Raw genomic sequence first — 55,097 nt, forward strand, 5'->3', positions numbered from 1 at the left:
CTGGTGCACCTGTCGGTGCTGGACGGGGCCGAAGTGGTCTGTCTGGAGCGGATCGGCGGGTCGGAGGCGGGCGCCGTGCCCTCCCGGGTCGGCGGCCGGTTGCCGGCCTGCTCCACGGCCGCCGGGAAGGCGCTGTTGGCCTTCGGCGACCAGGACACCGTCGAGGAGGTCCTGGCCCGGGGGCTGCGTCCGCGCACGGCCCGGACCCTGGTCCGTCCGGCCGCGCTGCGCGCGGAGCTGGCGGCGACCCGCGAGCGCGGCGTCGCCTACGACCGGGAGGAAACCTTCCGCGGGGTCCACTGCGTGGCCGCGCCGTTGCGGGGCGCGGGACGGGCGGTCGCCGCCGTGTCCCTCTCCTCCTGCCGGGGCGAGCACGAGCCGGCCCGGCTGGCGCCCGCCGTCCTGGCCTGCGCGCGATCCGTGTGGCGCGAGCTGTACGGGCCGGGGCGGGCGGGCCGCGCGTCGACCCGCGTACCGCCCGTGGACGCGGAGCCGGCGGTGTCGGCGCGGGCGATGGACAACATGATGGGCTGGTTGCGGTTCAGCGAGTGGATGTAGCGGGTACAGATACCCCATCGCACACACACCGGACCCGACCCCTCGCCAGGGGGCCGGGCCCGTTGCGTTTCACCGGGCGCCGCGCCCTCTCCGCCCGACCCGTCGCGCATCGACCCGACCGGTCGCCCATCGGCCCGGCCCCTCGCCCGTCGCCCCGGCCCTTCGCCCATCGGCCCGGCCGTCGCCCCTCACTCGTACGTCACCCGCACCCGGTCGGTGAGCGGCAGGGCCTGGCAGGCGAGGACGTATCCGTCGGCCAGGTCCTCCGCGTCCAGCACCTCGTTGCGGACCATCGACACCTCGCCCTCCACGACCCGGCAGCAGCAGGCCGCGCAGGCGCCCTCCCGGCAGGAGTACGGGGCCTCGACGCCCGCGGCGAGGAGGGCGTCGAGCAGGGTGACCCCGCGCGACCAGGGCGCGGTACGGGTTTCCCCGTCGAGTTCCGCGACGGCGACGGCCTCCGCCCCGGGATCGGGGGCGGTCGCGGGCGCCGCCCCGGGGGCGAACACGTCGGCGCCGAGGGAGAAGTAGCGCTCGCGGTGGATGCGGGCGCCGGGCGCCCCGGCCGAGCGCAGGGCCGTCTCGGCGGCGTCCATGAGCGGTCCGGGCCCGCACAGCCAGGCCTCGCGGCCCGCGTACGGGGCGACGAGCTCCCCGAGCCGGACGGCGGTCGGCAGCCCTCGCAGGCTCTCCAGCCAGTGCACGACGGTGAGCCGGTCCGGGTGCCGCGCCGCCAGCCGCTCCAGTTCGTCGCGGAAGATGACCGACTCCGGGTCCCGGTTGGCGTACAGCAGGGCGATCCGGCCCCGCCCGGCGGCGAGGGCGGACTTGGTCAGGGAGAGCACCGGGGTGATGCCGCTGCCGCCCGCGACGAGCAGCAGGTCCCGGTCGAGGCCGTCCGGGCCGGGGGTGAAGCCACCGGCCGGCGCCAGCACCTCCAGTTCGTCCCCTGCCGCGACGGTGTCGCAGACCCAGCCGGAGCCGAGCCCGCCGGGGACCCGTTTGACGGTGATCCTCATGGGCTCGCCGGTGTGCGGGGAACTGGCCAGGGAGTAGCAGCGGGCCCCGCCACCGGGGATCCGCAGGGTGAGGAACTGGCCTGGCCGGTACGGGAGTTCGGCGTCGAGTACGAGGGACACGGCGTCCGGGGTCTCCTGGATCCGCTCGCGGACGCGCACTCGCAGCGAGCCGCCGGCGCCCACCCGCGCCGGGTCCCGGACGGCGTCGGCCGGCGCGGCGGTGGTCTCACGCATCGGCGGGCACCTCCAGCCTGCCCTCCCGTACGGCCGCCTCGATGCCGGCGCGCAGGGCCGGGCAGGAGCGGACGCGGGCGCTGAGTTCTCCGGCGGCGATGCGGGGGCACACGGAGGCGGCCCGGTCGGTCCACTGGACCTGGACGTGGGCGGCGCTGAACTTCTCGCACAGCACCTCGGTCCCGCACTCCCCGCAGGCGACGGGCGTCATCACGCGCCGCCCGGGGAGGCGGCGCGGCGGGCGAGGTTCTCCTCGACCTCGGCCTTCCAGGCGGCGGTGGCGCGGGCGGTGTCGATCTCGAACTCGAAGCGCCGGACCATCTCGTCCTTGACGTCGGCCGCGTCCACGTAGAACTGCTCGTACCAGCGGCGGAGTTGGTAGACCGGTCCGTCCTCCTCGGTGAGGAGGGGGTTGTCGATGCGGGTCTTGTTCCGCCAGATCTCCACGTCCTGCTCGAAGCCGACGGCCAGGCCCTCGGCGGTGAGGCGGGCGGCTTCGGCGGCCTGGGCGTCGTCCATGCCGGGGAGCTTCTTGACGCTCGCCCCGTACATGAGGACGAAGCTGTTCTCGTCGACCGGGTAGTGGCAGTTGATCAGTACGGACTCCATCTCCAGGCCGCCGCCGACGTCGCTCCACAGCCGGTCGATCATGTAGGAGGGGCCGTGGTAGGAGGCGTCGGAGCGCAGGCCGCCGCCGGTGGAGAGGGTGCCGAGGTCGACGTCGCCGCGCGGGGTGGACTCCATGTACTGGGTGGCGACGTGCCCGTCGAAGACGTTCTTGAAGTAGTGCGGGAAGGCGTAGTGCACGTAGTAGAAGTGCGCCATGTCCACGACGTTGTCGACGATCTCGCGACAGTTGGCGTTCTCCACGCGCAGGGAGTTCCAGCTCCACTCGCTCCAGTCGGCGCTGCCGTACCCCTCGATCTCGGGGATGGTGACGCCTTCGGGCGGCGGGTTGCCCTCCGGGTCGTGCCAGACGTAGAGCTGGCCGTTGCGCCGCAGGGTGGTCCAGGCTCGGGTGCGGGCGCGCGGCGGGACGCGGCGGGCGTAGGGGACGTCGGCGCAGCGGCCGTTGCCGGACCAGCGCCAGTCGTGGAAGGGGCAGGCGACGGTGTCGCCCTTGACGGTGCCGTGGGCGAGGTTGCCGCCCATGTGGGGGCAGTAGGCGTTCAGGACGCTCAGCTCTGCGCTGTCGGCGCCGCGGAAGACGACGAGACGGGTCCCGAAGGCCTCCACCTCGTGCGGGGCGCCGTCCTCGAAGGCGGCGGCGAGGCCGAGGCAGTGCCAGCCGCGGGCGAAGCGGGTGGGTACGGCCGCCGCCTCGATGACGCGGGGTCCTTCGTCGGTTGAGGCCATGGGGAGGCCCTCCACTTCTTTGTGGGGTGTGCTGCGGGGGTGCCCGGGGCGCGGCCGGGGCGGTCCGGCCGGCTCGGGTCGGGGCGCGGCAGGTCGGGTTACGCGCGGGAGTCGCGGGCCTCGGCCGCGAGTTCCAGGGCGATGTCGATGAGCTGGTCCTCCTGGCCGCCGACCAGGCGGCGTTCGCCCGCGCGCAGCAGGATCCGCGCGCCGGGGACGCCGTAGCGCTCGGCCTGCCGGTAGGCGTGCACGAGGAAGCTGGAGTAGACGCCGGCGTGGCCCATGAGCAGGGACATCCGGTCCAGGCGGCACTCGTCGTCCATGACGGGCCGCACCACGTCCTCGGCCGCGTCGATGAGGGCGAGGACGTCGATGCCGGTGCGGATGCCCATCTTCTGGCAGACGGCGGCGAAGGCCTCGACGGGGGTGTTGCCCGCGCCGGCTCCCAGGCGGCGGGTGGAGCCGTCGATCTGGAGGGCGCCGGCCCGTACGGCGGCCACCGAGTTGCCGACGCCGAGGCCGAGGTTCTCGTGGCCGTGGAAGCCGACCTGGGCGTCGGAGCCCAGTTCGGCGACGAGCGCCGCGACCCGGTCGGTGACCTGGTCCATGACGAGGGCGCCCGCGGAGTCGACGACGTACACGCACTGGCAGCCGGCGTCGGCCATGATCCGGGCCTGACGGGCGAGGTTCTCGGGGCTGGTGGAGTGGGCCATCATCAGGAAGCCCACGGTTTCCAGGCCCATCGCGCGGGCCAGCCCGAAGTGTTGGACGGAGATGTCGGCCTCGGTGCAGTGGGTGGCGATCCGGCAGATGCTCCCGCCGCTCGCGTGGGCGGCGCGGATGTCGTCCTTCACGCCGAGTCCGGGCAGCATCAGGAAGGCGATCTTCGCGTTCCGGGCCGTTGCGGCGGCGGCCCTGATGAGTTCCTGCTCGGGGGTCCGGGAGAAGCCGTAGTTGAAGGAGGACCCGCCGAGTCCGTCGCCGTGGGTGACCTCGATGACGGGGACTCCGGCCGTGTCGAGGGCGGCGACGATGGACGTCACGTCCTCGACGGTGAACTGGTGCCGTTTGGCGTGCGAGCCGTCCCGCAGGCAGGAGTCGGTGACGCGGATGTCGAGGGTGTCGGAGTAGGCGTTCAACGGTGCAGCTCCTTGGCGAACTCCTCGCCGACCTTGGTGGCGGCGGCGGTCATGATGTCGAGGTTCCCGGCGTACGGCGGCAGGTAGTCGCCCGCGCCCTCGACCTCCAGGAACACCGCGACGCGGGCGTTGCCGCCGTTGGCCGCGGACGGTTCGTCGAACTGCGGCTCGGTGCGCAGCCGGTAGCCGGGGACGTACGAGGCCACCTCTCGAACGACCTGGTGGATGGAGGCGGCGACGGCCTCGCGGTCGGCGTCCGGCGGGATCGCGCAGAAGACGGTGTCGCGCATCATCACCGGGGGTTCGGCCGGGTTGAGGATGATGATCGCCTTGCCGCGGGCGGCGCCACCGATGTCCTCGATGCCTCGGGCGGTGGTGCGGGTGAACTCGTCGATGTTGGCGCGGGTGCCGGGGCCGGCCGAGACGGAGGCCACCGAGGCGACGATCTCCGCGTAGGCGACGGGCACCACGCGGGAGACGGCGTACACCATGGGGATGGTGGCCTGGCCGCCGCAGGTGATCATGTTGACGTTGGCCCGGTCGAGGTGGGCGGTCAGGTTCGCGGGCGGGACCACGGCGGGGCCGATCGCGGCGGGGGTGAGGTCGACGGCCTTGATGCCGAGTTCGGCGTAGCGCGGGGCGTTGGCCCGGTGGACGGAGGCGGAGGTGGCCTCGAAGACCAGGTCGGGCAGTTCGTCGCGGGCCAGGAGCCAGTCGACGCCCTCGTGGGAGGTGTCGAGTCCGGCGCGGCGGGCACGGGCGAGGCCTTCGCTGTCGGGGTCCACGCCGATCATCCAGCGGGGCTCGATGTGCGGGGAGCGGAGCAGTTTGTGGAGCAGGTCGGTGCCGATGTTGCCGGAGCCGATGACGGCTGCGGTGGCTTTCTTCATGCGGTACTCCCGTACGGGCCTCAGACGAAGGAGAGGGACACCGGGCCGAGCCCGGTGAAGTCGGCGGTGTACGTCCGGCCGGCGCGTACGTCCACGGCGCGGGTGCAGGACCCGGGCAGGATCAGGTGGCCCTCGCGCAGCGGGACGCCGAACCGGGCGACGGTGCGGGCCAGCCAGGCGACGGCGGTGGCCGGGTCGCCCAGGACGGCGTCGGCGCGTCCCTCGGCGAGGAGTTCGCCCCCGCAGGTGACCTCGGCCTCGACCTTCTTCAGGTCGAGTTCGCGGGGGTCGCGGCCCTCGCCGATGACGTAGCCGGCGGAGGAGGCGTTGTCGGCGATGGTGTCGGCGATGGTGATGCGCCAGTCCGCGATCCGGCTGTCGATCAACTCCAGTGCGGGGACGACGCGTTCGGTGGCGGCCAGTACGTCGGCCTCGGTGCAGCCCTCGCCGGGCAGGTCGGCGCCGAGGACGAAGCCGACCTCGGCCTCGATGCGGGGCGCGCAGTACGCGCCGGCCCGCACGGGGCGGTCCCGGCGCAGTTCCATCGTGTCCAGCAGGTGGCCGTAGTCGGGCTCGTCGACGCCCATCATGGCCTGCATGACGGGCGAGGAGAGGCCGACCTTGTGGCCGGTGACGCGGGCGCCCTCGCCGGTGGTGCGGTGGCGGATGTTGATCAGCTGGATCTCGTACGCGTCCTGCGCGTCGATCCCCTCGAACAGCTCGGTCAGCGGCCGTACGGGGGCCCGGTGCCGCTCGGCCCCGCGCAGCAGCTCGGCGGCCTCGCGCCGGCGCCGGTCGTCGATCATGGGGTCCTCCCGGCTGCGTGGTGTGTGGTGCGGCAGACGGTAGGCGGGCGGCGGGCGCGGGAGGGAGGGCGTCTTCCCGGTGAGCGGGAAAGGCCACGGGCCGGGACGTCCGCGTCCCGGCCCGCCGGGACGGCGCGCGGTGCGGACGCCCCGTGCCGCGGGGACCCCGCGGTGCGCAGGGCCCCCGATGGTGCGGACGTCCCGCCCGTCGGCGTGGGCGGGACGCCCGGTGGGGCGGGGCCGGTCGCACGTCGGCCCCGCCCCCGGCTCACGGCGCTACGCCCGCGGCGCGGGGCACGCCTGCCAGGCGAGGTGGTACAGGGTGTTGACGCTGGCGTCGGTGGAGTCCATCGCCATGAAGCTGGTCGCCTGCGGGTTGGAGGTGCCCGCATTCACCCGCAGTTCGGTATTGATGTTGAAATTGCGCTTTTCCCCGCAGGGCGCCCATACCAGGTCGGCGTATTCCGTCCGGTCGGTCGCCTGCCAGTTGTCGTTGAACGGTCCACCGAACTGATGGGTCCGCTGGGATGTCTGGGGCATTCCCTGGAAGTAGTAGTTCGCCCTTTCCTGGCCCCAGGCTCCGGGTTGGAGGAATGCGAATCCGCGGTAGTCGGCCTGGACGATCGCGTAGGTGAACCCGTTGGGCACGTGGACGCGCAGGTTGAGCTGACAGTTCTTGCGGAACGCCGTCGGCGGGGCGCCGGGGCCGACCTGCGCGAGGTACTCGCTGTACGTGACGGTGAAGGCGGTGTTGTCCGGGGCCACGGCGACCTCGGCGGTGCCTTCGCGGCAGCCCGAGCCGTTCACGGTGGCGAGTTCGATCACGATCTTGTCGGGCGGCGCGGTGATCGGGCCCGATCCGGAGGCTCCGGCCGGTGTGGCGGTGGCGATCAGGGCGGCGGCCGCGCCGCCGACGAGCAGGGTGCGGGACAGCGAGGGGGACATCGTCATCACTCCTGACGGGGTCGGGGGGTTGCTGTGCTCGCTCGCGCCGGTCAGCCCGCGGGGCATTCCTTCCACTCGAAGTGGTAGACCGTGCTGACGCTGCCGTCCGTCGAGTCCATGCTCATGAAGCTCGGGGCCTGCGGGTTCGACGTCCCGGCGTACACCCGCAGCTCGGTGTTGACGTTGAGGTTGCGTTCCTCGCCGCACGGCGCCCAGACGAGGTCGGCGTACTCCGTGCGGTCGCTCGCCTGCCAGTTGTCGCTGAGGGGGCCGGTGAACTGGTGGGTGCTGCGCGCGGTCTGGGCCTGGCCCTGGAAGTAGTAGTTGGCGCGCTCCTGCCCGTAGGCACCGCGCTGGAGGTGCGCGAAGCCGCGGTAGTCGGCCCGGGCGATGGCGTACGTGAACCCCTGGGGGACGTGGATCCGCAGGGCGAGCTGACAGTTCTTGCGGAACTCGGTGCCGCCGGCGCCCGCCCCGGCCTGGGCGAGGTAGTTGCTGTACGTGACGGTGAACGCGGTGTTGTCGGAGGCCGCGGCGACCTCGGCGGTGCCCTGGGGGCAGCCCGAGCCGTTCACCCCGACCACGTCGACGGTAATTCTCCCGGGCGGCGGGGTGTACGGGGAGTCCGCCTGCACCGGCGCGGCCACCGCCATGGCCGACAGGGCCATGACGGCCGCGCCGGTACTCAGTCTGCGAAGCTGCATTTTCTTTTCTCCATCCGGTCGATCCACTGCCGAATTGGGCGTGGACATGCCACCACAGCCGTGAGTGGATGGGGAAGGACCCGATGTGGCCAATGACCCCGGGCCGCATTTCCTGGCCGGAATCCGCGCGGGCCGTATCCGCCGCGCCACCCCGCCCAGCAGCCCGGCCGTCCCGCGCCGGCCGCGGCGCGCGCGCCGGCCCCGCCGTCGAAGATGTCCAGAAGCACGCAGCACGCGGCACGGCGGGGCGCGGCCCGCACCGGACCGCGCCCCGCTCCCGTTCCGGCGTCCCGCTCCGCCTACCGCGCCCCGTACACCGGGTGCGGCGCTTCCGCCGCGGCCAGCAGCTTCGCCGCCGTCTCGCCCGCCTCTGCGGGGGTCCACCGGGCCCCGCGGTCCGCGGTGGGTCCGGGGCGCCAGCCCTCCATGACGGTGATCCGGCCGCCCTCGGTCTCGAAGACCCGGCCGGTGACCCCGGCCGAGGCGTCCGAGCCGAGCCACACCACCAGCGGGGACACGTTCTCGGGGGCCATCGCGTCGAAGGCACCGGCGGCGGGGGCGGCCATGGTCTCGGCGAAGGCCTGTTCGGTCATCCGGGTCCGGGCGGCGGGGGCGATCGCGTTGACCTGGACCCCGTACCGGCCCATTTCGGCAGCCGCGACCAGGGTCATGCCGAGGATGCCCGCCTTGGCCGCGCTGTAGTTGCCCTGCCCGACCGAGCCGAGCAGCCCGGCGCCGGAGGAGGTGTTGACCACCCGCGCGGCCACCGGCCGACCGGCCTTCGCCTCCGCCCGCCACCAGCCGGCGGCCTCCCGCAGCGGCAGGAAGTGGCCCTTGAGGTGGACCCGTACGACCGCGTCCCAGTCGTCCTCGCCGAGGTTCACCAGCATTCGGTCCCGCAGGAACCCGGCGTTGTTGACGAGGGTGTCCAGCCGGCCGAAGGCGGACACCGCGCACTCCACCAGGGAGGCCGCGCCCTCACCCGTCGCGATGTCCCCGCCGTGGGCCACCGCCTCGCCGCCCCGTTCCCGGATCTCGGCGACGACCCGGGCGGCCGGTCCGTCCGCCTGCGGCCGGCCGTCGAGTCCCACGCCCAGGTCGTTGACGACGACCCGGGCCCCTTCCGTCGCGAAGGCCAGGGCGTGGGCCCGGCCCAGCCCCCGTCCCGCGCCCGTCACCACGACCACGCGTCCGTCAGCCATTCCCATTTCAGCTCTCCTTGTTGACAGTTGCCGCATCGAGGAACGCCGGACGTTCGCCGCCGCCGTGCACCAGCAGGCTCGCCCCGCTCACATAGGCCGCCCGGTCGGAGGCGAGGAACACCGCCGCCTCCCCCACGTCCGAGGGCTCGGCCAGCCGACCCAGGGGCACGGTCGCGCCGACGGCGGCGACGCCCGCCTCGTCGCCGTAGTGCAGGTGCGACAGTTCGGTCCGCACCATGCCGAGGACCAGTGAGTTGACCCGTACGTCGGGCGCCCACTCCACGGCCATCGACCGGGCCAGGTTCTCCAGGCCCGCCTTCGCCGCCCCGTAGGCCGCCGTACCCGGAGAGGGCCGGGTGCCGCTGACGCTGCCGATCATCACGACCGAGCCGCGCGCCGCGCGCAGCCACGGGTGCGCCGCGAGCGAGGCCGTCAGCGGAGCCACCAGGTTGAGGTCGACGACGCGTGCGTGCCGCTCGGCCTCCCCCTCGCCCAGCAGCCGGTACGGGGTGCCGCCCGCGTTGTTGACCAGGCAGTCGAGCCGCCCGTACCGCTCGGCGACCTCGGCGAAGAATTCCCGTACGGCGTCCGGATCGCGCAGGTCGAGGGCGGTGAAATCGGCCTGCCGGCCGCCCGCCCCGACCGGTTCGGCGGGCGGGCGCCGCGCGCAGACGACGACCCGCGCGCCCGCCGCGAGGAACGAGCGGGCGATCCCGGCGCCGACGCCCCGGGTTCCGCCCGTGACGACGACGACCCTCCCATTGAGCTCCATCGGCTGCTACCTTCCTCACCTAACAAATGTTTGGTGGAAAGGTAGCTGATCCGCTCATGGGTGTCTCCACCTCCAGCCCGGACAAGGGCATCGCACTCGTCACAGTCGACTTCCCGCCCGTCAACGCGCTGCCCGTACAGGGCTGGTACGACCTCGCCGACGCCCTGCGCGCGGCCGGCCGCGACCCCGCGGTGCGCTGCGTCGTTCTGGCCGCCGGGGGCCGCGGCTTCAACGCCGGGGTCGACATCAAGGAGATGCAGCGCGATACCGGGCACGCCTCCCTCATCGGGGCCAACCGCGGCTGCGCCGAGGCCTTCGCCGCCGTCTACGAGTGCGAGGTCCCGGTCGTCGCGGCCGTGCACGGCTTCTGCCTCGGCGGCGGCATCGGCCTGGTGGGCAACGCCGACGCGATCGTCGCCTCGGACGACGCCACCTTCGGGCTGCCCGAACTGGACCGGGGCGCCCTCGGCGCCGCCACCCACCTGGCCCGGCTGGTCCCCCAGCACCTGATGCGCACCCTCTACTACACCTCCCGCACCGCGACCGCCGCCGAACTGCACGCGCACGGCTCGGTGTGGAAGGTGGTGCCGCGCGAGGAGGTGCGGGAGGCGGCCCTGGAGCTGGCGGCCGAGATCGCGCGCAAGGACGGCTACCTGATCCGCCTCGCCAAGGCCGCCATCAACGGCATCGACCCCGTGGACGTGCGCCGCAGCTACCGCTTCGAGCAGGGCTTCACCTTCGAGGCCAACCTCAGCGGTGTCGCCGACCGGGTCCGCGACACCTTCGGGAAGGAAGGGACGGCGTGAGCGACAAGACCATGACCCCCGAGGAGGTGGTCGGCCGACTGAGCAGCGGCATGACCATCGGCATCGGCGGCTGGGGCTCCCGGCGCAAGCCGATGGCCTTGGTGCGAGCACTGCTCCGCTCCGGGATCACCGATCTCACCGTGGTCTCCTACGGCGGCCCCGACGTGGGCATGCTCGCCGCCGCCGGCCGGATCCGGCGGCTGGTCGCCCCCTTCGTCACCCTCGACTCCATCCCGCTGGAGCCGCACTTCCGGGCCGCCCGCGAGAGCGGCGCCCTCACCCTCACCGAGCTCGACGAAGCCATGTTCATGTGGGGGCTGCACGCCGCCGCGAACCGGCTGCCCTTCCTGCCCGTCCGCGCCGGCCTCGGCTCCGACGTCATGCGGGTCAACCCCGAGCTGCGCACCGTCACCTCCCCCTACGCCGACGGCGAGGAGTTCGTCGCCGTCCCCGCCCTGCGCCTGGACGCCGCCCTGGTCCACCTCAACCGCGCGGACCGCCTCGGCAACGCCCAGTACCTGGGCCCCGACCCGTACTTCGACGACCTGTTCTGCGAAGCCGCGGACACCGCGTACGTCTCCTGCGAACAGCTCGTGGAAACCGCCGAGCTGTCCAAGTCCGGCCCCCCGCAGTCCCTCCTCGTCAGCCGGCACGCGGTCACCGGGGTCGTGGAGACCCCGGGCGGCGCGCACCCCACCTCCTGCGCGCCCGACCACGACCGCGAAGAGGCCTTCCAGAAGCTCTACGCGTCCACCCCCTGGCCCGAGTTCGCCGACCGCTTCCTGTCCGGGGCGGGCGAGCACGACTACCGGTCCGCCGTCCGGACCTGGCACGAGGAGCAGAGTTGAGCAGCGCCCACGCCCCCGCCGAAACCGCCACCGACACCCCCGCCGTCACCCGGGCCGAGTACTGCGTGATCGCCTGCGCCGAGGCCTGGCGCGACAACGGCGAGGTCCTCGCGAGCCCGATGGGCCTGATCCCCTCCTTCGGGGCCCGGCTCGCGAAGCGGACGTTCTCCCCCGACCTGTTGCTGACCGACGGCGAGGCGATGCTCGTCGGCCTCGACGGCACGCCCGAGGGCTGGCTCCCCTACCGCCGCCACCTGACGATGGTCACGGGCGGCAAGCGGCACGTGATGATGGGCGCGAGCCAGATCGACCGGTTCGGCAACCAGAACATCTCCTGCATCGGCGACTGGGAGCGACCCACCCGCCAACTCCTGGGGGTGCGGGGAGCACCCGTCAACACCTTGAACAACCCGGTGAGCTACTGGATCCCCAAGCATTCGACCCGGGTCTTCGTCGAACGCGTCGACATGGTCAGCGGGGTCGGTCACGACCGGGCCGCGGCGGCCGGGGTGACGCGCTTCCACCGGCTCCCCCGCGTCGTCAGCGACCTCGGCGTCTTCGACTTCGACGGCCCGGACCGCTCGATGCGCCTGGCCTCCGTGCATCCGGGGGTGAGCGTCGACCAGGTCCGCGCCGCCACCGGCTTCGAGCTCGCGGTGAGCGGGGAGGTCCCGTACACGCGGGAACCCTCGCCGGGGGAACTGCGGTTGATCCGCGAGGTGATCGACCCCAAAGGGCTGCGCGAGCGCGAAGTGCGGGGCTGACGCGGTGGAGACGGCGTTCACGAAGCTGGTCGGGGTCCGCCACCCGATCGTGCAGACCGGCATGGGCTGGGTGGCCGGACCGCGCCTGGTGTCGGCGGCGGCCGACGCGGGGGCCCTCGGCATCCTGGCCTCGGCGACGATGACGGTGGACCAACTGCGCTCGGCGGTCCGGGAGGTCCGCTCCCGTACGGACGCGCCCTTCGGGGTCAACCTGAGGGCCGACGCCGGCGACGCCGCCGAGCGGGTGGAGCTGATCGTCGCCGAGGGCGTGAAGGTCGCCTCCTTCGCCCTCGCCCCGTCCCGGGAGCTGATCGCCCGGCTGAAGGACGCGGGCGTCGTCGTGATCCCCTCGATCGGTGCCCGCCGGCACGCCGAGAAGGTCGCCGCCTGGGGCGCGGACGCGGTGATCGTGCAGGGCGGCGAGGGCGGCGGCCACACCGGGGATGTGGCGACGACGGTGCTGTTGCCGCAGGTGGTCGACGCGGTCGACATCCCGGTGGTCGCCGCCGGCGGCTTCTGCGACGGACGGGGCCTGGTCGCCGCGCTCGCCTACGGGGCGGCGGGCATCGCCATGGGCACCCGCTTCCTGCTGACCTCGGACTCCACCGTCCCGGACGCCGTGAAGGCCGAGTACCTGAAGGCCACGGTGAAGGACGTCACCGTCACCACGGCCGTCGACGGGATGCCGCACCGGATGCTGCGCACCGAACTGGTCGACGCCCTGGAGCGGTCGGGCCGCGCCCGGGCGCTGGCGCGGGCGGTGCGGCACGCGGCCGGGTTCCGGAAGCTGTCGGGGCTGTCGTGGTCCGCGATGGTCCGCGACGGCCTGGCGATGAAACACGGCAAGGACCTGTCCTGGAGCCAGGTCCTGCTCGCCGCGAACACCCCCATGCTCCTGAAGGCGTCCATGGTCGAGGGCCGTACGGACCTCGGCGTCATGGCATCCGGCCAGGTCGCGGGGGTGATCGAGGATCTGCCGTCCTGCGCGGAACTCGTCGACCGCGTCATGGCCGAGGCACACACCGTGCTGGACCGTCTGTACGGACACGGCGGTCCACGCGTGCTCGGCACCCTGCCACCACCAGGGTGATCCCCCTTCTCCGTCACAGGAGTCGTCCTCATGAGCCGTGCCCGCATCCGACTGGTGATCGCGGCGACCGCCGCCGTGCTCGCCGCCGGAACCCTGCCCGCCTCCGCGTCCGCGCAGGCGGCGCCCGGAGCCGGGGTCAGTGCCCGGCACCACCAGCCGCCGCGCTGGCAACAGCCGGCTGAAACGATTCGCCAGATTCCGCTCCAGGGCGCCGTCAACGTCCGGGACATCGGCGGCTACCGCACCTGGACCGGTGGTCAGGTCCGCCAGGGCCTGGTCTACCGCTCCGACGCCCTGAGCAAGCTGACCGCGGCGGACATCACCACCGTCTCCGGTCTCGGCCTCAAGAAGGCCATCGACTTCCGCATCCCCATGGAGGTCCAGTACGACGGCGCCGACAAGCTGCCGCCCGGCCTGTCCGCCACCGCCCGCCCGATCAGCGACCTCGGCCTCTACGGAACCCTCGTCGGCGCGATCGGCAGCGGCGACCCCGTCAAACAGGAACAGATGCTGGGCGGTGGTCGCGCCGAGGCCTACATGCGCGACATCTACCGCACGTTCGTGACGAGCCCCGAGAACCGGGCGCAGTTCGCGACCACGTTGCGGGAGATCGCGGACGGCGGTCAGGCGCCGCTGCTGTACCACTGCACGTCCGGCAAGGACCGTACGGGGTGGATGAGTTACGTCCTGCTGCGCGCCCTGGCCGTGCCCGAGGCGACGGCCGAGCGCGACTACCTGGCCTCGAACACCTTCCGCGGCGCCTACGACGCCCAGGTCCGCGCCGGCCTCAAGCAGTCCGGCCGGATGCAGAACCCCGACCTGCTGATCCCGCTCCAGGAGGTCCGTCAGGACTACCTGGACGCGGCGACCGTCCGCATGGAAGCCGACTACGGCGGTTTCTACGGCTACTTGACGCAGGGCCTCGGCCTGGACCTGCGGACGCTGACGAAGCTCCAGTCCAGGATGGTCCGGTAACGGCCCCGCGCCACCGACCCCCTACGAACGGCACCGGGCCGGGCGGCGCGTGATGCGCCGCCCGGCCCGGTGGTACGTCGTACGTCGTGCGCGGGTCAGACCGCCCGGCGGCGGCCCTGGCCGGCGGAGCCGACCCGGCTGCGCGCGGACGCGGCGGCCGCGCCGCCGGAGGCGCCGCCCCCGGTGCGACGGCCCTGGCCGCCGGCGCCGCCGGCGGCGCCGGCCTGACCACCCTGACCGCGACGGGCCTGGCCCGCGGCGGCCGCGGGGGCCTGCCCGGTCGCGCCCGAACCGCCACGACGCCCACGGCCGCCCGCCGCCGGAGCGCCGCCCGTGGCCGCGCCGGTGCGCGGACCGCCGGAGCGGCGGCGCGAGCCGCCACCGTTGCCGTTGCCGGAGCCGGTGCGCTGCTTCGGCGGGGTCGCCTGCGGCACCTCCAGCACCACGGGGATGCCCGAGGGCGCCTTGGCGCCGGTGAGGCGGGCCAGCTCCTCGTCGGAGGACTTGATCTGAGCGGTGCGCGGCGAGATGCCGGCGTCCGACATCAGGCGGGTCATGTCGCGCTTCTGGTCGGGGAGCACCAGGGTGACGACACTGCCGGACTCGCCGGCGCGGGCGGTACGGCCGCCGCGGTGCAGGTAGTCCTTGTGGTCGGTCGGCGGGTCCACGTTGACGACGAGGTCGAGGTCGTCGATGTGGATGCCGCGCGCGGCCACGTTGGTGGCGACCAGCGCGGTGACCTCGCCCGTCTTGAACCAGTCGAGGGTGCGGTTGCGCTGCGGCTGGGAACGGCCGCCGTGCAGGCCGGAGGCGCGCACGCCGTCGGCGAGGAGCTTCTTGACCATGCGGTCGACCCCGCGCTTGGTGTCGACGAACATGATGACCCGGCCGTCGCGAGCGGCTATACGCGTCGCCACGGCCTTCTTGTCGGTCTCGTCCATGACGTACAGGACGTGGTGCTCCATCGTGCTGACCGCGCCGGCGGACGGGTCGACGGAGAAGGCGACCGGGTCGTGCAGGAACATCTTGACGAGCTTGTCGATGTTCTTGTCGAGCGTCGCCGAGAACAGCATGGTCTGGCCCTCGGGCTCGACCTGCTTGAGGAGCGCGGTGACCTGCGGCATGAAGCCCATGTCGGTCATCTGGTCGGCCTCGTCGAGGACCGTGATGGAGACCTGCGAGAGGTCGGCGTCACCGCGGTCGATGAGGTCCTTCAGGCGGCCGGGGGTGGCGACGAGCACCTCGGCGCCGCGGCGCAGGGCGCCGGACTGCCGGTTGATCGACATGCCGCCGACGACGGTCGCGATGCGCAGGTTCACGGCCGTGGCGTACGGGGCCAGGGCGTCGGTCACCTGCTGCGCGAGCTCGCGGGTCGGTACGAGGACCATGGCGAGCGGCGCCTTCGGCTGCGCGCGGCGGCCGGCGGTGCGGGAGAGCAGGGCCAGGCCGAAGGCCAGCGTCTTGCCGGAGCCGGTGCGGCCCCGGCCGAGCAGGTCACGGCCGGCGAGGGAGTTCGGCAGCGTCGCGGCCTGGATCGGGAACGGCTCGGTCACGCCCTGGGCGGCGAGGGTCTTCAGCAGCGCCTCGGGCATGTCCATGTCCTCGAACGCGGCCACCGGCGGGAGGGCCGGGGTCAGCGGTTCGGGCATGGTGAATTCTTGCGGCCGGGCTACGGGGGCGGACTTCTGCCGTCCCGCGCCAGCCTTCGGACGCCCCTGGGCCGTACCTCGACCCCGGGTGGGGCGGCGGCTGGGTCGTGCGGAGCTGGAGCTGGTCATGCGGAAAGTGCCCTCCTGATACCGGCAGGTAAAACGCTAAACGCGATCTTGCGAACGCGGTCGAGACAGCAGACAAGCCGGGGCCCGCACCTCACGGCGCGGACCCCGGCATGCTGAAGGAATTAGGCGGGGATGATGTTCTCCGCCTGGGGGCCCTTCTGGCCCTGGGTGACGTCGAAGGACACGCGCTGGCCCTCCTGGAGCTCACGGAAGCCCTGGGTGGCGATGTTCGAGTAGTGGGCGAACACGTCCGGACCGCCACCGTCCTGCTCGATGAAGCCGAAGCCCTTTTCCGAGTTGAACCACTTCACGGTGCCAAGTGCCATTTTGAATCTCCTGAATAGGCGGCAAGGGCCCCATCCGGAGACTCCGGTAAAAACAATTAAAGCGCCTGTCGGAGCATTCCCGTCAGGCGCACATAAAGTTCATGGGTACCACAACTGCAACGAGCTCTAAGCTAGCACACGTCCAGCGGTGAGCGCTGCCCCGGGCGTGTGACCTGCTCCGGAACCCTTCCGGAGCAGGTCGGGACGGGCGGCGGGATGCGGCCCGGGAGGGGGTCGGACAGCGGCCCGGGAGCGCCGCCAGGGGTCTACAGCCGCTCGATGATCGTCACGTTCGCCTGACCGCCGCCCTCGCACATCGTCTGGAGGCCCCAGCGGCCTCCGGTGCGTTCCAGTTCGTGCAGCAGGGTGGTCATCAGTTTGACGCCGGTGGCGCCCAGCGGGTGGCCGAGGGCGATGGCCCCGCCGTTGACGTTCACCCGGGCGGGGTCGGCCCCCGTCTCCTTCAGCCAGGCCAGGACCACGGGGGCGAAGGCCTCGTTGATCTCGACCAGGTCGATGTCGGCGAGCGACATGCCGGTCTTCTTCAGGGCGTGCGCGGTGGCCGGGATCGGCGCCGACAGCATCCGGATCGGGTCCTCGCCGCGTACGGACAGGTGGTGGATGCGGGCGCGTGGTCGCAGGCCGTGTTCGCGGACGGCCCGCTCGGAGGCGATCAGCATCGCCGCCGCTCCGTCGGAGACCTGGGAGGAGACGGCCGCGGTGATGGTGCCGCCGTCGACGACGGGCCTCAGGCCGGCCATCTTCTCCAGGGTGGTGTCGCGGCGCGGGCCCTCGTCGACGCGTACGTCCCCGTAGGGCACGGTCTCCCGCTCGAAGCGGCCCTCGTCGATGGCTCGCAGGGCCCGCTGGTGGGAGCGCAGGGCGAACTCCTCCATGTCGCGGCGCGTGATGCCCCACTTCTCGGCGATCAGCTGGGCCCCGTGGAACTGGTTGACGGGGGCGTCGCCGTAGCGGGCGCGCCAGCCGGCCGAGCCCGCGTAGGGGCCCTCGGTGAGGCCCAGCGGCTCCGCCGCCTGTCGGGAGGCGAAGGCGATCGGGATCATCGACATGTTCTGGGTGCCGCCGGCGACCACCAGGTCCTGGGTGCCGGACAGGACGCCCTGGGCGGCGAAGTGCACGGCCTGCTGCGAGGAGCCGCACTGCCGGTCGACGGTGACCCCGGGGACCTCCTCGGGCAGGCCCGCCGCCAGCCAGGCCGTCCGGGCGATGTCCCCGGCCTGCGGCCCGACCGTGTCGAGGCAGCCGAACACCACGTCCTCCACGGCGGCCGGGTCGATGCCGGAGCGTTCGACCAGCGCCTTCAGTACGTGTGCGCCGAGATCGGCGGGGTGGACCGCGGACAGGCCGCCGCCGCGCCGCCCCACGGGGGTGCGGACCGCTTCGACTATGTAGGCCTCGGGCATCGGGTCTCCGTAAGTTGTCGGGTGGGGTCAGGTACGCAGGGCGATCCCGTCGAGCACCATGGACAGGTACTGGCGGGCGATCTCCTCGGGGCTGTGCTGTCCTGCGGGCCGGTACCAGGACGCCGCGACCCACACCGTGTCGCGGACGAAGCGGTAGGTGAGGCGGATGTCGAGGTCGGCGCGGAAGACCTCGGCCGCGACCCCCCGCTCCAGCGTCCCGAGCCAGGCCTTCTCGAACTTCTGCTGCGAGTCGGAGAGGTAGTGGAAGCGGGGCTGGGCGGAGAGGGTGCGCGCTTCCTTCTGGTAGATGGCGACGGCGGCGCGGTGCCGGTCGATCTCCCGGAAGGACTCGGTGACGAGGGCCTCGATGGTCTCCCTGGGGCCGAGTCCGGCGGCGAGGACGGTGTCGTAGCCCTGCCAGAGCTCGTTCAGGAAGGCGGAGAGGATCTCGTCGAGCATCGATTCCTTGGAATCGAAGTGGTAGTAGAGGCTGCCGGCGAGCATGCCGGCGGCGTCGGCGATCTTGCGGACGGTGGTGGCGTTGTAGCCCTGTGCGGCGAAGACCTCGGCGGCGGTGTCGAGGAGTTCGCGGCGCCGCTCGGGTGACGCGGTCACCTGCGGCTTCTTCTTGGCGGTCTGCTGGTCGGGCTTGTTCGCGGGCTGGGTCGTCGGCTTGTCCGCCGGCCTGTTCGTTGGCTTGTTCGTTGGCACGGGCCCATTGTCGACCTACGCGTGCTGGCTGCTGACCGACACGGTCTCGCCCGTCATGTACGACGAGTAGCCGCTCGCCAGGAAGACGATGACGTTGGCGATCTCCCAGGGCTCGGCGTACCGGCCGAAGGCCTCGCGGGCGGTGAGTTCGGTCAGCAGTTCCTCACTGGTGACCTTCACCAGGTGCGGGTGCATGGCGAGGCTCGGGGCGACCGCGTTGACGCGTACGCCGAAGTCGGCGGCCTCCAGCGCGGCGCAGCGGGTCAGGGCCATGACCCCGGCCTTGGCGGCGGCGTAGTGGGCCTGGCCCCGCTGGGCGCGCCAGCCGACGACGGAGGCGTTGTTGACGACGGCGCCGCGGCGGCCGGAGGCCCGGAAGGAGCGCAGGGCGGCGCGGGTGCAGCGGAAGGTGCCGCCCAGGGTGACGTCGAGGACGCGGGTCCACTGTTCGTCGGTCATGTCGACGAGGTCGGCGGTGCCGCCGAGGCCGGCGTTGTTGACGACGACGTCGAGGCCGCCGTGGGTCTCCTCGGCGAGGGCGAACAGCGCGCGGACCTGTTCCTCGTCGGTGACGTCGCAGGGCAGGGAGGTGACGCGGGCGGCGCCGAACTCGGCGGCGAGGGAGTCCTCGGTCTCCTTGAGCCGGCGGGCGTGGGCGTCGCTGATGAGGACGCGGGCGCCCTCCTCCAGGAAGCGGCGGGCGGTGGCGCCGCCGATGCCCGCGCCGGCGGCGGCGGTGATGACGGCGGTGCGGTCCGCGAGGAGCCCGTGGGGGGCGACGCGGTCGGGAGCGTTCACGCCCGTACCTCCTTGGGAAGGCCGAGGATCCGCTCGGCGATGAGGTTGCGCTGGATCTCGTCGGATCCGGCGTAGATGGTGTCGGCGCGGGAGAAGAGGAAGAGCCGCTGGTGGTCGTCGAGGTCGTACGGGTCCCCGTGGGCGCCGTTCGCGACGAGGGAGGCGGCGCCGCGGACCTCCATGGCGAGCTCGCCGAGGTCGCGGTGCCAGCGGGCCCAGTACAGCTTGGCGGTGGAGGGGGCGGTGCCGGGCCGGCGGGCGGTGGCCCGCATGGTCTCCAGGCCGATCCAGGCCTGGACGAGGCGGTCGCGGACCAGGGGGTCGGCGAGGGCGCCGTCGCGTCGGGCGAGGTCGGCGAGTGCTTCGAGTTCGCGGCGGAAGCCGACCTGTTGGCCGAGGGTGGAGACGCCGCGTTCGTAGCCGAGGGTGGCCATGGCGACGGCCCAGCCGTCGCCGGGGGCGCCGACCACGTGGGAGGCGTCGGTGCGCGCGCCGTCGAAGAAGACCTCGTTGAACTCGGAGGTGCCGGTGAGCTGGGTGATGGGGCGGACCTCGACCCCGGGCTGGTCCATCGGGACCAGGAGGTAGGACAGGCCCCGGTGGCGGTGGGAGCCCGCTTCGGTGCGGGCGAGGACGAAGCACCACTGGGACTCGTGGGCGAGGGAGGTCCAGGTCTTCTGCCCGTCCACCACCCAGGCGCCGTCCCGCAGGGCGGCGCGGGTGCGGACCCCCGCGAGGTCGGAGCCGGCCCCCGGTTCGCTGTAGCCCTGGCACCACAGTTCCCGGACGGCGCGGATGGCGGGCAGGAAGCGGCGCTGCTGCTCCTGGGTGCCGTGGGCGATGAGGGTGGGGCCCAGGAGCTGTTCGCCGATGTGGTTGACGCGGGCGGGCGCGTCGGCGAGGGCGTACTCCTCGTGGAAGGCGAGTTGTTCGGCGGTGCTCGCGCCGCGCCCGCCGTGGGCCTCGGGCCAGCCGACGCAGGTCCAGCCGTGGTCCGCCATGTGCCGTTCCCAGGCGAGGCGTTCGGCGAAGGCCTCGTGTTCGCGGCCGGGTCCGCCGCGTCCCTTGAGGGCCGCGAACTCCCCGGTGAGGTGGGTGCGGAGCCAACTCCGGACCTCGGTGCGGAACTCCTCGACGCTGCTCATGGCCGTACGTTAACCTACCAAACACTTGTTAGGGAAGGATGTCGGTATGCCCGCTGACGACTCCGCCGCGCCGGTGCTCTACGAGCGCCGCGGCCCGGTCGCATACGTGACCATGAACCGCCCCCGCTACCGCAACGCCCAGAACAGCGCGATGACCTACGCCCTGGACGACGCCTTCTACCGGGCCGCCGACGACCCCGAGGTCAAAGTGGTCGTCCTCGCCGGGGCCGGCGAACACTTCTCCGCGGGCCACGACATCGGCACCCCCGGGCGCGACGCCCACCTGCCCTTCGAGCGGCGGGCCGGACTGTGGTGGGACCACAGCACCCGAAGCGGCGCGGAATCCCGCTTCGCCCGGGAGTCGGAGGTCTACCTGGGAATGTGCCGGCGCTGGCGGGAACTGCCGAAGCCGGTGATCGCCTCGGTCCACGGGGCGTGCGTCGCGGGCGGGCTGATGCTGGCCTGGGTGTGCGACCTGATCGTCGCGAGCGAGGACGCCTTCTTCGCCGACCCCGTCGTACGGATGGGCATACCGGGCGTCGAGTACTTCGCGCACCCGTGGGCGATGCCGCCCCGGATCGCGAAGGAGTTCCTCTACACCGGCGACCGGATGCCCGCCCGGCGCGCGTACGAGGTCGGCATGGTCAACCGGGTCGTCGGGCGGGAGGCGCTGGCGGCCGAGACCGACCGACTGGCCCTGCGGATCGCGCACATGCCGGGCTTCGGACTGGCCCTGACCAAACGGGCCGTCAACCAGGCCGAGGACCTCCAGGGCCTGCACGCCGGCATGGACTCGGTGTTCGGCCTGCACCACCTGGCGCACTCCCACAACGCCGAGACGGCGGCGGACCCGCTCGGCGGCATGAACGTGGCCGCCATGAAGGAGGCGAACGGCTGATGGACCTCGATCACTCGGCGGACGTGGAGGCCTTCCGGGCCGAGGCCCGCACCTGGCTCCGCGCGCACGTCCCCGACCGCCCCCTGCCCTCCCTGGAGACGGCCGAGGGCTTCGCCGCGCACCGGGAATGGGAGGCCCTGCTGCACGCCGGCCGCTGGTCGGTGGTGTCCTGGCCCGAGGAATACGGGGGCCGGGGCGCCGACATCGAGCGGTGGCTGGTCTTCGAGGAGGAGTACTGGGCGGCCGGCGCGCCCGGCCGGGTCGCGCAGAACGGCATCAGCCTGCTGGCCCCGACCCTCTTCGACCACGCGAGCGCCGAGCAGCGGGCCCGGGTGCTGCCCCCGATGGCGGGCGGCGAGGTGATCTGGGCGCAGGCCTGGTCGGAGCCGGAGTCCGGTTCGGACCTGGCGTCGCTGCGCTCCCGCGCGGTGCGCACGGAGGGCGGCTGGCTGCTGTCCGGGCAGAAGACGTGGTCCTCGCGGGCCGCCTTCGCCGACCGGGCCTTCGGGATCTTCCGTACGGACCCGGACGCCCCGAAACCGCACCAGGGGCTGACGTACCTGATGTTCGACCTGCGGGCGCCGGGCGTGACGGTGCGGCCCATCGGGCGGCTCGACGGGAAGCCGGCCTTCGCGGAGCTCTTCCTCGACCGGGTCTTCGTACCCGACGAGGACGTCATCGGGGAGCCCGGGCAGGGGTGGCGGATCGCGATGTCGACCACCGGCAACGAGCGGGGGCTGACCCTGCGCTCCCCCGGCCGCTTCCTCGCGGCGTCGCGGCGCCTGGTGGACCTGTGGCGGGAGACGGGCGATCCGGCCGACACCGCGCTGCGCGACCGGGTCGCGGACGCGGTGGTCGGGGCGCGCGCCTACCAGCTGTTCACCTGGGCGGGCGCGACCCGCTTCGCGGCGGGCTCGGTGATCGGCGCCGAGTCCAGTCTGAACAAGGTGTTCTGGTCCCAGTACGACATCGCCCTGCACGAGAGCGCGCTGGACCTGCTGGGCCCGGACGCCGAGCTGGCGGACGGGCCGTGGGCCGAGCCGTGGGTGTTCTCGCTGGCCGGGCCGATCTACGCGGGCACCAACGAGATCCAGCGCGACATCATCGCCGAGCGGCTGCTCGGCCTCCCGAAGGGCCGCCGCTGATGCGCTTCCAGCCGACCGACGAACAGTCGGACTTCGCCCGTACGCTGCGCTCCCTGCTCGGCAAGGCCGCCGTCCCGGCGACGGTACGGGCCTGGGCGGACGGGGACCACGGGCCGGGGCGGTCGCTGTGGTCCCGGCTCGCGGACACGGGCCTGTTCGCGCTGGCCGTGCCGGAGGCGTACGAGGGGCTCGGGCCGTTGCCGGTGGAACTGGCGCTGGGTTTCGTGGAGTTGGGGCGGGCGGGGGTGGCGGGTCCGGTCGTGGAGAGCGCGGCCGCCTCGGTGCTGCTCGCCCGGCTGGGGGACGACGCGCAGGCGAAGCGGTTCCTGCCGGGGCTGGTCTCGGGCGGGGCCCTGGCCACGCTGACGCTGCCGGGCGGTTCCCCGTACGCGCTGGACGCGGACGCGGCGGGGTACCGCTTCAGCGTGTCCGCGGCGGGAGAGCTGCGGCTGGCGGACGTCCCCGGCGAGCGGCTCGCCTCCCTCGACCCGGCACGTCGGCTGTCGGCGCCGGCGGGCGGCGAACTCCTCGCGGCGGGCCCGGCCGTCACCGCGGCGGCCGAGGAGGCGCTGCGCTGGGCGCGGCTGCTGACGGCGGCGCAGTGCCTGGGCCTCGGCGAGGCCCTGCTGGCGGCCACGGTGGAGTACGCGAAGCGGCGCAGCCAGTTCGGGACGCCGATCGGCGGCTTCCAGGCGGTGAAGCACCGGTTGGCGGACACCCTGCTGGCGCTGGAGTTCGCCCGCCCGCTGGTCTGGGCGGCGGCGCTGTCCCTGGAGCCGGGCGAGATCGCCGCGGCGAAGCTCACGGCCGGGGAGGCGGCGTACGGGGCGGCGCTGACGGCGCTCCAGGTGCACGGCGCGATCGGCTACACGCAGGAGCTGGACCTGTCGCTGTGGCTCCGCAAGGCCCGCCCCCTGCGGGACGCCTGGGGCACCCCGACCGCCTGCCGCGCTGAGGTGGTGCGGGGCCTCGACCGGCAGCCGTAGCCCGGCGGCGGGGCGCGGTACGGCCCGGCGCGACGCGGCGCGGTCCGGGGGCGCGCGGCCGGCGCGGCTCGGCGCGGTCCGGCGGAGCCGCCCACCGGGGCACCGTCCGCTCGCGCGGGCCGGACGCGGACGCGGACCCGGTGCCGGGGCCGGGGCCGGCACCGGGCCGTCGGGCGGGCGGGCGGGCGCGTGGGCACCGGCCCGGTGCCGCCCCGCGCGGTGCGGCGCGGGCCGGCCCGGCGGACGGGCGGGGCGGTGGTCAGCCGAGGCGGGCCACGTGGAGGGAGACGACGTACGGCTCCTCGATCTCTCCGGCCGGGAAGAGGCGTTGGAGTCGGGTGCGTTCGGCGTCCATGAAGGCGCGGGTGGCCTCCTCGCCGAGGAGGAGGAAGCCGGAGTGACTGGAGAGGTTGGCGAGGTGCGCTTCGAGGGGGACGCGGCGCGACCAGCTCACGGTCCGGGAGACGAAGTCGGCGCCGATGCCCTGCGGCAGGGTGCGGAAGTGGGTGGCGCCGTCGGCGGCGAAGAACGCGCTGATGCGGGCGCCCTGTTCGGCGACCCAGGGCACGGACTCGTCGGTGTCGTTCCACCAGATCGCCAGCGAGCCGCCCGGTCGCAGCACGCGCCGGGCCTCGGGGACGGCGCGGGCCGGGTCCGTCCAGTGCCAGGCCTGGGCGTAGGTGACGAGGTCGAACGTGCCGGTGGCCAGCGGCAACCGGTCGCCGTCCCCGCGGACGATCGGGACCTCGGGGAGGGCCCGCCGGAACTCGGCGGACATCCCGTCCCCGGGCTCCACGGCGAGCACCCGGGCCCCGCGCGCGTGCATCGGACCGGTGCCGATGCCGGTGCCCGCCCCGACGTCGGCCACCCGGGCTCCGGCGAGCGGCCGGCCGGACAGTTCCTCGACGGCGTCGTACAGGCCGTCGGGATAGCCGGGGCGGTGCGCCGCGTAGAGGGCGGCGGCGCTGTCGAACGAGCGGGCGCGTGTGGTCATCCCCCCATTCTTCGCGCCGGCGACCCCCGCCCACCAGCCCTTTCGGGCAACCGGGCGGGGGTCGGGCGGCGCAGGTCGGCTCAGTGGAACGCGCCGACGACCTCGATGCGGCCGACGATGTGCGCGTTGAACTCGGGGAGTTCCTCGGCGGGGACCCACAGCTCCAGGATCGTCTCGCCGCCCGCCTGCCGGACCGGGTAGCGCTCCAGGAAGGCGGAGTCCACCTCGAAGCGGGTCACGTAGCCGGCGCCGTCGTGCTTGACGTTCCAGTCCCGGGCGATGCGGGTCGCGTAGTCCTCGTTCAGCACCGGATAGAAGATCGGCTGCTCGGGCAGCCGGGGCGGCCAGGCGCGGTGGTCGAGGGCGCGGACCAGGTCGAGTTCGACGGGGCCGGTGGGACGCCAGAGGGTGGTGGTGGGTGCGGTGCGCGGGGACATGCGGCCAGAACCTACGCGAGCGGCGGTGCGCCCCGCGAGTGGGTTTCAGCGGCGGGACGCGCCCCGCGTGAGGCGCAGCAGGGTCACGGTCTGGAGCAGCAGCAGCGCCACGAGGCCGGCGCGGGCGGCCAAGGGCTCGGCCGGACCACCGTACTGCTCCCGCCCGGTCGCGCCCGGTCGCGCCCGGTCGCGCCCGGTGAGGATCCACCGCAAGGGCGGGGTCGTGGCACAGAGGTCGATGCACCCCCCTGCAAGGGGAAACACGCCGGTTCGAATCCGGCCGCCCCGCCCCCATCCCCCGCCAGGGGGCCCGGCAGGCTACGGCGTCGTCGCCAGCCAGGCCGCCATCCCGGCCCGGGCCGCCGCGCCGGCCGGCAGCGGCAGGCCCAGGAAGCCGTGGAAGACGCCCGGGTGGAGCCGGACCTCGCAGTCCACGCCCGCCTGCCCGAGCCGACGCCCGTACGCCAGCCCCTCGTCCCGCAGCGGGTCGCAGTCCGCGAGGACGATCAGCGTCCGGGGCAGACCGGCCAGGTCGGGGGCGCACAGCGGGGAGACGTGCGGGTGGGCGGGGTCGCCGCCGTACTGGTCCCAGTACCAGGCCATGTGGGCGGCGGTGTGGAAGTGGTCGCGCCCGTACTTGGTCACGGACTCCGAGCCCATCGAGGCGTCCAGCGGCGGGTACGCCAGCAGTTGTCCGGCGATCAGTTCCGGCGCCCGCAGCGCGGTGACGGCGGCCAGGTTGCCGCCGCTGGAGTCCCCCGCGACGACCACCCGCGCCGGATCGCAGCCCCGTGCGGGCGCCTCGGCACGGGCCCACAGCAGCACGCTCAGCGCGTCGTCGGCCGCCGCCGGCCAGGGGTGCTCGGGGGCCAGCCGGTAATCGGCCGAGACGATCACCGCCCCGGAGGCCAGGGCCAGTTCGCGGCAGAGCCGGTCGTGGGTGTCCAGCCCGCACATCACCCAGCCGCCGCCGTGGAACCAGACGACCAGCGGCCGGTCCGCGGCGCCCGGCGCCGGATCGTAGACCCGTACGGGGACGCCCCCGGCGACGGTGTCGCACACGGAGGCCACCTCCGGGCCGGGCGGTCCGGGCACGGCCGCCGCCCTCAGCGCCGTCACGTCACCGGGGCCGGGGAAGCCGGCCGTCATCGCGTCGCACAGCAGCCGGGCCGCCGGCGACAGGGAGTCCGCACTCATCCGGCCGTCAGCCCCCCGTCGACCGTGAACTCGGCGCCCGTCACGTACGAGGAGGCGTCCGAGCACAGGAACAGCACCAGTTCGCCGACCTCCCGCGGCCGGCCCATCCGCCCCAGCGGCACGTGGGACCAGTCCCGGCCCGCGACGGCCCCGGCCACCATCGGGGTGTCGACGGCCCCCGGGTGCACGGAGTTGACCCGGATCCCGTCCCCCGCCAGGTCCAGCGCGGCCGAGCGGGTCAGCCCGCGCAGGGCGAACTTGGTGGAGCCGTAGGCGGCGTGGCCGCGGATCCCGACGAGTCCGGCCGTGGAAGAGATGTTGACGATCGAGCCGCCGCCGGCGGCCCGCAGCAGGGGCGCCACCGCCTGGATGCCGAGGAAGGGCCCCAGCAGGTTGACCCGCAGCAGCGCCTCGAAGCCCTCGGCGCTCTGCTGCTCGACGTGCGCGGTGCGCCACAGGGCGGCGTTGTTGACCAGTGCCGAGACCGTGCCGAAGGCGGAGACGGCGGCTTCGGTCACGCCGGCCCAGCTCGCGGCGTCGGCCACGTCGTGGTGGACGTAGAGCCCCTGGTCGCCGAGTTCGGCGGCGACCGCGCGGCCCTCCTCCTCCCGGATGTCGGTGACGACGACCCGCGCGCCCGCCTCCACGCACAGCCGGGCCTCCGCGGCGCCCTGCCCGCGCCCGGCGCCGGTGATGACGACGACCTTCCCGTCGAGGGGGATCACGGCTCAGCCCTCCAGGGCCGGGGCGGCGTGGGCGGCGTCGGCGGCGTCCCGTGCTTCCAGGGCGCGGAAGTGCGGGATGACCTTCTCGCCCCACTGGCGGATGGTCTCCATGCAGGCTTCCTGCGGCACGGTGCCCATCTGGATCAGGCACATCACCTCGTCGACGCCGATCTCGCGGAGCTGCTCCACGTAGGCGATGGCCGTCTCGGCGCTGCCGTACGCGTGTTCCGCGTTGTAGGTGCCGGTGTCGACCGGGCGGGCCGGGATGTTCGCCTCGTGCAGGCGGGCGACGAGCTCCTCGCGGCCCTGGGCGAGCGCGGCGACGTGGGACGCGGCGTCCTCGTCCTCCGACCAGCCGGTGGGCGCGGGGGCGTTCCCGTACCAGTGGGCGATGGACTCGGCGAAGAACCGCTGCCCGCGGGTGCCCAGGCGCAGGGCGCGTTCGGCGTCGTCGAGGACGATCGTGGGGCACAGCGCGGAGAGGTGGTCGTTGACCTCGCTCGACACCAGGCGCTCGCCGGTGCGGCCGGCGACGGCCTCGTCGTAGACCTTCCGCATGGCGCGCACGTCGTCCGCGCCGGCGAAGCCCATCACCAGCGCTCCGATGCCCAGTTCGGCGGCGAGCTTGAGGGTGTCGTGCTTGGAGCAGGCCATGAACAGCGGCGGGTGCGGGTCCTGCACGGGTCGGGGCAGGATCGCCCCGGGTCCGATGTCGAGGGAACCGTGCCATTCGAACTCCGGCTCGCGCCAGGCCGCGGAGAAGATCCGCAGCGCCTCCTCCATCTGCGGGTAGGTGTCCTCGGGCCGCACCCCGTACATGGACATCTCCTGGCGGGTGGCCCCGCGGCCGGCGCCGATGTCGACGCGACCGCCGGACAGCACGTCGAGCATCGCGGCCCGTTCGGCCACGCGGACCGGGTGTTGGTAGCCGAAGGGCATGGTGACCACGCCGTGGCCGATGCGGATCTTCTGCGTCCGGGCGGCGACCCAGGTCAGGAAGATCTCCGAGGCGCTCATGTGGGCGTACTGGGTCAGTGAGTGGTGTTCGACCGCCCAGATCCGGTCGAAGCCCATCTCCTCGGCGAAGACGGCCTGTTCGACGCAGTCGTGGATGACTTGGCGTTCGCGTTCGGGGGTGGGGTCGACGAGCTGCGCCTCGAAGATCATCGAGAACTTCACGGTGAGGTTCCTCCGTCCGGGACCTGCGCATGTGTTTCTAATAGGAATACTTCTAGCAGTCACACCCTTCGGAGGGAAGGGCACCGCGGGGAGCGGTCGTAGACTGCGCTGCGTGGCAGACGAGACGAACAAGCGCACGCTCCCCGCGACCAGCTGGGCGGTGCTCGGCCTGCTCTCCTTCGGCGAGGAGCTGTCCGGCTACGACCTGAAGAAGTGGTCGGACTGGTCCCTGCGCTTCTTCTACTGGAGCCCGTCCTTCAGCCAGATCTACAGCGAGCTCAAGCGGCTGGAGAAGGCCGGCTACGCCACCTCGCGGATGATCGCCCAGGACACCGGCACCCGCGACAAGCGCGTCTACCGGATCACCGACGAGGGCATGGCGGCCGTACGGGAATGGGCGCGCGAGGCGCCCGTCGACCCGCCGGTGCTCAAGCACGGGCCGATGCTGCGGATGTGGCTGGGCCACCTGCTGGAGCCGGAGCAGATGCGCGAAGTACTGCTCGGACACCAGGAGTTCGCGGAGAAGATGCGCCGCCGGGCGGTGGCCGACACCGAGGGCGCGAAGGACGAGGCGGCCTGGGCGTACCCCGCGCTCACCCTCAAGTGGGCCGAGCGGTACTACGCGTCCGAGCGCGACCTCGCGGCGGCCATGCTGGAGGACATCGACGCCCTCCCGACGGAGCCCGGCAAGCGCCCGTAGGACCGCCGGAAGTAGAGCAGCGGCGCGCCGTCACGGTGCGCCGCCACGGTGGTGACGCGGCCGAGCGCGATGAGGTGGTCGCCGCCGTCCAGCACGTCCTCCACGTCGCACTCGACGGTCGCGAGGACCCCGTCGAGCAGGGGCGCACCGCCGGCGCCCGGCCGCCAGGACACGCCGGCGAACTTGTCGCCGCCCGTGACCGCGAAGCGGCGGCACAGCTCCTCCTGGTCCGCCGCCAGGATGTTGACGGCGAAGGCCCCGGCGGCACTGATCCGCGGCCAGGTGGCCGAGGTCCGGGCCGGGCAGAAGCAGACCAGGGGCGGGTCGAGCGAGACGGACGAGAAGGACTGCACGGCCATCCCGACGGGGCGGCCGTCGCTCCCGCACGCCGTGATGACGGCGACACCGGTGCAGAAACTGGACAGGACCGCCTTCATGTCCGCGCCCTCCGGGCCGGCGGGCGCGGGCGCGGTGTGCGCGGTGGACGGGTGGGACCGGCTCGGCGGATTGGACCGGGCGGGCGGATTGGGCGGAGTGACGAGGGTCGACATGAGGGGCCTCCCGAGAAGGTTGTTCCTACTAGGTATATGCCTAACCGAAACAGCTGTGATTGGATACCGCCCACGCTCGCTCGTCAAGTAGGGAGGGTTCGTGACCAGCCCCCGCCAGACCCCGCAAGTGCCCCCGCCGACACCGCGGATGACCCCCGCACCGCCCCCGCCGCCCGCCACGCTCGCCCTGCTCCCGCAGTACGCCGCCGAGGCGTACGGGGAGCGCGAGGCACTGGCCGACGGGGAGGTCCGCTGGAGCTTCGCCCGGCTGGCCGCCGAGATCGCCGCCGCCGCCCGCGCGGCCGTCGCGCACGGCATCCGGCCCGGGGACCGGGTCGCCGTCCAGGCCCCCAACAGCCGTCACTGGATCACCGCCGCCCTCGGCGCGGTCGGCGTCGGAGCCGTCCTCGTCCCGGTCAACACCCGCTACAAGCCCGCCGAGGCCGCCGACATCATCCGCCGCAGCGGTGCCCGCGTCCTGTTCACCGAACGCGGCTTCCTCGGCACCGACTACGCCCGTGACCTGCACGCCTCCGGCGAGGACCTCGGGGCGCTCACCTCCACCGTGCTCCTGCGCGGCGGCAGCGGACCCGAGTCGTACGGGGCGTACCTCGCCGCCGGGGAGTGCGTCCCCGATGCCGAACGCGCGGCCCGGGCCGCCCGGGTGCGACCCGAGGACCTCGGCGACCTCCTCTACACCTCCGGCACCACCGGCCGCCCCAAGGGCGTGATGACCACCCACGGCCAGAGCGTGCGGCTGTACGCCTCCTGGTCGGACCTGGTCACCCTGCGCACCGGCGACCGGTACCTGCTGGTCAACCCGTTCTTCCACACCTTCGGCTACAAGGCCGGGATCCTCGCCTGCCTGCTGCGCGGGGCCACCATGCTCCCCGAGGAGCGCTACGACGCCGACCGCGTCCTGACCCGCATGGCCGCCGAACGGGTCACCTGCCTGATGGGCCCGCCGACCGTCTTCCACGGCCTGATCCACCACCCCGACCGCGCCGCCCACGACCTCTCCGCGCTGCGCCTGGCCGGCACCGGGGCCGCCTCCGTGCCCGCCTCCCTCGTCGAGGAGATCCGCGGCGAACTCGGCGCCCCGGAGGTGTTCACCGCCTACGGACTCACCGAATCCGGCGGCGTCGTCTCCGTCTGCCCCACCGACGCGGACGCCCGGACCGTCGCGCACACCGTCGGCCCGCCCCTGCCCGACACCGAGGTCCGCATCACGGGCCCGCTCGGCGCCGTACTGCCCGCCGGCGAGCCCGGCGAGGTGCAGGTGCGCGGCTACCACGTGACCCCCGGCTACCTGGACGACCCGGCGGCCACCGCCGAGGCGATCCTGCCCGGCGGCTGGCTGCGCACCGGCGACGTCGGCGTCCTGGACGCGCGCGGCTACCTCTCGATCACCGACCGGCTGAAGGACATGTACGTCGTCGGCGGCTTCAACGCCTACCCCGCCGAAGTGGAGAACGTCCTGCTGACCCACCCCGCGATCGCCGACGCCGCCGTCGTCGGCGCCCCCGACGAGCGCCTCGGCGAGGTCGGGGTCGCCTTCGTCGTCACCACCGCCCCGGTCACCGCCGAGGAGCTGATCGCCTGGACCCGCGAGCGGCTGGCCAACTTCAAGGTGCCCCGGCGCTTCATGCTGCTGCCGGAGCTGCCGCGCAACGCGGGCGGCAAGCTGCTGAAGGCCGGTCTGCGCCGCACGGCCCGGGAGGAGTCCGCGTGAGCGCCCTCGACCCGACCTCACTCGACCCGACTCCGGAGCAGGAGCAACTGCGCGACGCCGTACGGGCGGTGCTCGCGCGGCATCCCGGCCACGCGGCCTGGGCCCCGCTGACGGCGCAGGTCGGCGCGGCCGCGCTGGCGGTGCCGCCGGAGTACGGCGGGCTGGGCTGCGGGGCCGCCGAGACCGGGGTGGTGATGGCGGAGCTGGGCCGCGCGCTGAGCCCCGTGCCGTACCTGGGCTCGGCGGTGCTGACCGTGGGCGCCCTGCTCGCGGCGGGCGACCGGCGGGCCTGCGAGGAGCACCTGCCGCAGCTGGCGGAGGGCTCGGCGGTGGGCGCGCTGGCCTGGGCGGAGGAGCCGGCCGGGGGCGGCGGGCGCGGCAGTTGGGAGGCCGCCGACCTGCGCACCCGGGCCGAGTCGGACGGCGGGTCCGGCCCGCTGCTCACGGGGGTCAAGCGGTACGTCCTGGCCGGGCCGGCCGAACCCTCACTGATCCTGGCGTTCGCCCGGGACGGGGACACCGGCCGCCTCGGCCTGTACGAACTCACCGCCGCACCGGCGGGGTTCACCGTACGGTCCACGATGGACCCGAGCCGGCCCCTCGCGGAGCTGACCCTGGACCGCACCCCGGCCCGGCTGCTGTCCGCGCACGGCGAGGCGGTGCTCGACCGGGTCCGCGACGAGGCGTGCACCGCACTGGCCGCCGAACAGGCGGGGGCCGCCGGGCGGGCCCTGGAGGTGACGGTCGGCTACGCGAAGGACCGCCGGCAGTTCGGCCGTCCCATCGGCTCCTTCCAGGCGGTCAAGCACCGCCTCGCCGACCTGCACACCGCCGTCGAGACCTCCCGCGCCCTCGCCCTCGCGGCGGCCGCCGCCGGCGCCCCGCCGGAGCTGGCCGCGGCGGCCCGGTCCGCCTGCTCGCAGGCGTTCGCGTACGTCGCGGGCGAGATGGTCCAGCTGCACGGCGGCATCGGCATCACCTGGGAGCACGAGGCCCACCTGTTCTTCAAACGGGCCCACGGTTGCGGACAGTTGTTCGGGACACCGGGCACGCACCGGGAACGGCTTGCCGCGATGCTCGGATTCGTGCCCCCGGCCTGACGTACCCTCGGGCCATGACGGGCAGCGCGATCGACCTCCGCAAGGTGCGGGAAACCGCTCCGTCCCTGGTGAACCTGTACAAGAGCGCCGGGATCTCGCTGCGCAAGCACGACCTGGAGGGCGTGCGCGCCGCGGTGTACCTGGTCCTCGACCACTCCGGGTCGATGCGCCCGTACTACCGCGACGGCAGCGTCCAGGCCCTCGCCGACCGGGTCCTGGGCCTGTCCGCGCACCTGGACGACGACGGCCGGATACCGGTGGTGTTCTTCTCCACGGAGGTCGACGCCGTCGAGGAGATCACCCTCGGCGGGCACGAGGGTCGCGTCGACGCGATCGCCGCGGGCCTCGGCCACATGGGAAAGACCTCCTACGACGCGGCGATGGAAGCCGTCATCGACCACTACCTGGACTCGGGGGCGAGCGAACCGGCCCTGGTCGTCTTCCAGACGGACGGCGGCCCGGTCAGCAAGCTCGCGGCGGAGAGGTACCTGTGCAAGGCGGCCCGCCTCCCGCTGTTCTGGCAGTTCGTCGGCTTCGGCAACACCCGCAGCAGCCAGTTCGACTTCCTGCGCAAGCTGGACGAACTACCCGTCCCCGCCGCGCGGGTGGTGGACAACGCGGGTTACTTCCACGCCGGCCTCGACCCGCGCGCGGTGGCGGACTCGGAGCTCTACGACCGGCTCCTCGGCGAGTTCCCGGCGTGGCTCGTCGCGGCCCGCGCGGCGGGGATCGTGCGCGCCTGACCGCCCGTCGTCGACCCCGCGCGCTTTGATGGAGGGATGACGACGAACAACTGGTCCGCCTTCGAAGAGGCGGAACCCGAATTCGCTGCGGCCGTCCGGGCCCGCTTCGCCCAGTTCCCCCACCACGTCCTCGCCACCCTCCGCAAGGACGGATCCCCCCGCGTGGCGGGCCTCAACGTCGACTTCCGCGGCGGCGAACTGTGGCTCGGCATGATGCCGGGGTCCATGAAGGCCAGGGACCTCCAGCGCGATCCGCGTTTCGCCCTGCACACCAACCCGGGCGAGGGCGAGACGATGCCCGACGGGGACGTACGGATCTCCGGGCGGGCCGTGGAGATCGTCGACCCGCCCGAGCTGCACCGGTACGCCGAGGAGACCGAGAGCCCGCACCCCTTCCACCTCTTCCACGCCGACCTGACCGAGGTGGTCCGCATCGGCGTGGACGGCGACGACCTGGTGGTGCGCTCGTGGACCCCGGCGGGCGGCGTGCGCACCCTGCGTCGGGGCAACGACGACGAGCCGCCGCGCGAGGACCCGGCGGGCGACCGGCCGCCCGTCAGCTGAGCGACGGGAGTCCGCCGACGGGGCCGAGGGCGGCCGGGTCGACGTCCAGCCAGTTCCGGTCGATGGTGAGGGTCACCCCGCCGTACGAGGCGTCGTGGTCGCCCCGGAACTGGTGGGCCCGGCGCGGCCCGACCCATTGCGGGGTGCGCCCGGACAGGCCCATGTCCTTGTCGGAGACCGAGGCCGCGCCGTTCCACTGCGCGCCCCACAGCACGTCGGGCATGGCCTGCGGGGCCTGGTGGTAGTGGGCGCTGAGCGCCTTGACCCCGGAGCTCGCCGCCACGTACGCCCCCGAGCGGAAGCCCCGCTCGTGCAGCCGGACCGTCCACGCCGCGAGGTACGCCACCGAGGGGGCGTCCCAGGTCGCGCGGTCGGAGTAGTTCTCCAGGTCGTTGTAGAGCACCGTGCCCTCGGGCAGTCCGAGGGAGCGGGCGGCGTCCACCGCCCCGTCGGCGGCGGCCCTGCCCTGCTCGTTCGCCCGGGACGGGTCGGTCGACAGCCCGGTGCTCTTGCTGTGCCAGGGCTGCGGGCCCACCCAGATCGGCATCAGGTGCCAGCCCGCGGCGGCCTGTCGGCGGACCCAGGCGGCCGTCAGCTGCGGCTGGGCGCAGGCCCGGGCCCGGCCGCCGATGTAGACGCCGACCGCCCGGAAGGGGGAGCCGGCCCGCCAGCTGTCCATCGAGCGCTGGGTCGGGGCGGTGCAGGCGTCGAAGCCCTCGCCGGTGAAGGCCTCCTGGGCGGAGCGGGGAGCGCGGACGGCGGCCCGGGCGGCGCTCACCACGGGAGCGGCCGGCCACGGCCGGGCGACGGCGCCCTCGGCCCCGGCCGGGGTCCGGCCGGCGGCGACGGCCCGCGCCAGGAGGGCCCGTACGGTGTCGGGCGCGGCCCCGTACGAGAGGGTGGCCATCACCCCGGTGCGGCGCAGGGCGTACCGGACCTCGTTGCTGTCCCCCTCGGTCGGGGGCAGGGCCCGGCCCCCGTCGACGGCGAGGGTGGGGATGTCGGCGCGCGGCGGGGCCCCGGCGATCGGCTCCAGGTGGAGGGTGTCGGCGCGGGTGGCGGCGGCCCGGCCGGCGCACTCGCTCTGGGTGCCGGCGTGCCCGAGGTACAGGGTGGGCACGTCCAGGCGCAGGCAGGCCTCGGGATGCCGGTCGAGGTCGATGACCCGCCAATCGGCGGGAAGCGTCAGGCGCAGACCCTGGTAGTCGACGGTCCGCTCGTCCGCGGCGGCGGTGACGGCGGGTGACAGGGACGCGACGGGCAGCAGGAGGGCGGCGCCCAACAGGCGGCGCAGCAGCGTTCGGGAGGGCATGGGGCCCAGAGGTACCAGAGTCCGCGGTCGCCCGGCCGGGCCGGTGGGCGGCGCGGATGGTCCGTCCGGCCCCAGGGTCGCGGCGCGGGAACGGCCGCCGGTTGCGGGGTTCCTGACGCGGCGACGGGTGGGGGCGGGTTCCCGTCACCCGCACGAGCGAACCGGCCCTCCGGGCCGCGTCGGGCGGCCGGGGCCGGTGGGCGGCGCGCACCCCCGTGGTGCGCCGCCCACCGGCCCCGCGGTCAGCACAGTCCCGGGTTGTCCGGCGGGAGGAACACCGCGTCGAGGACCCGTTCCGCGGACAGCTCGACGGTGGTCCAGGCCGTGCCGAACCGCGTGTCCGAGGTGAAGTCCAACTCCTGCGGCAGGTCCGCCTCGGTGATCTCCTGTCCGACGTGGGCGACGGACAGGGTGCCCGCGCACTTCTGCGTGGCCGGCGGTCTGCTGCCGGTGGCGAGGCCCTCCTCGGGACCGACGACGACATCGACCGTGGAGATCGCCTCGTACGCGAACGAGTACCGGAACCGTGGGGTCGTCGGAGCGGCCCCGGGCAGGGGCGGCAGTGTGAACCGGGGCGTGGGGGTCGTCCGGGGTTCCGGTTCCCCCTGGAACCGGGTCGTGAAGACCCGGAAGTGGCTGACCTTCACCGGGACGGGTTCACAGGACCGGCGCTGCCGGTCCGGGGTGATCCGGATCCCGGAGTCCGTGAGGGACAGGGCCCCGTCCAACGGGCGGTCGTCGTGCTTCAGGTTCTTGAGGTAGTGGAGGCGCTGTGCGTCGTCCATGCCGGCCGTGGGCACGCAGGCGAAGGTAAGCGACGGGCTCGGGGTGGACGGCGCGGCGGGCGTCACCGCCGGCGGCGTCGCGGGGTCGTACGTCGCGGAGGTGGACGGCGTCGCCCCGGCCGGCGACTCCCCCGAGCAGCCCGTCGCCGCCAGGAGCGGGACGGCCAGGAGCGAAACGACCAGGAACGGTACGGCGGACACGGGTAATCGGCGCATGCGGCCTCCTCGTCGGGCGCGGCCGGGAACCCTTCCGATGCTGCCGGCCGGGCCCGGGCGGCGGCATCCGTAGGACCGCCTACGTATCCCCGGACGCGATTGCGGGTAACGCCTTCCCCGGGGAGGCGCGATGCTGCACGGAACGACGCCACTGGTGGGCCGGGGGGCCGAACTGGATCGGCTGGACGCGGTGATCGAGGGGGCCGGCGCGCCGCCGGGCATCGTCGACCTCACCGGCGCGGCGGGCATCGGCAAGAGCCGACTGCTGACGGAGGTGTGCCGGCGGGCCGCCCGGCGCGGGCTGACCGTACTGCGCGGACGGGCCACCGAGTACGAACGGCACATCCCCTTCCGGGTGTTCACCGACGCGTTCGCCGATCTGGATCCGCAGCTGCTGCACGGCCTGGCCGGCGAGGGGCCGGCGGCTGCGATCCTGTCCGCCACCGGGGTCGGGTCCGGTCCCGGTACGGGCGGCGGGGAGGGGGCCGCCGCGGACCGGTTCGCCGCGCACCGGGCGACGTCCCGCCTGCTGACCGCGTTGGGCCGGCGCGGCGGGACCGGGCTGCTCATCGCCCTGGACGACCTGCACTGGGCGGACCCGGCGTCCCTCGAACTCCTCGACCACCTGGTGCGCCACCCCGTTCCGGCCCCGGTGATCGTCGTCGGGGCGCGGCGGGACCGGCAGACCTCGCCCTCGCTGGACGCCGCGCTGACGCGGGGCATCGACACCGGCGCCGTGCTGCGACTGGGCCTCGGGCCGCTCCCGGAGCGGGACTGCGTGGCGCGCCTCGCCCCGACCCTGCCGCCCGCGCGGGCCGCCCGGCTGTACGCGGCGAGCGGCGGCAATCCGCTGTACTTCCTCGCGCTGCTCCAGGGTCAGGCCGCCGGCCCCGCCGTGCCGACCGGCGGCCTGAGCGCCCTGCTGCTGGACGAGCTGACCCCGCTGACCGCCGCCCAGCGCCGTACCGCCGAGGCGGTGGCCCTGCTCGGCGACCAGGCGACCACGGCGATGCTGGCGCTCACCGGTGCGGCTCCGGAGCCCGGCCCGCCCGCCGCCCCCGCCGCCGACCTCGACGCCGACCTCGACGTCCTGACCGGCCGGGACCTGCTGCGGCCGGGGCCCGGTGGGAGCTGGTCCCTGCGGCATCCGGTGCTGCGGTCCGTGGTGTACGAGAACACCGAGCACCGGCGGCGCACCGGTATGCACCGGCGGGCGGCCGCCGTGCTGACCGGGGCGAACGCGTCCGCGTCCGTACGCGCCCACCACGTGGAGCGGGCGCTGACGGGATGGGATCCCGGGGCGGCGGAGACCTTGCTGGAGGCGGCCGACGAAGCGCGGGCCACCGCCCCCGCGAGCTGCGCCCACTGGCTCGGGGTGGTGCTGGGGATGCTGCCGGACACCCCGGAACACCGCGCCCGGCGCCGGGAACTGCTGCTGCGGCGGGCGCGCGCGCTGAGCGTGTGCGGTGAGCTGCGGGAGAGCCGGAGCGTGCTGTACGAGCTGATCGCGCGGGTCGACGCCGACGAGGACGGCGGGCTGCGGGCCGCCGCCGTGACCCTGTGCGCCTCGATGGAGCGCCACCTCGGGGACTACGGGGCGGCGGTGGCGCTGCTGCGCCGCGAGTTGTCGCGCCGCCCGTCCCCGGCGCCGGCCGACGCGCTGGCCCTCGGACTGGAGTTGGGCTCGTCCGCTCCGCACGCGCTGGCCTACTCCGAGGTGCGGGGCGACGTACTGCGCACCTACGGGCTGGCGCTGCGGCTGGGCAACGAGCCGGCCGCGGCGGGGGCGCTGACGACGGCCGCCCTCGGGGAGACGTACGGCGGGGATCCGGCCCGGGCCCGGCGGCTGGCCGACCGGGCCGCGGCCCGCGTCGACGCGCTGGCCGGCCGTGAACTGCCGGAGCTGTCGGAGTCGTTGGCCCGGCTGGCGTGGACGGAGTTCTACCTGGACCGGTACCCGGACGCCGAACGGCACGCCGATCGGGGGCTGGCCCTCGCCCGTCGCGTCGGCCCCCTCCACCTGCTGCCGCACCTCCTGCTCTGCAAGGCGGTCGTGCACATGAACTCCTGCCGGCTGGTGTCGGCGTTGGAACTGTGCGACGAGGCGGAGGGCATCGCCCGCGGCATCGGCAGCGACGAACTCCTCGCGCTGGTCGTCGGCAACAAGGCGCAGGTGATGCTGGCGGCCCTGCCACCGGGCGACGGCGCCGCCCTGGCGACGGCCGAGGAGGGCGTCGCGCTGGCCGGGTCGCGCAGCAGTTGGTGGACCTCGCTGGCCTGGTGCGTCCTGAGCTACGCCTCGCTGTACGCCGGGGACCATCGGCGGGCCCGGTCCGCGATGCTGCGGGCCGGTCGGGGCCCGGAGCTCGCGGGGTTGCAGCCGACGATGCGGCCGCTGTTCCTGGAGGCGCTGGTGCACTCGGCGGTCGCGGCGGGCGACCTGTCGCAGGCGCGGGATTGGGCCGACCGGGCGGCTGCGGACGCCGAGCGTCTGGGGCTGGCCGCCCAGCGGGCCTCGGCGCTGCGCAGCACGGGCGCCGTGCTGGCGGCCCGCGGCGAGCCCGGCCCGGCGGCCGAGCACTACGTACGGGCGGCCGGGGAGTCGGCGCGCGTGGGCGCCACCCTGTGGGAGGCGCAGGCCCTGCTGACGGCCGCCACCCTGACGGGCCTGGCCGGTGACCCGGAGGCGGCGGGGGCCCTGTGGCGGCGGGCGCGAGGACTGGCGGAGGCGGGCGGGGCCCACCTGCTGACGGGCCTCGCGGACCTGTTCCCGCCGGCGGAGCCGACGTCCCCGGCTCCGCCGGCGGAGCCGCTCCCCCGGCTCACGCCGCGGGAACGGCAGATCGCCGCCCTGGTGACGGAGGGCCTGACGACCCCGGCCATCGCCGCGCGGCTCTACCTGAGTCCGCGCACGGTCGACACCCACCTCGCGCACATCTACCGCAAGACGGGCGTCACGACGCGGTCCGCACTGGCCGCTCTGGCCGCCCGTTCGTCACCAACTCCGTGAACACCCGCTCCAGCCCGGTGGCCCGTACGCCGAGCAGCCGTTCGGTGTCGGAGGCGTCGACGAGGAGCGGCCGCGCGTACTGGTAGGCCATCTCCGGGATCTCGGCCATGAGGGCGTCCGCCTCGACGGCTTCGGAGAGCTCGCGCGGGGTCATGGTCCTGAGTCGGGGCGTCGGCGCTCCGGCGGTCTCGGCGAGGGCCGCCAGCAGATCCCGCGGGGACAGTTCGGAGGTGGACGGCACGTGCCAGGCGCGGCCCCAGCCGTCCTCGCGGGCGCCGACGGCGATCAGGGTCCGGGCGACGTCGTCGGCGTAGGACCAGGCGTGGGGGGCGTCCAGGCCGACGGGCAGAACGGCCTCCTCGCCGGCCAGTACGGCGGGTACGGCCATCAGCGGGAAGAGACCGAGGACGTCGGCGCCGAGGAAGTCGCTCGCCCGGACCTCGGCGGCCCGGACCCGGCCCGCCAGGTGCGCGGCGAAGGCCTCCTCCCAGATGGCGGCGCGGACCCGGCCCTTGTCGGAGTTCGGCAGCATGGGCTGCCCGGGGCTCAGCGGCCCGTCCGCCGGGCCGTACCCGTAGAGGTTGCCGAGCATCACGTAGTCGGTGCCGGACCGGGCGGCGGCATCGAGGAGCGAGGCGGCCATCGGCGGGAAGTCCGTCCGCCAGGACTGGTAGGCGGGGGCGGCGGCGTTGTAGAGGGTGTCGGCGTCGCGCAACAGAGCGGTCAGCCGCTCCGTGTCGGTGACGTCGGCGACGATCCGTTCGACGAGCGGGTGCTCGGGTCCGCCGCCGCCGCGGGTGATGACGCGGACGTGTTCTCCGGCTTCGGCGAGGAGGCGCGCGGTGGCGGTGCCGATCGCTCCGGCTCCGGTGACGACGTGCAGGGACATGGCCGTACTTCCTTACGGGGAGGGCGAGTTCGCGTGGTGTGGATCAACCATCGTCGGGAGCGGGAGCGTAGGGTAGTGGCTGCAATGCCAGGAGTCCGGAGGTTCGAGCCATGTCCGCGTTCCTCCGCCCGCACCGCGTCGCGGTCGTCGCGGCCCCGCCCGTGACGACGTTCGACCTGTCGATCCCGGGGGTGGTCTTCGGGGCGGCGCTCGTCGGGGAGCGGCCCGCGTACGAGGTGACGATCTGCACGGCCGAGCCGGGCGTGGTGGCGACGTCGGGCGGGATGGACCTCCTGATCGCGCACGGGCTGGAGGCGACCGGGTGGGCCGACACCGTGATGGTGACGGGGACCGGCGATCGCGTCAGCACCGACCCTCGGGTGCTGGACGCGCTGCGGGCGGCGGCCGCCCGGGGCGCGCGGGTCGCCTCGATCTGCACGGGGGCGTTCGTCCTCGCTCAGGCGGGGCTGTTGGACGGGCGGCGGGCCACGACGTTCTGGTACATGTCGCAGGAGTTCCGCCGCCGGTTCCCCGGGATCGCGCTCGTGCCGGACGTGTTGTTCGTCGAGGACCGGGGCGTGCTGACCTCGGCGGGGCTGTCGGCCGGGATCGACCTGTGCCTGCACATGGTGGGTCGTGACCACGGGGCTGCGGTCGCGAACGCCACCGCGCGCCTGGTGGTGGCGGCGCCGGTCCGGCCGGGTGACCAGGCCCAGTTCATCGAGACCCCGCTCCCGTCCGAACGCGGCACCCCGCTGGCCGCCACCCGCGCCTGGGCCCTGGCCCGGCTGGACGAGCCGACCACCCTGGCGGACCTGGCCCGGCACGCGGGCACGAGCGTGCGCACGCTGACCCGGCGCTTCCGTGCCGAGACGGGTCTGAGCCCCCTCCAGTGGCTGCTGCACCGGCGCCTGGACCGGGCCCGCGAGATCCTGGAGACGACGACGCTCCCGATGGAGCAGGTCGCCGCCCGCAGCGGCCTGGGCACGGCGGACTCCCTTCGCACCCACTTCCGGCGCAGCACCTCGCTGACCCCGACCGCCTACCGGGCGGTGCACCGCGCGGGGCGCGGCGGGGGGCTGCTTCCGTCGGACTCCAAGGGCGTTGTCGGTGGCGGCGGTTAGCGTGGGTTACGTCGAACACGTTGGCGAACTCGCGGGGGAATTCATGAAGTACACGCACGCGTTCAGGGGTCGCCGGGCCGTCACGCTCGCGGCCGCCGGGGCCGCTCTGGCGATGACGCTCGGGGCGGGCCAGTCTCATGCGGACGAGGAACTCATCGGCTACCCGGGGCCGGACGGCCTCATCTGGGTCCAGGAGCAGATCGGTGACGGCGGCTTCGTCTCGGGCGGGCTGGCCCCGTGGCTGGACAGCTTCACGACGTTCGCCTGCGAGGGCGGCGGCAGCATCGAGGTCACGTTCCGCCTCGAGAACCACCCCGACCGTAACCCGGCGCCGTTCACCCTGGACTGCCCGTCCGGCACCCCGGCCCGCGTCACCGTCCCCCTCGGCACCGGCCTGAAGGGCGGCTTCGTCGCCGAGGTGAGGGCCTCGTCCCCGTCCATACGCTGGGGCGCCACGGTCGTCCAGCCGGAGTAGCCCCCTGCCCCGCCGCCCGGTGCGTGTCCCGGCCCGCCCCGAACGCGTCGGCGTTGCGTACGGTGGGCACGAGGGCGGACGGACATCCGGGAGGCGGCGTGAGCGGTGTGGGCGGCGACGGGTGGACCAGTACGTCGATGCCGTACCTGACTCCTCGCGCGCCCGATGCCGGCGACGCGTGGACGGCGCAAGCGCGGGCGTCGGGCCGCCGCGGGGGTCAGCGCATCGTCCACGCCGGGGAGGTCCCTGCGCCGGACGCCGCTGCCCTCCTCCTCGGCCTGACCGCCGGGGACCCCGTCGTGGTGCGCCGCCGGATCATCGAACTCGACGGGGAGCCGACCGAGTTGACGGACACCTACTACCCGGTGGCCATCGCCGCGGGCACCCCGTTGGCCGGCGTCGCGAAGATCCGCGGCGGAGCCGTGACCCTGCTCGCCGCCCTCGGGCACACCGGGGTGCGGGTCGTCGAGGACGTGACGGCGAGGATGCCGAGCGCCGACGAGCGCGCACAACTGCGCCTCGGCTCCGGCGAACCGGTGCTGCGGCTCGCCCGCACCACCTACGACGCCGCGGACCGGCCGATCCAAGCGGACGTGATGGTGATGCCCGCCGGCCGCCAACGGTTGCGCTACGAGATCCGGATCGGTTGAGGGGCCGGCCGGAAGACCGACCGCCCCCCGAACGCCACGGCGCCCGTCATCCCTGGTCGGGGACATGACGGGCGCCGTGTCGGGGTTCCGCACTTCGTTGTGCGGGCCGTATGAGGGGTCCCGCCCCGGAGGGCGGGGGTTCTGCGGGAGGCGTTACACCATCAGGGAGCGGTCCGTCGGCTTGACCGGGTACGGGAGGGCACTGGTGCCGGTCAGGAAGCGGTCCACGCCGCGGGCGGCCGAGCGGCCCTCCGCGATGGCCCAGACGATGAGCGACTGGCCGCGACCCGCGTCACCGGCGACGAAGACGCCGTCGACGTTGGTCGTGTAGGAGGCGTCGCGCTCGATGTTGCCGCGCGCGTCCAGCGCCAGACCGAACTGCTGGACCAGCCCGTTCTCCTGGTCGGTACCGGTGAAGCCCATCGCCAGGGTGACCAGCTGCGCGGGGAGGACGCGCTCGGTGCCGGGCTTCTGGACGAGCTTGCCGTCGACGAACTCGACCTCGACCAGGTGCAGGGCCTTGACGTGGCCGTTCTCGTCGCCCTCGAAGTGGGTGGTGGAGACGGAGTAGACCCGCTCGCCACCCTCCTCGTGCGCCGAGGTGACCTTGTACAGCATGGGGAACGTCGGCCAGGGCTGGTTGGCGTTCCGGTCCTCGCCGGGCTTCGGCATGATCTCCAGCTGGGTGACCGAGGCCGCGCCCTGGCGGTGGGCGGTGCCCACGCAGTCCGCGCCGGTGTCACCGCCGCCGATCACGACGACGTCCTTGCCCTCGGCCGTGATCGGCGGGGCCATGAAGTCGCCCTCCTGGACCTTGTTGGCCAGGGGCAGGTACTCCATCGCGAAGTGGATGCCGCTCAGTTCGCGTCCCGGGACCGGCAGGTCGCGGGAGACGGTGGCGCCGGCCGCGATGACGACCGCGTCGAACCGCTTGCGCAGGTCGGTGGCCGTGATGTCCCGGCCGACCTCGATGCCCGTACGGAACTTGGTGCCCTCCGCGCGCATCTGCTCGATGCGGCGGTTGATGTGCACCTTCTCCATCTTGAACTCGGGGATGCCGTAGCGCAGCAGGCCGCCGATGCGGTCGGCGCGCTCGTACACGACCACGGTGTGGCCGGCCCGGGTCAGCTGCTGGGCGGCGGCCAGACCGGCCGGACCCGAGCCGATGACGGCGGCGGTCTTGCCGGACAGCCGCTCCGGGGGCTGCGGGGTGACGTGGCCGCTGTCCCAGGCCTTGTCGACGATCGAGACCTCGACGTTCTTGATCGTGACGGCCGGCTGGTTGATGCCGAGTACGCACGCCGACTCGCACGGAGCGGGGCACAGGCGGCCCGTGAACTCGGGGAAGTTGTTCGTCGCGTGCAGGCGCTCCGACGCGGCGGTCCAGTCCTCGCGGTACGCGAAGTCGTTCCACTCCGGGATCAGGTTCCCGAGCGGGCAGCCGTTGTGGCAGAACGGGATGCCGCAGTCCATGCAGCGGCCGGCCTGCTTGCTGATGATCGGGAGCAGCGAGCCCGGAACGTAGACCTCGTTCCAGTCCTTGAGGCGGTCAGCCACGGGACGGGAACAGGCGGTCTCGCGCCCGGTGGTGAGGAAGCCCTTCGGGTCAGCCATGGGTCGCCGCCTCCATCATCTTCTCCGTGGTCTCGGATTCCGAGAGTCCGGCCAGCTCAGCGGCGTCCTTGGCGGCGAGCACTGCCTTGTACGTGGTCGGGATGATCTTGCTGAACCGGTCCACCGAGGCGGACCAGTCGGCGAGGAGCTTCGCGGCGACGGTCGAGCCGGTCTCCTCCTCGTGGCGGCGCACCACGTCGTGCAGCCACTGCTTGTCGGTGTCGGAGAGTTCGGTCTCGACCGCGCCCGTGTTGCCGACGTTGACGTTGTTCGGGTCGAGGTCGATGACGTAGGCGGTGCCGCCCGACATGCCGGCCGCGAAGTTGCGCCCGGTCTCGCCGAGGACGACGGCCTGGCCGCCGGTCATGTACTCGCAGCCGTGGTCGCCCACGCCCTCCGAGACGACCAGGGCGCCGGAGTTGCGGACGCAGAAGCGTTCGCCGGTGCGGCCGCGCAGGAACATCTCGCCGCCGGTGGCTCCGTAGCCGATGGTGTTGCCGGCGATGGTGGAGTACTCGGCGAGGTGGTCGGCGCCGCGGTCCGGGCGGACGACGACGCGGCCACCGGAGAGGCCCTTGCCGACGTAGTCGTTGGCGTCGCCCTCCAGGCGGAGCGTGATGCCCTTGGGCAGGAAGGCGCCGAAGGACTGGCCCGCGCTGCCGGTGAAGGTCAGGTCGATGGTGTTGTCGGGCAGGCCCGCACCGCCGAACCTCTTGGTGACCTCGTGGCCGAGCATCGTGCCCACGGTCCGGTTGATGTTGCGGATCGCGACCTGGGCGCGGACCGGCTGGGCGTCCACGGCCGTCGCGGCGTTCAGCGCGTCGGCGGCGAGCTTGATCAGCTCGTTGTCGAGGGCCTTCTCCAGACCGTGGTCCTGCTCGATGAGGGCGTGGCGGACCGCGCCCTCGGGCAGCTCGGGCACGTGGAAGAGGGGCTCCAGGTCGAGGCCCTGCGCCTTCCAGTGCGTGACGGCCTTGCTGGTGTCGAGGAGCTCGGCGTGGCCGACGGCCTCCTCGATGGTGCGGAAGCCCAGCTCGGCGAGGATCTCGCGCACCTCCTCCGCGATGAACTCGAAGAAGTTGACGACGAACTCGGGCTTGCCGGAGAACCGGTCGCGCAGGACCGGGTTCTGGGTGGCGATGCCGACGGGGCAGGTGTCCAGGTGGCAGACGCGCATCATGACGCAGCCGGAGACGACGAGCGGCGCGGTCGCGAAACCGAACTCCTCGGCGCCGAGCAGCGCGGCGATGACGACGTCACGGCCGGTCTTGAGCTGGCCGTCCGTCTGGACCACGATGCGGTCGCGCAGCCCGTTGAGCAGCAGCGTCTGCTGGGTCTCGGCGAGGCCGAGCTCCCAGGGTCCGCCCGCGTGCTTCAGCGAGGTGAGCGGGGAGGCACCCGTACCGCCGTCGTGACCGGAGATCAGGACCACGTCCGCGTGCGCCTTGGAGACGCCCGCGGCGACCGTGCCGACGCCGACCTCGGAAACCAGCTTCACGTGGATGCGGGCGACCGGGTTGGCGTTCTTGAGGTCGTGGATCAGCTGGGCCAGGTCTTCGATGGAGTAGATGTCGTGGTGCGGCGGCGGGGAGATCAGGCCGACGCCCGGGGTGGAGTGGCGGGTCTTGGCGACCCACGGGTACACCTTGTGGCCGGGCAGCTGGCCGCCCTCGCCGGGCTTGGCGCCCTGCGCCATCTTGATCTGGATGTCGTCCGCGTTGACCAGGTACTCGGAGGTCACGCCGAAGCGGCCGGAGGCGACCTGCTTGATGGACGAGCGCCGCGCCGGGTCGTACAGGCGGTCGGGGTCCTCGCCGCCCTCACCGGTGTTGGACTTGCCGCCCAACTGGTTCATGGCGATGGCGAGGGTCTCGTGCGCCTCCTTGGAGATGGAGCCGTACGACATGGCGCCGGTGGAGAAGCGCTTGACGATCTCGGAGACCGGCTCGACCTCGTCGATGGAGATCGACGGGCGGCCACCCCCTTCGGCGTCCTTGAAGCCGAACAGGCCGCGGAGCGTCATGAGGCGCTCGGACTGCTCGTTCACGCGGTCCGTGTACTGCCGGAAGATGTCGTACCGGCGGTTGCGGGTGGCGTGCTGGAGGCGGAAGACCGTCTCCGGGTCGAACAGGTGCGGCTCGCCCTCGCGGCGCCACTGGTACTCGCCGCCGATCTCCAGCGCGCGGTGCGTGGCCGCGATGCCGGAGGCCGGGTACGCCTTGGCGTGGCGGGCGGCCACCTCCTTGGCGATGACGTCCAGGCCGGCGCCGCCGATCTTGGTGGCGGTGCCGTTGAAGTAGGCGCCGACGAACTCCTCGTTCAGGCCGACGGCCTCGAAGACCTGGGCGCCGCGGTAGGAGGCGACGGTGGAGATGCCCATCTTGGACATGACCTTCAGGACGCCCTTGCCGAGCGCGTAGATCAGGTTCTTGATGGCCTGCTCCGGCTCCAGGCCGGTCAGGAAGGTACCGGCGCGCAGGAGGTCCTCGACGGACTCCATGGCGAGGTACGGGTTGACCGCGGCGGCGCCGTAGCCGATGAGCAGGGCGACGTGGTGGACCTCGCGGACGTCGCCGGCCTCGACCAGCAGGCCCACCTGGGTGCGCTGCTTGGTGGCGATGAGGTGGTGGTGCACGGCGGAGGTGAGCAGCAGCGACGGGATCGGCGCGTGCTCGGCGTCCGAGTGACGGTCCGAGAGGACGATCAGGCGGGCGCCGGCCTCGATGGCAGCGTCGGCCTCGCCGCGGATCTCGGCGATCCGGGCGGCCAGCGCCTCGCCGCCGCCGGAGACCCGGTAGAGGCCGGAGAGCGTGGCGGCCTTCATGCCGGGCATGTCGCCGTCGGCGTTGACGTGGATGAGCTTGGCCAGCTCGTCGTTGTCGATGACGGGGAACGGCAGGGTGACGCTGCGACAGGACGCGGCGTTCGGCTCCAGCAGGTTGCCGGCCGGGCCCAGCGAGGACAGCAGCGAGGTGACGAGCTCCTCGCGGATGGCGTCCAGCGGCGGGTTGGTGACCTGCGCGAAGAGCTGCGTGAAGTAGTCGAAGAGCAGCCGGGGGCGCTCGGACAGGGCCGCGATCGGCGAGTCCGTGCCCATGGAGCCGAGCGGCTCGCCGGCGGTGCGGGCCATCGGCGCGAGGATGACGCGCAGTTCTTCCTCGGTGTAGCCGAAGGTCTGCTGGCGGCGGGTGACCGAGGCGTGGGTGTGGACGATGTGCTCGCGCTCGGGCAGGTCCGTCAGCTCGATCTCGCCGGTCTCCAGCCATTCGGCGTACGGAGCGGCGGCGGCGAGCTCGTCCTTGATCTCGTCGTCCTCGATGATCCGCTTCTGGGCGGTGTCGACGAGGAACATCTTGCCGGGCTGGAGGCGGCCCTTGCGGACGACCTTGGCCGGGTCGATGTCGAGGACGCCGACCTCGGAGCCGAGGACGACGAGGCCCTCGTCGGTGACCCAGTAGCGGCCGGGGCGCAGACCGTTGCGGTCGAGGACCGCGCCGACCTGGGTGCCGTCGGTGAAGGTGACGCAGGCCGGGCCGTCCCAGGGCTCCATCATCGTGGAGTGGTACTGGTAGAACGCGCGGCGGGCCGGGGCCATGGAGGTGTGGTTCTCCCAGGCCTCCGGGATCATCATCAGCACGCTGTGCGGCAGCGACCGGCCACCGAGGTGGAGCAGCTCCAGGACCTCGTCGAAGGAGGCCGAGTCGGAGGCGTCCGGGGTGCAGATCGGGAAGATGCGGTCCAGGGCGCCTTCGCCGAAGGCGTCGGAGGCCAGCTGGGACTCGCGGGCCTTCATCCAGTTCCGGTTGCCCTTGACCGTGTTGATCTCGCCGTTGTGCGCGACGAAGCGGTACGGGTGGGCGAGCGGCCAGGACGGGAAGGTGTTCGTCGAGAACCGGGAGTGGACCAGGGCGAGCGCCGAGGCGAAGCGGCGGTCGGAGAGGTCCGGGAAGAAGGGCTCCAGCTGGCCGGTGGTCAGCATGCCCTTGTAGACGATGGTGCGGGCGGAGAGCGACGGGAAGTACACGCCGGCCTCGCGCTCGGCGCGCTTGCGCAGCACGAACGCCTTGCGGTCCAGCTCGATGCCGGTCGTCCCGTTGCTCACGAAGAGCTGGCGGAAGGCGGGCATGGTGGCGCGGGCGCCGTTGCCGAGCAGGTCGGGGGTGACCGGGACCTCGCGCCAGCCGAGGACCGTGAGGTTCTCCTGGGCGGCGAGGGCCTCGATCTGCTCCACGGCGACGGCCTGTGCGGTGCCGTCGGCGGGGAGGAAGGCGATGCCGACGGCGTACGCGCCGGCCTCGGGAAGGTCGAAACCGGTCACGTCGCGCAGGAACGCGTCGGGGACCTGGGAGAGGATTCCGGCGCCGTCGCCCGAGTCCGGCTCGGAGCCGGTCGCGCCACGGTGCTCAAGGTTCCGCAGTACGGTCAGCGCCTGCTCGACGAGGGTGTGGGTCGCCTCGCCGGTGAGGTTCGCCACGAATCCGACGCCACAGGCGTCCTTCTCGTTGCGCGGGTCGTACATGCCCTGCTGGGCGGGGCGACCGTCCATGGGCGACCAGGCGTTGGTGCTGGGGCCGGTCGCGGAGTGCGTGGATGCGGAACGCATCGGCTCTCCCGTCGTCGTCGTGGCATATGTGCATAGCCGAGGGACGACGTTGGCCCTCTGCGAAATTTCGTGCAGGTTACATGATGACGGCAATCCCGAGAAGCGGATATTGCGTTCCAGCATGCGGACACTGCGCGAACCAGGAAGAAGAGGACCTTCGCGGAGGCCGCAGCCGTTTCCGCAGGGCTGCTGCGGCGACGACCCGGGGCGGAGGTCCCGGCGCGAGGCGGGCATCATTGCCCGCGCGCCAAGGTGGGATGCCCGGCGGACACGGAATCGAAACCACCGGGTAATGAACTACTTATGTTGCCTACTGCATAGTGTCTCACTCCCGCGACGGTTAGCCTACGGCGCTGCCGATCCACGTGCCCAGGATGTACGTCACACCCGCGGCGGCGCCACCCAGGACGAGCTGACGCATGCCGCTGTACCACCAGGACCGGGCCGTGACCCGGGAGACCACCGCGCCGCAGGCGAACAGTCCGACCAGCGCGAGCAGCACCGCGGGCCACAGGCTGGTCGCCCCGAGCAGGTAGGGCAGTACGGGGAGCAGGGCGCCGAGCGCGAAGGAGCCGAACGAGGAGATCGCGGCGACGGCCGGCGAGGGCAGGTCGTCGGGGTCTATCCCGAGTTCCTCGCGGGCGTGGATCTCCAGCGCCTGCTCCGGGTCCCGGGACAGCTGCATGGCGACCTCGCGGGCCAGCGAGGGCTCGACCCCGCGCGAGACGTAGAGCTCGGCCAGCTCCTCCATCTCGTCGACCGGGTGCTTGCGCAGTTGCTGGCGCTCGACGTCGAGCTCGGCCAGGACCAGCTCGCGCTGCGAGGCGACCGAGGTGTACTCACCGGCGGCCATCGAGAAGGCGCCGGCCGCGAGACCCGCCAGTCCGGTGATCACGACGGTCTGCGGGGCGACCGCACCGCCGGCCACGCCGGTCATCAGGGCGAGGTTGGAGACCAGTCCGTCCATCGCACCGAACACGGCCGGCCGCAGCCATCCCCCGTTGACGTCCCGGTGGGTGTGGTTGTCGCGGTGAGCGGTGTGCAGCGGTGCTTCGATGTCGATGATGGACATGCGTGATTCCTCCCCATTTGTGCGAGCGGGTACGCGAAAGCCACGCGAGCCCGGCCCACGCGGGGCCACTCCCCCTGAACACCTCGAAACTACGCACGATTTCTGCCGCCCGCCAGCAAGGAAGGCCGTACTTACCTGGGGTTTCGTCCCTCGGCGACCGGGTGACGGGGGCGTTCGGGGGGTGTTTCGCGGCGACCGACAAACCACATGCCGTGGCACAAATCCCCCAAGGGCTCATCATGAGTCCCATCAAGTGGAGAGGCGCGCCATGGAGCTGATTGCATGCAATCCGCAGGTCCTCCTCGAACGGGCCAGGGGCGCTCTTCTGGGCCTCGCCGTGGGTGACGCGCTGGGCGCCCCCGCCGAGAACATGAAGCCGTCGCAGATCCGGGCCAAGTGGGGCCGGATCGAAGGCTTCGTCTCACCCGATCCGGCGGGCACCGACGACACCGAGTACGCCATCTTCTCGGGCCTGCTGCTGGCCCGGCACGGCTCCGCCCTGACCGTCGCGCACGTCGAGCGGGCCTGGCACCACTGGATCGCCGACCTCGACGAGGGCCCCTTCCGCGGCGCGGGCTTCTCCGAACGGGGCACCCTGGAGAACCTCCGCCGGGGCCTGGCCGCGCCCATCTCGGCGCAACACCGCCACGCCTGGTCGGACGGGCTGGCCATGCGGGCCGCCCCGTTCGGGGTGTTCGCGGCGGGCCGGCCCGCCGAGGCGGCCCGACTCGTCGCCATCGACGGCACGGTCAGCCACGACGGCGAGGGCATCTACGGCGGCCAGGCCGTCGCGGCGGGGGTCGCCGCCGCGATGGCGGGCGGCTCCCCCGCCTCCGTCGTCTCGGCGGCCCTGTCCGTGATCCCGTCCGACTCCTGGACCGCCCGCTCCCTGCGCCGCGCCGTGACGGCCGCCCCGCGCGGCGAACGAGCGGTCCGCTCGGCGGTCGTGATCGGCGGGTACCCGTGGACCGACCTGGCACCGGAGGCGGTGGGCCTGGCGTTCGGCGCGTTCGCGGCGTGCCGGGGCGACTTCGCGGAGTCCGTCCTGACCGCCGTCAACATGGGCCGGGACGCCGACACCACCGCCGCCGTGGCGGGCGCCCTGGCCGGCGCCATGTCCGGCGTCGCTGCGATCCCCGCCGACTGGGCGGCGGTCATCGGCCCGGTGCGCGGCAGCTGCCTCCCCTCGATGCGGGGCTACCACGTCCTGGACATCGCGGACCTCCTCACCCCCGAATCCGAGACCCCCCGATGACCCCGCCCCCGTACACCTCGGACACCCCGAGCGCGCCGAACGGCCCCGGTGCGGCGGCCGCCCCGGAGGTCCCGGGCCCTCCGGCCGGACCGAACCCCCAGGGCGCGACGGCGCCTTCGGCCGTACGGGACGCCCCGGCCGGACCGGGCCCCTCCGGCCCGACGGCCGCCCCGGGCGCGAACACGTCCGGCCCGGCCACCCCCGGCACGACGGCAGCCCCGACCGTACGCACCGCCCCGGGCGCGACGGCCACCTCCGGCAACCCCGCTGCGGCGGCCGAACAGGAGGGCCCGGACTCACCGGCCGGACCGAACGCCCAGGGCGCGGGTGCCGGCCCTGGTGCGGCGGGCGGCCCGAACGTCCGGTCCGGGCGTGTCACCCCGGGCGCGGGGGCTGCCCCTGGTGCCCCGGCCGCAGCGACCGACCCCGGTGCGGCGGCCGGCCCGGAAGGCGGGGGCGGCCCGGGCGGCAGCGGTGCGGACGCCGGCGCCCGCACTCCGGCCTTCACGGTCGTCTCCGTCGCAGCGGGGGCGAAGGGCGGCGCTGCCCGCGAGTTCCTCGCCGCAGCCGCAGCCGCCGCCGCAGCCTCGGCGGCGCGGGCCCGCCCGGTACAGGCCGGCGGTCCCGCGGCGTTCGCGGCGCGGGGGGACGTGCGGGCCGACCCCGGCGGGGGCGGCGGGCGGCTGGTGGTCGCCGAGCGGACGGCCCCCGCGGCGGCGCCCGCCGAGGACCCCGACCGGGAGCGGCGCACAGGCTCCCGGGCCCCCGACGCCCCGCCGCGGGCGGCCCGTCGGATCGAGGGGCTGCTCCTCGGGCTCGCCGCCGGCGACGCGGCAGGCTGGCCCGCCGCCCGGCACCGGGCCAGCCGGATGCCCGAGTGGACCCGCCGCCTCACCCGCGAGCTCGACACCTTCGCGGAGCAGAACGCCACCACCACCCTCCCCGTCCCCATCGCCCTGAACCAGCCCCCCGAGCCGCTGCGCCTGGGCCCCTCCGACGACGCCGAGTGGGCGGCCTTCGCCGCCGAGTCCGTGCTCACCGCCGCCGGGGTGCTGCTCAGCGACCTGTCCCGGTCCCGCCGCATGCGCGCCGCCATCGACCTGGCGTGGAACGCCCTGGCCTCCGAGGTCGCCGCGGCGGCGGACCGCGCGCCCGAGGTCGAGTCGGCCGTCCTGCCGATGCGCGCCCGGATCTCCGTACGCGCCGGCCTCGGCAACCTCGCCGCCGGCCTGCGCCCACCCGCCACCGGGCACGACAACCCGCACTACTTCGACGACGCCGCGTGCGTCCGGGCCTGCGTCCTCGCCGTCGTCCACCCCGGCGACCCGCGCGCCGCCGCCGACCTCGCCGAGTTCGACGCCCGCTACACCCAGGACGGCGACGGCGTCCACGGCGCCCGCGCCATGGCCGCCGCCCTCGCCGTCGCCCTCGCCGGCGCGGACACCGACGCCGCCGTCGAGGCCGCCCTGGAACAACTGCCCGGGGCCACCGAGATCGGCCGCAACGCCCGGCACGCCGTCGCCCTGGCCCGCGCCGACCCGGCCGGCGGCGCCTTCGCCCTCGTCCCGCTCCTGGAACACCAGATCGTCGACCACGTCTACAGCTACGGCATCGCCGCCGCCGAGACCGTCCCCGTAGCCCTCGCCCTGGCCACCGCCGCCCGCGGCAAGGTCTCCGAGGCCGTCCCCGCCGCCGCCTGCCTGTCGCGCGTCGCGGACTCGGCGCCCGCCCTCGCCGGCGCCCTCACCGGCGCTCTCGGCGGCGGCGACTCGCTGCCCGCCTCCTGGCGCGAGGCCTGCCGCGTGCTGTCCGGCTGCGCCCTGCCCCGGCTCGCCGGGACCGACCTCGTCGAACTCGCCGCGCTCCTCACCCGTACGGAACTCACCTCACCCAAGGGATGATTCGGACATGACGCACACCCCCCTCACCCTCGACGACCGGGTGACCGGCAGCCTGATCGGGGCCGCCGTGGGAGACGCGCTCGGCGGCCCCGTGGAGGGCTGGTCCCCGGAGCGGATCGTCGAACGGCACGGCGGCCGCGTGCACGGCATCGTCGGCCCCTGGTACGAGGACTGGCGCACCGCCCGCCCCATCGCCCCCTACCACAAGGGCGACGGACACGTCACGGACGACACCCTGATGACCCACGCGCTGGTACGGGTCTACGCGACCGTGCGCGACCACCTCGACGCCTACTCCGTCGCCGAGCACCTCGTCCCCGACCTCATGTCCACCCCGCGCTGGATCCCCGAACTCGAAGCCGAGGCCCTGCCCCTCCAGCGGATCTTCCTCGCCGAGAAGTGGATCGTCACCCGGCTGCACTACGCGCACGCCGACCCCCGCGAGGCCGGCGCCGGCAACGTCGTCAACTGCGGTGCGGCGATGTACATGGCGCCGGTCGGCCTGGTCAACGCGGGCAACCCCGCCGCCGCGTACGCCGAGGCGCTGGACGTCACCGGCGCGCACCAGTCCTCGTACGGGCGCGAGGCCGCGGGCGTCTTCGCGGCGGCCGTAGCGGCGGCCTGTACGCCCGGCGCGACGGCCGCCTCGGTCGTGGAGACGGCCCTGGCTCTGGCCAAGGACGGCACCCGCTCGGCGATCGCGGCCGTGTGCGAGGTCGCCGTCCGGTACCGGGACTTCGAGTCCGCGCTGGCCCCGCTGCGCGCGGCGGTGGCCCCGTACGACTCGGTCGGCCCGGACTACCGCGCCCCCTCCCTGGGGGCCCGCCGCCCCTCGCGCCTGCACTCCATCGAGGAGTTGCCGATCGCCCTCGGCATGCTGCTGGTCGGCGACGGCGCCTACGAGACCTCGGTGCTCGGCGCCGTCAACTACGGCCGCGACTGCGACTCCATCGCGACGATGGCCGGGGCCGTCGCCGGAGCGCTGGGCGGGGAGGCCGCCGTACCGGCCGGCTGGGCCAAGCAGGTCGCCGAGGCCAGCCGCCTCGACCTGCACGCCCCGGCCGCGGAACTGGCCGCCGTGGCCCGGGAGGTGTTCGACCGGGACCGCGGCCGGCGCCGGGCCCACGAGAGCGCCTTCGCGGCGATGGCGTCCCCGCGGTGACGGCCGTCGACTCCCCCGGCGCCCTCGTACGGCTCACCTGGGCGCAGCCGGAGGACCTGCTCGGCCACGAGCTGCGGCAGGCGCGGGAGGACGGCCGGGACGCCGGGCCCGTGCTGCGGGAGTGGCTGGCGGCGGGCGGCCGGCCGGCCCCCGACCGCGCGGGCGCGTCCGCCGAACCGGCCCCGCCGGAGCTGCGCGCCCTCGCGATCCGCCTCCTGACCGAACTCGACGCCCTCCCGGTCCCCTCGGGCGCCGACGAACCGAGCGCCTGGCCCGACATCCGGGCCACCTGGCCCCCACCCCCGACCCCGACCGCGACCCCGGCCGCGCCCCCGGACCCGACCCCGCCCGGGGCCGTCCTCCCGGCCGCGTCCCCGGCCGCGTCCCCGGACCCGGCCCCGGGCCGCGCCACCGACCCCCGCCGTCCGGCGGCCCCGGACCGCGCGGGCAGGCCGGACCCGGCCCCGAGGGCGACCCCCGCCCCGCCCCCCGCCGCACCCGCCGGCCGCCGGGTCGCGGACCGGAACCCCCGGTCGGCCCACGGACCGGACGCCCCGCCGCCGGGGGTGGACGCCGCGCTGCGGGAACGGTTGGAGGCGGCCTGGGTCGGGCGCGCGGCGGGCTGCGTCCTCGGGAAGCCCGTGGAGAAGCTTCCCCTCGACGGGATCCGGGCCTTGGCCCGGGCCGGCGGGAACTGGCCGCTGTCCGACTGGTTCAGCGCCCGGGGCGTCCCGGCGGAGCTCCTCGCCGCGCATCCGTGGAACCGCCGCTCCGCCGCCACCTCGCTCGCCGAGAACATCGACGGCGCCCCCGAGGACGACGACCTCAACCACCCCCTGCTGGGCCTGCTGCTCCTCCAACGGCACGGCAAGGGCTTCACCACGGCCGACCTCGGCCGTCTCTGGCTGGACGAACTCCCCGCCGGCCGGACCTTCACCGCCGAGCGGATCGCCTACCGCAACCTGCTCCAGGGGCTCGAACCCCCGATGACGGCCCGCCACCACAACCCGTTCCGCGAGTGGATCGGCGCCCTGATCCGGGCCGACGTCCACGGCTGGACGAACCCCGGCGAGCCGGTCGCCGCGGCGGCCCAGGCGCACCGGGACGCCGCGCTCACCCACACCGCGAGCGGGATCCACGCCGCCCTCTTCGTCGCCGCCGCCCTGGCCGAGGCCGCCGGTGGCCGGGCGGACGTGCACGGCGCGCTGCGGGCCGGACTGGCCGTCGTACCGCCCCGGTCGCGGCTGGCGGAGGCCGTGCGCTTCGGTATCCGTACCGCCTCCGACGAGCCGGACTTCGACCGGGTCGTGGACCGGCTGCACGACTGTTACGGCCACTACCACTGGGTACACGCCCTGCCGAACACCGCGCTGATCGCGGCCGCGCTCACCCACGCGGACGGCGACTTCACGCACTCCGTCTGCCGGGCGGTGTCCGGCGGCTGGGACACCGACTCCAACGGGGCCACCGCCGGTTCCCTCGCCGGGCTGCTGGCCGGATCGCCCGGCCGGATCCCGGACCGCTGGACGGCGCCGCTGAAGAACCGGCTCTCCACCGGGGTGTCCGGCTTCGACGGCATCGGATTCGACGCCCTCGCCCACCTCACCGCCCAGGAGGCAGCCCGCTCATGACGGCCATCGCCGTGCTCGGCAGTACGAACATGGACCTCGTCGCCTACGTGCCCAAGGCGCCCCGTCTCGGGGAAACGGTCACCGGCCGCGCGTTCCGCACCGTCCCCGGCGGAAAGGGCGCCAACCAGGCGGTCGCCGCCGCCCGCCTCGGCGGGGA

At 74.0% G+C, this 55,097-nt stretch carries 52 protein-coding genes and 1 tRNA gene (2 of these 53 running past the window's edge); 24 read left to right on the plus strand and 29 right to left on the minus strand.

Annotation, left to right across the window (positions count from 1 at the left end; translation table 11 throughout):
- Positions 1-558, plus strand: the 3' portion of a protein-coding gene (locus tag ACFY0I_RS24760; RefSeq protein ID WP_388899705.1) for an IclR family transcriptional regulator. Its footprint begins 315 nt before the window's first position; 558 of the gene's 873 nt are visible here — the last part of the coding sequence; its start codon lies off the left edge, out of view; its stop codon occupies positions 556-558.
- Between the two features lie 188 nt (positions 559-746).
- Here the strand turns inward: ACFY0I_RS24760 and ACFY0I_RS24765 are convergent, their stop codons facing one another.
- The 10 genes from ACFY0I_RS24765 to ACFY0I_RS24810 form a co-directional block, all read right to left on the minus strand.
- Positions 747-1,811 (minus strand): 2Fe-2S iron-sulfur cluster-binding protein, encoded by a 1,065-nt coding sequence (locus tag ACFY0I_RS24765; protein ID WP_388899708.1) that lies wholly within the window; start codon positions 1,809-1,811, stop codon positions 747-749.
- Entirely contained in the window at positions 1,804-2,022 is a 219-nt protein-coding gene (locus tag ACFY0I_RS24770) for a hypothetical protein (protein ID WP_388899711.1), read from the minus strand. The genes ACFY0I_RS24765 and ACFY0I_RS24770 overlap by 8 nt, the downstream gene beginning before the upstream one ends.
- On the minus strand, positions 2,022-3,167 hold the full coding sequence (locus ACFY0I_RS24775) for a Rieske 2Fe-2S domain-containing protein (RefSeq protein WP_388899714.1): 1,146 nt from the start codon (positions 3,165-3,167) through the stop codon (positions 2,022-2,024). The genes ACFY0I_RS24770 and ACFY0I_RS24775 overlap by 1 nt, the downstream gene beginning before the upstream one ends.
- Before the next feature lie 98 nt (positions 3,168-3,265).
- On the minus strand, positions 3,266-4,306 hold the full coding sequence (gene dmpG, locus ACFY0I_RS24780; protein WP_388899716.1) for a 4-hydroxy-2-oxovalerate aldolase: 1,041 nt from the start codon (positions 4,304-4,306) through the stop codon (positions 3,266-3,268).
- Positions 4,303-5,196, minus strand: a complete 894-nt coding sequence (locus tag ACFY0I_RS24785; protein ID WP_388899718.1) for an acetaldehyde dehydrogenase (acetylating) — start codon at positions 5,194-5,196, stop codon at positions 4,303-4,305. The genes dmpG and ACFY0I_RS24785 overlap by 4 nt, the downstream gene beginning before the upstream one ends.
- 20 nt (positions 5,197-5,216) lie before the next feature.
- Positions 5,217-6,002, minus strand: a complete 786-nt coding sequence (locus ACFY0I_RS24790; RefSeq protein ID WP_388899722.1) for a 2-keto-4-pentenoate hydratase — start codon at positions 6,000-6,002, stop codon at positions 5,217-5,219.
- Between the two features lie 276 nt (positions 6,003-6,278).
- On the minus strand, positions 6,279-6,953 hold the full coding sequence (locus ACFY0I_RS24795) for a DUF4360 domain-containing protein (protein WP_388899725.1): 675 nt from the start codon (positions 6,951-6,953) through the stop codon (positions 6,279-6,281).
- 44 nt (positions 6,954-6,997) lie between these two features.
- Positions 6,998-7,651, minus strand: coding sequence for a DUF4360 domain-containing protein (locus ACFY0I_RS24800; RefSeq protein WP_388899728.1), 654 nt, complete (start codon positions 7,649-7,651; stop codon positions 6,998-7,000).
- Between the two features lie 299 nt (positions 7,652-7,950).
- Complete coding sequence (locus tag ACFY0I_RS24805; RefSeq protein WP_388899731.1) at positions 7,951-8,859, minus strand: SDR family oxidoreductase; 909 nt, start codon at positions 8,857-8,859, stop codon at positions 7,951-7,953.
- A gap of 1 nt (position 8,860) precedes the next feature.
- On the minus strand, positions 8,861-9,625 hold the full coding sequence (locus tag ACFY0I_RS24810; RefSeq protein WP_388899734.1) for an SDR family oxidoreductase: 765 nt from the start codon (positions 9,623-9,625) through the stop codon (positions 8,861-8,863).
- Between the two features lie 56 nt (positions 9,626-9,681).
- On the opposite strand from ACFY0I_RS24810, the gene ACFY0I_RS24815 reads away from it, so the two are divergent.
- From ACFY0I_RS24815 to ACFY0I_RS24835, 5 genes are read left to right on the plus strand one after another with little or no spacing between them, the layout of a single operon-like run.
- Entirely contained in the window at positions 9,682-10,431 is a 750-nt protein-coding gene (locus tag ACFY0I_RS24815; RefSeq protein WP_388899737.1) for an enoyl-CoA hydratase family protein, read from the plus strand.
- Positions 10,428-11,279 carry a CoA transferase subunit A gene (locus ACFY0I_RS24820; protein ID WP_388899739.1) on the plus strand — a complete coding sequence of 284 codons (852 nt, stop codon included), beginning with the start codon at positions 10,428-10,430 and terminating at the stop codon, positions 11,277-11,279. The genes ACFY0I_RS24815 and ACFY0I_RS24820 overlap by 4 nt, the downstream gene beginning before the upstream one ends.
- Entirely contained in the window at positions 11,276-12,043 is a 768-nt protein-coding gene (locus ACFY0I_RS24825) for a CoA-transferase subunit beta (RefSeq protein WP_388899741.1), read from the plus strand. The genes ACFY0I_RS24820 and ACFY0I_RS24825 overlap by 4 nt, the downstream gene beginning before the upstream one ends.
- A 4-nt stretch (positions 12,044-12,047) precedes the next feature.
- Positions 12,048-13,133, plus strand: a complete 1,086-nt coding sequence (locus ACFY0I_RS24830; RefSeq protein WP_388899744.1) for an NAD(P)H-dependent flavin oxidoreductase — start codon at positions 12,048-12,050, stop codon at positions 13,131-13,133.
- A gap of 30 nt (positions 13,134-13,163) precedes the next feature.
- Positions 13,164-14,108 (plus strand): tyrosine-protein phosphatase, encoded by a 945-nt coding sequence (locus tag ACFY0I_RS24835; RefSeq protein WP_388899746.1) that lies wholly within the window; start codon positions 13,164-13,166, stop codon positions 14,106-14,108.
- A gap of 95 nt (positions 14,109-14,203) precedes the next feature.
- On the opposite strand, the gene ACFY0I_RS24840 is transcribed toward ACFY0I_RS24835, so the two are convergent.
- The 6 genes from ACFY0I_RS24840 to ACFY0I_RS24865 form a co-directional block, all read right to left on the minus strand.
- A complete protein-coding gene (locus tag ACFY0I_RS24840; RefSeq protein WP_388899749.1) occupies positions 14,204-15,886 on the minus strand; it encodes a DEAD/DEAH box helicase in 1,683 nt (560 codons plus the stop codon).
- Positions 15,887-16,008: 122 nt separating this feature from the next.
- Positions 16,009-16,212: a cold-shock protein gene (locus ACFY0I_RS24845; protein ID WP_030010141.1), complete on the minus strand. Its 204-nt coding sequence runs from the start codon at positions 16,210-16,212 to the stop codon at positions 16,009-16,011.
- A 266-nt stretch (positions 16,213-16,478) separates the two neighbouring features.
- Positions 16,479-17,636, minus strand: coding sequence for an acetyl-CoA C-acetyltransferase (locus ACFY0I_RS24850; protein ID WP_388899752.1), 1,158 nt, complete (start codon positions 17,634-17,636; stop codon positions 16,479-16,481).
- A 27-nt stretch (positions 17,637-17,663) separates the two neighbouring features.
- Positions 17,664-18,251, minus strand: a complete 588-nt coding sequence (locus tag ACFY0I_RS24855; protein WP_388899898.1) for a TetR/AcrR family transcriptional regulator — start codon at positions 18,249-18,251, stop codon at positions 17,664-17,666.
- Between the two features lie 111 nt (positions 18,252-18,362).
- Entirely contained in the window at positions 18,363-19,145 is a 783-nt protein-coding gene (locus ACFY0I_RS24860) for an SDR family oxidoreductase (RefSeq protein ID WP_388899755.1), read from the minus strand.
- Positions 19,142-20,290 carry an acyl-CoA dehydrogenase family protein gene (locus ACFY0I_RS24865; RefSeq protein ID WP_388899758.1) on the minus strand — a complete coding sequence of 383 codons (1,149 nt, stop codon included), beginning with the start codon at positions 20,288-20,290 and terminating at the stop codon, positions 19,142-19,144. The genes ACFY0I_RS24860 and ACFY0I_RS24865 overlap by 4 nt, the downstream gene beginning before the upstream one ends.
- Before the next feature lie 46 nt (positions 20,291-20,336).
- Here ACFY0I_RS24865 and ACFY0I_RS24870 point away from each other — a divergent pair, with 46 nt between their 5' ends.
- Genes ACFY0I_RS24870 through ACFY0I_RS24880 form a run of 3 tightly spaced genes read left to right on the plus strand, consistent with a single transcriptional unit; the run spans position 20,337 to position 23,319 of the window.
- Positions 20,337-21,188 (plus strand): enoyl-CoA hydratase, encoded by an 852-nt coding sequence (locus ACFY0I_RS24870; protein ID WP_388899761.1) that lies wholly within the window; start codon positions 20,337-20,339, stop codon positions 21,186-21,188.
- Positions 21,188-22,333 carry an acyl-CoA dehydrogenase family protein gene (locus ACFY0I_RS24875; RefSeq protein WP_388899764.1) on the plus strand — a complete coding sequence of 382 codons (1,146 nt, stop codon included), beginning with the start codon at positions 21,188-21,190 and terminating at the stop codon, positions 22,331-22,333. The genes ACFY0I_RS24870 and ACFY0I_RS24875 overlap by 1 nt, the downstream gene beginning before the upstream one ends.
- Complete coding sequence (locus ACFY0I_RS24880; RefSeq protein ID WP_388899767.1) at positions 22,333-23,319, plus strand: acyl-CoA dehydrogenase family protein; 987 nt, start codon at positions 22,333-22,335, stop codon at positions 23,317-23,319. The genes ACFY0I_RS24875 and ACFY0I_RS24880 overlap by 1 nt, the downstream gene beginning before the upstream one ends.
- 259 nt (positions 23,320-23,578) lie before the next feature.
- On the opposite strand, the gene ACFY0I_RS24885 is transcribed toward ACFY0I_RS24880, so the two are convergent.
- The 3 genes from ACFY0I_RS24885 to ACFY0I_RS24895 all read right to left on the minus strand — a co-directional run bounded on the left by ACFY0I_RS24885 (position 23,579) and on the right by ACFY0I_RS24895 (position 24,963).
- Positions 23,579-24,313 carry a class I SAM-dependent methyltransferase gene (locus tag ACFY0I_RS24885; RefSeq protein WP_388899770.1) on the minus strand — a complete coding sequence of 245 codons (735 nt, stop codon included), beginning with the start codon at positions 24,311-24,313 and terminating at the stop codon, positions 23,579-23,581.
- Positions 24,314-24,393: 80 nt separating this feature from the next.
- Positions 24,394-24,750 carry a hypothetical protein gene (locus ACFY0I_RS24890; protein ID WP_388899773.1) on the minus strand — a complete coding sequence of 119 codons (357 nt, stop codon included), beginning with the start codon at positions 24,748-24,750 and terminating at the stop codon, positions 24,394-24,396.
- A 45-nt stretch (positions 24,751-24,795) separates the two neighbouring features.
- A complete protein-coding gene (locus ACFY0I_RS24895) occupies positions 24,796-24,963 on the minus strand; it encodes a hypothetical protein (RefSeq protein ID WP_388899776.1) in 168 nt (55 codons plus the stop codon).
- Position 24,964: 1 nt separating this feature from the next.
- Here ACFY0I_RS24895 and ACFY0I_RS24900 point away from each other — a divergent pair.
- A tRNA-OTHER gene (locus ACFY0I_RS24900) sits at positions 24,965-25,044 on the plus strand.
- 24 nt (positions 25,045-25,068) lie between these two features.
- On the opposite strand, the gene ACFY0I_RS24905 is transcribed toward ACFY0I_RS24900, so the two are convergent.
- Genes ACFY0I_RS24905 through ACFY0I_RS24915 form a run of 3 tightly spaced genes read right to left on the minus strand, consistent with a single transcriptional unit; the run spans position 25,069 to position 27,851 of the window.
- A complete protein-coding gene (locus ACFY0I_RS24905) occupies positions 25,069-25,947 on the minus strand; it encodes an alpha/beta hydrolase (RefSeq protein ID WP_388899778.1) in 879 nt (292 codons plus the stop codon).
- Positions 25,944-26,672 carry an SDR family NAD(P)-dependent oxidoreductase gene (locus ACFY0I_RS24910; protein WP_388899781.1) on the minus strand — a complete coding sequence of 243 codons (729 nt, stop codon included), beginning with the start codon at positions 26,670-26,672 and terminating at the stop codon, positions 25,944-25,946. Before ACFY0I_RS24910 ends, ACFY0I_RS24905 begins: the two co-directional genes overlap by 4 nt.
- Positions 26,673-26,675: 3 nt before the next feature.
- Entirely contained in the window at positions 26,676-27,851 is a 1,176-nt protein-coding gene (locus ACFY0I_RS24915; protein WP_388899784.1) for an LLM class flavin-dependent oxidoreductase, read from the minus strand.
- Between the two features lie 112 nt (positions 27,852-27,963).
- Between ACFY0I_RS24915 and ACFY0I_RS24920 the strand changes: the two genes are divergently transcribed.
- Positions 27,964-28,551: a PadR family transcriptional regulator gene (locus ACFY0I_RS24920; RefSeq protein WP_388899787.1), complete on the plus strand. Its 588-nt coding sequence runs from the start codon at positions 27,964-27,966 to the stop codon at positions 28,549-28,551.
- Here the strand turns inward: ACFY0I_RS24920 and ACFY0I_RS24925 are convergent.
- A complete protein-coding gene (locus ACFY0I_RS24925) occupies positions 28,470-29,102 on the minus strand; it encodes a flavin reductase family protein (RefSeq protein WP_388899790.1) in 633 nt (210 codons plus the stop codon). The genes ACFY0I_RS24920 and ACFY0I_RS24925 overlap by 82 nt on opposite strands.
- A gap of 148 nt (positions 29,103-29,250) precedes the next feature.
- Between ACFY0I_RS24925 and ACFY0I_RS24930 the strand changes: the two genes are divergently transcribed.
- Genes ACFY0I_RS24930 through ACFY0I_RS24945 form a run of 4 tightly spaced genes read left to right on the plus strand, consistent with a single transcriptional unit; the run spans position 29,251 to position 33,241 of the window.
- Positions 29,251-30,834, plus strand: coding sequence for a FadD3 family acyl-CoA ligase (locus ACFY0I_RS24930; RefSeq protein ID WP_388899901.1), 1,584 nt, complete (start codon positions 29,251-29,253; stop codon positions 30,832-30,834).
- Complete coding sequence (locus ACFY0I_RS24935; protein ID WP_388899793.1) at positions 30,831-31,934, plus strand: acyl-CoA dehydrogenase family protein; 1,104 nt, start codon at positions 30,831-30,833, stop codon at positions 31,932-31,934. Before ACFY0I_RS24930 ends, ACFY0I_RS24935 begins: the two co-directional genes overlap by 4 nt.
- A 14-nt stretch (positions 31,935-31,948) precedes the next feature.
- On the plus strand, positions 31,949-32,677 hold the full coding sequence (locus tag ACFY0I_RS24940) for a vWA domain-containing protein (RefSeq protein ID WP_388899796.1): 729 nt from the start codon (positions 31,949-31,951) through the stop codon (positions 32,675-32,677).
- A gap of 36 nt (positions 32,678-32,713) precedes the next feature.
- Positions 32,714-33,241, plus strand: coding sequence for a pyridoxamine 5'-phosphate oxidase family protein (locus ACFY0I_RS24945; protein ID WP_388899799.1), 528 nt, complete (start codon positions 32,714-32,716; stop codon positions 33,239-33,241).
- Here the strand turns inward: ACFY0I_RS24945 and ACFY0I_RS24950 are convergent.
- Together ACFY0I_RS24950 and ACFY0I_RS24955 are read right to left on the minus strand one after the other, a co-directional pair.
- On the minus strand, positions 33,234-34,553 hold the full coding sequence (locus ACFY0I_RS24950; RefSeq protein ID WP_388899802.1) for a DUF1906 domain-containing protein: 1,320 nt from the start codon (positions 34,551-34,553) through the stop codon (positions 33,234-33,236). The genes ACFY0I_RS24945 and ACFY0I_RS24950 overlap by 8 nt on opposite strands.
- Before the next feature lie 242 nt (positions 34,554-34,795).
- Positions 34,796-35,554, minus strand: a complete 759-nt coding sequence (locus ACFY0I_RS24955) for a hypothetical protein (RefSeq protein ID WP_388899805.1) — start codon at positions 35,552-35,554, stop codon at positions 34,796-34,798.
- A 130-nt stretch (positions 35,555-35,684) separates the two neighbouring features.
- On the opposite strand from ACFY0I_RS24955, the gene ACFY0I_RS24960 reads away from it, so the two are divergent.
- Positions 35,685-38,564, plus strand: coding sequence for an ATP-binding protein (locus tag ACFY0I_RS24960; protein ID WP_388899808.1), 2,880 nt, complete (start codon positions 35,685-35,687; stop codon positions 38,562-38,564).
- On the opposite strand, the gene ACFY0I_RS24965 is transcribed toward ACFY0I_RS24960, so the two are convergent.
- Entirely contained in the window at positions 38,509-39,453 is a 945-nt protein-coding gene (locus ACFY0I_RS24965) for an NAD-dependent epimerase/dehydratase family protein (RefSeq protein WP_388899811.1), read from the minus strand. The two genes, ACFY0I_RS24960 and ACFY0I_RS24965, sit on opposite strands and share 56 nt — an antisense overlap.
- A gap of 110 nt (positions 39,454-39,563) precedes the next feature.
- Here ACFY0I_RS24965 and ACFY0I_RS24970 point away from each other — a divergent pair, with 110 nt between their 5' ends.
- The 3 genes from ACFY0I_RS24970 (at position 39,564) to ACFY0I_RS24980 (ending at position 41,702) form a co-directional block, all read left to right on the plus strand.
- Positions 39,564-40,577 carry a GlxA family transcriptional regulator gene (locus tag ACFY0I_RS24970; RefSeq protein ID WP_388899814.1) on the plus strand — a complete coding sequence of 338 codons (1,014 nt, stop codon included), beginning with the start codon at positions 39,564-39,566 and terminating at the stop codon, positions 40,575-40,577.
- A 43-nt stretch (positions 40,578-40,620) separates the two neighbouring features.
- On the plus strand, positions 40,621-41,052 hold the full coding sequence (locus tag ACFY0I_RS24975) for a hypothetical protein (protein ID WP_388899817.1): 432 nt from the start codon (positions 40,621-40,623) through the stop codon (positions 41,050-41,052).
- A gap of 107 nt (positions 41,053-41,159) precedes the next feature.
- Complete coding sequence (locus tag ACFY0I_RS24980; protein ID WP_388899904.1) at positions 41,160-41,702, plus strand: GntR family transcriptional regulator; 543 nt, start codon at positions 41,160-41,162, stop codon at positions 41,700-41,702.
- 153 nt (positions 41,703-41,855) lie between these two features.
- On the opposite strand, the gene ACFY0I_RS24985 is transcribed toward ACFY0I_RS24980, so the two are convergent.
- The 3 genes from ACFY0I_RS24985 to ACFY0I_RS24995 form a co-directional block, all read right to left on the minus strand.
- Positions 41,856-43,316, minus strand: coding sequence for a glutamate synthase subunit beta (locus tag ACFY0I_RS24985; RefSeq protein ID WP_388899819.1), 1,461 nt, complete (start codon positions 43,314-43,316; stop codon positions 41,856-41,858).
- The gene (gltB, locus tag ACFY0I_RS24990) at positions 43,309-47,862 is read right to left on the minus strand and encodes a glutamate synthase large subunit (RefSeq protein ID WP_388899907.1); all 4,554 of its coding nucleotides are present in this window, start codon (positions 47,860-47,862) and stop codon (positions 43,309-43,311) included. Before gltB ends, ACFY0I_RS24985 begins: the two co-directional genes overlap by 8 nt.
- 397 nt (positions 47,863-48,259) lie before the next feature.
- Entirely contained in the window at positions 48,260-48,991 is a 732-nt protein-coding gene (locus ACFY0I_RS24995) for a VIT1/CCC1 transporter family protein (protein ID WP_388899822.1), read from the minus strand.
- A gap of 268 nt (positions 48,992-49,259) precedes the next feature.
- Here ACFY0I_RS24995 and ACFY0I_RS25000 point away from each other — a divergent pair, with 268 nt between their 5' ends.
- The 5 genes from ACFY0I_RS25000 to rbsK all read left to right on the plus strand — a co-directional run.
- Positions 49,260-50,246, plus strand: a complete 987-nt coding sequence (locus ACFY0I_RS25000) for an ADP-ribosylglycohydrolase family protein (protein WP_388899825.1) — start codon at positions 49,260-49,262, stop codon at positions 50,244-50,246.
- Positions 50,247-51,040: 794 nt separating this feature from the next.
- Positions 51,041-52,147, plus strand: a complete 1,107-nt coding sequence (locus ACFY0I_RS25005) for an ADP-ribosylglycohydrolase family protein (RefSeq protein WP_388899910.1) — start codon at positions 51,041-51,043, stop codon at positions 52,145-52,147.
- 7 nt (positions 52,148-52,154) lie between these two features.
- The gene (locus ACFY0I_RS25010; RefSeq protein ID WP_388899828.1) at positions 52,155-53,309 is read left to right on the plus strand and encodes an ADP-ribosylglycohydrolase family protein; all 1,155 of its coding nucleotides are present in this window, start codon (positions 52,155-52,157) and stop codon (positions 53,307-53,309) included.
- Positions 53,306-54,940 (plus strand): ADP-ribosylglycohydrolase family protein, encoded by a 1,635-nt coding sequence (locus tag ACFY0I_RS25015; protein WP_388899831.1) that lies wholly within the window; start codon positions 53,306-53,308, stop codon positions 54,938-54,940. The genes ACFY0I_RS25010 and ACFY0I_RS25015 overlap by 4 nt, the downstream gene beginning before the upstream one ends.
- On the plus strand, positions 54,937-55,097 hold the 5' end (the start) of the coding sequence (rbsK, locus tag ACFY0I_RS25020) for a ribokinase (RefSeq protein WP_388899834.1). 748 nt of this gene lie beyond the right edge of the window; the window shows 161 of its 909 coding nt (coding positions 1-161); the start codon lies at positions 54,937-54,939; the stop codon falls past the right edge of the window. The genes ACFY0I_RS25015 and rbsK overlap by 4 nt, the downstream gene beginning before the upstream one ends.

It is taken from the genome of Streptomyces sp. NPDC001568 (assembly GCF_042893755.1).
Taxonomy (GTDB): Bacteria; Actinomycetota; Actinomycetes; order Streptomycetales; family Streptomycetaceae; genus Streptomyces.

What these genes read in the sequence shown, in the direction of transcription:
- ACFY0I_RS24765 (WP_388899708.1), bottom strand. Translation starts at nt 1,811, where the DNA reads ATGCGTGAGACCACCGCCGCGCCGGCCGACGCCGTCCGGGACCCGGCG.
- ACFY0I_RS24770 (WP_388899711.1), bottom strand. Translation starts at nt 2,022, where the DNA reads ATGACGCCCGTCGCCTGCGGGGAGTGCGGGACCGAGGTGCTGTGCGAG.
- ACFY0I_RS24775 (WP_388899714.1), bottom strand. Translation starts at nt 3,167, where the DNA reads ATGGCCTCAACCGACGAAGGACCCCGCGTCATCGAGGCGGCGGCCGTA.
- ACFY0I_RS24785 (WP_388899718.1), bottom strand. Translation starts at nt 5,196, where the DNA reads ATGAAGAAAGCCACCGCAGCCGTCATCGGCTCCGGCAACATCGGCACC.
- ACFY0I_RS24790 (WP_388899722.1), bottom strand. Translation starts at nt 6,002, where the DNA reads ATGATCGACGACCGGCGCCGGCGCGAGGCCGCCGAGCTGCTGCGCGGG.
- ACFY0I_RS24795 (WP_388899725.1), bottom strand. Translation starts at nt 6,953, where the DNA reads ATGACGATGTCCCCCTCGCTGTCCCGCACCCTGCTCGTCGGCGGCGCG.
- ACFY0I_RS24800 (WP_388899728.1), bottom strand. Translation starts at nt 7,651, where the DNA reads ATGCAGCTTCGCAGACTGAGTACCGGCGCGGCCGTCATGGCCCTGTCG.
- ACFY0I_RS24805 (WP_388899731.1), bottom strand. Translation starts at nt 8,859, where the DNA reads ATGGGAATGGCTGACGGACGCGTGGTCGTGGTGACGGGCGCGGGACGG.
- ACFY0I_RS24810 (WP_388899734.1), bottom strand. Translation starts at nt 9,625, where the DNA reads ATGGAGCTCAATGGGAGGGTCGTCGTCGTCACGGGCGGAACCCGGGGC.
- ACFY0I_RS24815 (WP_388899737.1), top strand. Translation starts at nt 9,682, where the DNA reads ATGGGTGTCTCCACCTCCAGCCCGGACAAGGGCATCGCACTCGTCACA.
- ACFY0I_RS24835 (WP_388899746.1), top strand. Translation starts at nt 13,164, where the DNA reads ATGAGCCGTGCCCGCATCCGACTGGTGATCGCGGCGACCGCCGCCGTG.
- ACFY0I_RS24840 (WP_388899749.1), bottom strand. Translation starts at nt 15,886, where the DNA reads ATGACCAGCTCCAGCTCCGCACGACCCAGCCGCCGCCCCACCCGGGGT.
- ACFY0I_RS24845 (WP_030010141.1), bottom strand. Translation starts at nt 16,212, where the DNA reads ATGGCACTTGGCACCGTGAAGTGGTTCAACTCGGAAAAGGGCTTCGGC.
- ACFY0I_RS24850 (WP_388899752.1), bottom strand. Translation starts at nt 17,636, where the DNA reads ATGCCCGAGGCCTACATAGTCGAAGCGGTCCGCACCCCCGTGGGGCGG.
- ACFY0I_RS24865 (WP_388899758.1), bottom strand. Translation starts at nt 20,290, where the DNA reads ATGAGCAGCGTCGAGGAGTTCCGCACCGAGGTCCGGAGTTGGCTCCGC.
- ACFY0I_RS24870 (WP_388899761.1), top strand. Translation starts at nt 20,337, where the DNA reads ATGCCCGCTGACGACTCCGCCGCGCCGGTGCTCTACGAGCGCCGCGGC.
- ACFY0I_RS24875 (WP_388899764.1), top strand. Translation starts at nt 21,188, where the DNA reads ATGGACCTCGATCACTCGGCGGACGTGGAGGCCTTCCGGGCCGAGGCC.
- ACFY0I_RS24880 (WP_388899767.1), top strand. Translation starts at nt 22,333, where the DNA reads ATGCGCTTCCAGCCGACCGACGAACAGTCGGACTTCGCCCGTACGCTG.
- ACFY0I_RS24885 (WP_388899770.1), bottom strand. Translation starts at nt 24,313, where the DNA reads ATGACCACACGCGCCCGCTCGTTCGACAGCGCCGCCGCCCTCTACGCG.
- ACFY0I_RS24890 (WP_388899773.1), bottom strand. Translation starts at nt 24,750, where the DNA reads ATGTCCCCGCGCACCGCACCCACCACCACCCTCTGGCGTCCCACCGGC.
- ACFY0I_RS24905 (WP_388899778.1), bottom strand. Translation starts at nt 25,947, where the DNA reads ATGAGTGCGGACTCCCTGTCGCCGGCGGCCCGGCTGCTGTGCGACGCG.
- ACFY0I_RS24925 (WP_388899790.1), bottom strand. Translation starts at nt 29,102, where the DNA reads ATGTCGACCCTCGTCACTCCGCCCAATCCGCCCGCCCGGTCCAATCCG.
- ACFY0I_RS24930 (WP_388899901.1), top strand. Translation starts at nt 29,251, where the DNA reads ATGACCCCCGCACCGCCCCCGCCGCCCGCCACGCTCGCCCTGCTCCCG.
- ACFY0I_RS24940 (WP_388899796.1), top strand. Translation starts at nt 31,949, where the DNA reads ATGACGGGCAGCGCGATCGACCTCCGCAAGGTGCGGGAAACCGCTCCG.
- ACFY0I_RS24945 (WP_388899799.1), top strand. Translation starts at nt 32,714, where the DNA reads ATGACGACGAACAACTGGTCCGCCTTCGAAGAGGCGGAACCCGAATTC.
- ACFY0I_RS24950 (WP_388899802.1), bottom strand. Translation starts at nt 34,553, where the DNA reads ATGCCCTCCCGAACGCTGCTGCGCCGCCTGTTGGGCGCCGCCCTCCTG.
- ACFY0I_RS24955 (WP_388899805.1), bottom strand. Translation starts at nt 35,554, where the DNA reads ATGCGCCGATTACCCGTGTCCGCCGTACCGTTCCTGGTCGTTTCGCTC.
- ACFY0I_RS24960 (WP_388899808.1), top strand. Translation starts at nt 35,685, where the DNA reads ATGCTGCACGGAACGACGCCACTGGTGGGCCGGGGGGCCGAACTGGAT.
- ACFY0I_RS24965 (WP_388899811.1), bottom strand. Translation starts at nt 39,453, where the DNA reads ATGTCCCTGCACGTCGTCACCGGAGCCGGAGCGATCGGCACCGCCACC.
- ACFY0I_RS24970 (WP_388899814.1), top strand. Translation starts at nt 39,564, where the DNA reads ATGTCCGCGTTCCTCCGCCCGCACCGCGTCGCGGTCGTCGCGGCCCCG.
- ACFY0I_RS24975 (WP_388899817.1), top strand. Translation starts at nt 40,621, where the DNA reads ATGAAGTACACGCACGCGTTCAGGGGTCGCCGGGCCGTCACGCTCGCG.
- ACFY0I_RS24985 (WP_388899819.1), bottom strand. Translation starts at nt 43,316, where the DNA reads ATGGCTGACCCGAAGGGCTTCCTCACCACCGGGCGCGAGACCGCCTGT.
- gltB (WP_388899907.1), bottom strand. Translation starts at nt 47,862, where the DNA reads ATGGACGGTCGCCCCGCCCAGCAGGGCATGTACGACCCGCGCAACGAG.
- ACFY0I_RS24995 (WP_388899822.1), bottom strand. Translation starts at nt 48,991, where the DNA reads ATGTCCATCATCGACATCGAAGCACCGCTGCACACCGCTCACCGCGAC.
- ACFY0I_RS25000 (WP_388899825.1), top strand. Translation starts at nt 49,260, where the DNA reads ATGGAGCTGATTGCATGCAATCCGCAGGTCCTCCTCGAACGGGCCAGG.
- ACFY0I_RS25010 (WP_388899828.1), top strand. Translation starts at nt 52,155, where the DNA reads ATGACGCACACCCCCCTCACCCTCGACGACCGGGTGACCGGCAGCCTG.